Origin of the sequence: Streptomyces sp. NPDC001594, from assembly GCF_042893675.1 — a bacterium.
Lineage (GTDB): Bacteria > Actinomycetota > Actinomycetes > Streptomycetales > Streptomycetaceae > Streptomyces.
Map to the genome: position 1 here is coordinate 1 of NZ_JBIAVB010000019.1, position 56,628 is coordinate 56,628.

Genomic DNA, 56,628 nt, shown 5'->3' on the forward strand with positions numbered 1-56,628 from the left:
CCCGCGGAGCGGGTACCTAGGCGCTGCGCGCCTAGGAGAGAACCGCTTCGCTGCGCTCAGCGGTGCCGCCTTCGGCGGCGGTACCCTCCGCTTCGCTCCGGGTACCTGAGCGCTGCGCGCTCAGGAGAGACCGGCCTCGCTGCGCTCGGCCGAGCGCCTTCGGCGCCTGCCCCTCCGCTTCGCTCTGGGGCAGCGAAGCGCCTCGCTACGCTCGGCGGGGCTCGGCTTCGCCGAGCCGGGGCCGGCCCTTCGGGCCCGAGTCCTGCGCTGCGCTCTGGACCTGTTCGGCTTTCGCTGCGCTCCAGCCGAACGGCCTGCTTCGCAGGCCTGAGTGACTCCGTTTCACGGAGTCCGGGCCTTCGGCCCGTTGGGCGGGTCCGCTCCGCTCCCCCACCCGGATCCTTCCGGCTTCGCCTTCAGGACCAGCCCGCTCCGCGGGCGCCCGCACCAGTGTCAGTGGTGCCGGTTAGGTTTTCTCTTGACGGGGTCGGCAGCGAAGCCTCCAGCACTGGAAACCCAACGGCGGAAACCTCCCGGCCTGCACGGGGGCGGCCACGGCCTAACCGGCGACCGGGGTAAAAGGGCCATGCAGACGCTTGCCAGCACCGGCCCCGTCAACACTCAGAAGCCGCTTGAGGGCTGGCATAGGCTGTACAGGCCGCGGTGGGGCAGGTAGCGCAGAGGTCGACGCACCCCCCTGCAAGGGGGATGACGCCGGTTCGAATCCGGTCCGCCCCACCGCGTGCCCTCACGGTGACCCCGATTCACGGGGGCAAAGCTGCGGCCTGTTGGGCGGGCTTGTCCTCAGACCCAGTACCCCCCGCAGTTGGCGTCGCATTCGCAGGGTTGTGGTTCCACGTCCGGTGCCAGGATCAGCGGGCCCAGTCTCCGTACCAGTTCCTCGTCGTCCAGGTGGCCTCCGAACCGGTCCCAGGAGGCGATGAACCGTCCGGGGGTGAGGCCGAGGTCGAAGACCGTCGTAAACGTCACGATCATGCAGAAGGAGATCGCGCCGTCACGGTCGACCGGATCGCTGATGCGGGTCTCCAGGTCGCCTCTCAGCCAGGTGAGCATCTCCAATGTGGGCGCGCCTTCGAGCGCCTTCTGGCGCAGCGCCCGCTCGATCTCCCGCTGCTCGGCTCCGTAGCCCATGCCCCGCCCCTTCGAAAGAACCAGCCCACAAAACAGTGATTCAAAATAGTGTCCAGCTTCAGACAGGAAAAGATGGCATGCTGCACTTCGGGCCCCGCGAGCACGTGCCGGTGGACGTCACGTTCCAGGCAGGTTGATGAGGTATCCCTCGCGGGAGTTCTCACTCATGGTGCGCGCCAGCTCGGAGATGTGTCGTGCCTGGGTGGCAGACAGCCGGCGCACCTCCCACAGCAGCGCCGCGGCGTCCACGGCCTCCGAGCTGGGAGGGCGTGGCACCTCGCTCAGAACAATGCCCGTTAGCGCGGCCAGTTCGTAGGCGTCGATCCCCAGCAGAGCGGCGAAGTCCGTCACCAAGCGGGGCGTCAGTTCCTTGCAACCAGCGCCGATCACACCGTAAGTGGCCGCCGACAGGTACGTGGGCGTCACCACCGCCAGCGTCTTCGCCATGCCCATCCAGTCCAGATTGCGGTACTGGAGCATACGGACGGCCCAACTGCCCGGACCGCCGGTGCGCGGTGCAAACTCTTTCTGAACGAATCGGGTATAACGTTCCTCCTGCGGCAGTGCACGGATGAGTTTGATGAGTTCACGACGGCCCGCCGCTGGGAGGTGCACCGCATCCATCACTACGTATGGCACCCACCGCGAGGCTGCGGAGTCCAGCGGCGCCATGTCGTCCGGGACCTCCAGTCCCGCAAGGATGAACAGATCGACGGCATGGAGCCCCAGCGCAGCCGCAAGGCGCCGAAGCAGCCTCTCGCCTGGGGTCTCCCCCGCGAGCACGGCGCGCACCTCAATGGTGGTGAGCCCGACCCGGTCGGCAAGCTCCTGCCCGGTGAGCTTTCTGTGGTCCAGCAGCCGCGCGAGCATCGCGCCGAAACCAAGGTGCTCCGTCATCGCAGCAGCCTACTCAGAAGACCGTGCAAGGCGTCAGAAGCCCGTTGCTGGCGTGCGGGTGTACCGGCCGGCGGAGGGTAGTGATGCCACAGTGATGTCCGCATCGATGTGTGGCGGGGTGCCATCCGCCATACATGCCGCTGTGCCCGGGTGGTCCTGATCGGGCGCTGGGGCAGCCAATGGGCATGGTCACACCCACCGGATCACGGCTGTGAGGACAACGGACACGGGCCCTGCACGGAGATCGGCGTTCTCCTGTCGGACAGTGGCCGGGTCTATGATTTCGAGCTGATGTACGACCGGGAGAAGGCCGGCGCCGACCGTTGGGCCCACATCGCGTCCTGGCATGACATCACCGACCGGTGGCGAACGGCAGCCCTCAGCGGAGAGATCAGCGACGCGTTCATATGGCGACCGTCTCTATGCCTCACGATTTTCGCCACCGCTGAGGCCGTCGATACTCAGCCGTCAGGCTGAGCTGCCGTCCCCGTCCACCGCTGCCGACACGCGCCGGACCCGGGGTGTTCAGGCGGGGGCGGTGTCGTCGCGGATGGTGAAGAGGGGCAGCGGCTCCGCCGGCTCGTTGAGGAAGGAGTAGGCGGCGGCGAATGCCTCATTCGGCTTCAGCCACCATGCGTCGGGGTCCGGATTCGCCACCCGGTCAGCTGCGGCCCCGTGAGGCGACGGTAGTGGGATGCGTGTGTCAGGCGTTCGCCGCGTACCGCCAGAACTCCCTGATCAGCGGTGCCGGGACGGGGCCCATCGCTGCGACTTGAGTCAGCAGGATGGTGACGACACCCGTGGCCGGGATGACGTGCGCCGCTGTGCCCGTGCCGCCCACCCAGCCGTAGCGGCCGGGCACGTTCCACGGATTGGTCCTGTCGATGTCCACCGAGCCGCCGAAGCCCCAGCCCTGCCCCTCCAGGAAGAGTCGGCCGATGTCGCGCTGCGTCGGATTCGTATGGTCGGTGGTCATCATGCGGACGGAGTCGCCCGACAGCACCCGGCGGCCATCGGCCGCCACCCCGCCGGCCAGCAACATCCGGTAGAAGGCGAGCCAGTCGTCGGCGGTCGAAACCAGGCCGCCACTGCCGAGCGGCAGGGCGGGCAGGCTGTGCCACTCGCCGTCCGGGCCGTCGGCGAGCTCCAGGGCGCCGTCGTCGCCTGGCCTGTAGAAGCTGGTGAACCGACCCCGCTTGGCGGCCGGCACCTCGAAACCGGTGTCCACCATGCCCAGCGGCTCGAAAATCCGCTCCTCCAGGAACTCCGGCAGCGGCTGTCCGGTGACCCGCGAAATCAAAATGCCCTGCAGAAGGAGCAGGTGTCGTACAGCCAGGCAGCGCCCGGCTGGTACAGCAGCGGGATGTGGCCGAGTGCCGCCATCCACTCGTCGGCCGGCGGGAAGTTGCTCGGCACCCGTCCGTCCTTTTGCACCGTGAACAGATCCTGCACCGCCGGCAGTGTGAAGTCGGAGGAGAAGCCGTACCCGGCCTGGGAGGCCAGCACGTCGAATACGGTGATGGGCCGGTCGGCCGGCACCACATCGTCCACCGGGCTCGTCGGCGTGCGTACGACCACCGGCTTCCCCACCTCCGGCAGCCGCGTCCCGATCGGGTCGTCCAAGGCGATCGCGTCCTCCTCCACCAGGATCAGCAATGCGGCGGCAGTGACGGACTTGGTGATCGATGCGACCCGGAAGATGGAGTCCCTCGCCATCGGGACGCCGCCGCCGGCGTCCTGCGCGCCGACAGCCGCGACCTCGACCTGGTCACCCCGGGCCACGAGGCCGACCGCTCCCGGCAGGGCACCGGCGCCAACGTGTGCCTCGAGCAGGTCATGCAGAGTCGTCATCCGGCCACCTTCCAGAAGAATGCTGTCGAAAGACAGACTCCCGGCCCAGGCCCGAGGACGGGAACCACACGCACATCATCACCCTCCAGACGCAGGCGTAGCCCCGGGACCCGGCGCTACGCCTCGTAAGGGAAATGGGCGAGGGGGGCTTCGCGGGCGAAGAACGCTTTGGCCCGTGCTGCCGCCCGCTCGTCGGCGAGCACGTGTCCCGGCCGGGTGCCGTTCCCGAGCAGCACCCCGCCGAACCGCATGCCCATGTACGCCGCCGTGTGGTGCAGGGTGAGCCGCAGCGGCTCCGCGACCTCCTCCTGCTGGTGCGCCATGGCCGTGACGCCCCAAAGTGTCCTACCGGCCATTTTCGCCTTGAAGGTGGGGTCCGGGGTGGACAGCCACTTGGACCAGTAGTCCAGGTAGCGCTTGGCGTAGGAGGACACCGAATACCAGTAGAGCGGCGAGACTATGACGATGTCCGAGGCGTCGAGCGTGGCCCGGTGCAGCGCCGCCTCGACCTCGTCCCCGTCGGTGGGCCCGCCCGGCGCGTGCCGCTCGTCCACGTAGTCGGCCAGCGGCAGCCGCGTCAGGTCCAGCCACGTCTGCTCCGTGTCCGCTCCCAACTGCTGCGCCGCGGCCCGCGCCAGCAGCTCGGAATTGCCATCCGGGCGGGCGCTGGCGAGGAGGAAGAGGAAAGAACGGGACACGGGCGCTCCAAGGTCGGTCCAGCGACGATCAGCGCTGCCAACCACCGGCCCCGGCGAGCTATTCCGCCTCGTCGGCCAGCCCGGGATCGTCGCCGGCATGTGTTCGGCGACGCGGAGCAGCGCCGTGTGCTGCGAGAGCCGCCATCAGGGCCGTCACGCCGTCACCGTAAGGCAGCCGCCGTTGTCCGTCGCGTCCCGGGCAGGCGCCGCAGGGTCGAGGCCCGCCCTCCCGGGGAAACTGCGTACCGGGTCAGCCCAGCTTCGTGAGCTGACGCGAAGGCGTCCTCGGCGTCCTCGGTGTCCTTGGTGTGATCTTTCGGTTCAGCTCGGTCCGGTGGTCGATGACTGCGATGGGTGTGCGCCGCCCGGCCGCCGAAGTGGCGGGGGGCGGGCGGCGACGGGCTCGCTGAGGCTGCGGGGTCCGTTTACGCGGGGAGGAAGAAGCCGGTGATGTCAGCGAGCCGGCCGTCGCGGTGGAGTGCGGTGCTCACGCCCGCCATGGCGGGTTCGTCGTGCTCGCCGAGCTGGGTCCACCGGGCGAGCGACCGGTCGTGGTGCTCGACCACCTCGTCGATACGGAACCGGTGACCGGGGAAGGCTCCGGCGAATCCGGCCATGTAGGCGGCCAGCTCGGTCAGCCCGCTCACCTCCGTGCCCGGGTCCCGATAGGCGACGTCTTCGACCGCGACCGCGCCGAGTGCGGCAGGCCGCTCGCCGGGGTCGGCCGACCAGCACGCGGCGTAGTTCGTCCAGAGCTGCTGCGAGTCGCTCATCGCTGTCCTTCTTTGTCGGAGCCGATCGACGCCATTGCGCCATCGGTGATGGTGTGCAGTTTCGTGACGGGGGCGCCGGCCCGGACCAGCACCAGGAGGCCCTGGTAGAGCGCCAGCAGCCGGGCTGCCGACACCTCGACGTCCAGATCAGCCGACAGCAGGCCCAGAGCGCGGGCGCGCGTCAGCGCGTCGGCGAAGCCGGACTCGATCGTCTCCAGCCCTCGGTGCACTCCCGCGGCGGCCTGCGGGACGGTGAAGGACTCCACCGCGGTGTTGGTGAGGAGACATCCCGGATCGGGATCGAGGCCGGTCTCGAACGTCGAGGTGAAGAACGAGCGGATGCCCGCCACAGGGTCCGGTGGTTCCAGGAGATGGGCCCGGACGCGGGCCTGCACCACCTGGTCGTTGTAGGCGTCCAGTGCGGCGCAGAACAGGCCCTCCTTGCTCTGGAAGACCCGGTACAGGCTGCCCGGATGCAGTCCGGTCGCCTCCTCGATGTCCCGCAGTGAGGCGCCGAGGTAGCCGCTGCGGCGGAACAGTCGCATGGCGCGGGCCAGTACGTCCGCCTGATCCCAGAGCTGCTTGCGGCCCACCGACACCCCCATAGTTGAACGATCGCTCACAAAAATAGCACGGCGGCGCGGCCGGTCCGTCCCGTCGCCCGCCCAACGGGCGGGACGACACGCGTGTCGCGCATCCGTGGACCTGCGTAGCGGCTAGTGCCGGCCCAACTGACCCTGCCCGGGCGGCCGGGCGACGAGATCGAGGCCCTGCTGAAGGCGGAGGCCGATCAGGTGTACGGCCTGCCCACCGCAGCCGGCGGCGGCCTCCCGGCGGCGCCGGCACCTCGACCGGCTGACCACGCGCGTACGCGCCCTACGGAACCAGCACGATCTTGCCCCGGACCCGCCCGGTCTCGCTGAGCTCGTGCGCCTTCGCCGCCTCGGTGAGCGGAAGGGTCTCGGAGATGGTGGGCCGGATGCCGTGGCCGTCGATCAGCGCGGCGAAGTCGGTCAGTACGGCAGGGGTCGGCTCGAGGAAGAACTCCACGAAACGCACGCCCAGTTCGGTGGCGCGGGCGATGACCTCGGTGCGGTCGACGCCGACCCCGACCACGTCCACCAGGATGCCGCCCGGCTTGAGCGTGCCGAGGGAGCGCGGCCCGTAGTCGTGGCTGATGGTGTCCAGTACGGCGTCGATGTCGCGGAGCTCGCCGAAGTCCGCCACCGTGTAGTCGATCAGCTCGTCGGCGCCGAGGTCCCGCAGGTACGCGTGCTTGGCGGCGCTCGCCGTGCCGATGACGTACGCGCCGCGGGCCTTGGCGATCTGGACGGCGAGGTGACCGACGCCGCCGGCCGCACCGTGGATCAGCACCCGGTGGCCGGGCCCCACCTCCGCGAGGGTGATCAGGGCCTGGTAGGCGGTGAAGCCCGAGATGGGAAGGGCCGCGGCGCCGACGTGGTCGAGGGTGCGGGGCTTGGGGGCGATCCGGTCCTCGGGAACGACGACGTGGTCGGCGTGGCTGCCGTGCGGCGGCACGGTCCAGCCGTACACCTCGTCACCCTCCGCGAAGCGGTCCACGCCCTCGCCGAGCCGCTCCACGGTGCCGCTGAACTCGTGGCCGAGGACGTAGGGCGGCGGCCCGAAGAAGTCCACCTTGCCGACCCGGACCTTCCAGTCCGCCGGGTTCATGCCCGTGGCCCGCACCCGGACCAGCACCTCACCGGGGCCGGGCACGGGAAGGGGCGTCTCGGCCAGTTCCAGCACCTCGGAGCCGCCGATGCTCCGCTGGATGATCACACGCGTCGTCGTCATGAAGATCATCATTGCACCGGGAGGATTAGTTGAACAGTTAATTTGATGACGGAGTATGGCCTGCTCCTCGCGTCGTCCGGGCGGCCCGGTGCGGGCCCTCCCCTTCGACGCGTCACCGGCGTACTCGGCGATCGTCCGGCAGTGCTTCGTTTCAGGGGCTGGGCGGGGCGCTTGCGTTGGGTAGGTCGAGGGTGGCGAGGGCGCCGCCGGCCGGGGGGTTCGCGAAGGTCAGGGTGGCGCCGAGGACGGCCGCCTGTCCGAGGGCGATGGTCAGTCCGAGTCCGTGACCGCGTCCCCGCTCGGGGCTTCCCGTGCGGAAGCGCTGGGGGCCTTCGGTGAGCAGTGTGGCGGGGTAGCCGGGGCCGTGGTCCCGTACGAGGATCCGTGCGCCCTTGGCGGTGGTCTCCACGGTGACTTCGACGGGGGCGGCTCCGTGGCGGTGGGCGTTGGTGACGAGGTTGACCACGATCCGTTCCACCCGGCGCGGGTCGGTCTCCAGGAGGGTGGCGGCATGGGCCGTCACGGTGGTCGGTGTCCCCGTGCGGCGGACGATGTCGGTGACCAGTTCGTCGAGCGGTACCGCGTCGGTCCGCGCGCGTTCGGCTCCGGCGTCGAGCCGGGAGATCTCCAGGAGGTCCTCGACCAGCCCGTTCAGGGCCCGGGCACGGTCCCGGACGAGCTCGGCCGCCTCGTCGCCCTCCGGGAGGAGCCCGGCGGCGGTGGACAACCCCATCAGCGGGGTGCGCAGTTCGTGTGCGACGTCCGCGGTGAAGCGGCGTTCACCCTCCAGTTTCCGCTGCAGGGCGGCAGCCATCTCGTCCACTGCGGCCGACATCTCGGTGATCTCGTCGCGGGCCCGGCCGCCCCTTCCGATGCGGGCGTCGAGGTCGCCGTCGGCGATGGCCCGGACCGTGCGGGATCCCCGGCGCAGCCTGCGGTTCATCGGTTCGGTGGCCAGGGCGGCGAGCGGTACGACGACCAGGAGGGCGGCGAGCACGGCCTTGACGATGCTGCGGTCCAGGAGCTGGAGGCCGCGTACCTCGGAGCTCATGTCCGTCCGGGCGACGAGTACCCGGCCGCCTTCGACGGGCATGGCCGCCCACATCCAGTACCAGTTGGGGGGTTTGCGGTCGTTCCAGGTCGCGTACAGAGCGGCCGGGTCCTTGGCGGCCAGCGCCCGCGCGAGCGGTGGGTCGAACCGTTCCGGGGTGAGGACTTCCACGTCGAGCGGCACGCTGCCCGTGCGGGTGTATTCGCGTTCTGCGGCTGCCAGGCGGGAGGAGAGGCGTTCGTCGCCGGTGTGGTCGCTCCGTTCGGCCATCGCCTGGTGGACGAGGACGCCGATCACGGCGGCCACCGCGCAGCAGGCGGCCGTGGTCAAGGCGGCGATCTTCCAGCGGAGGGCGCGCGGGTTGAAGAGTGCCATGGGTGCGGTCGGCCCCTCAGCCGCGGACGAGTTTGTAGCCGAAGCCCCGGACGGTCTCGATCCGCTCGGCTCCGATCTTCTTGCGCAGCCGCAGCACGCACAGGTCCACGACCCGGGTGTCGCCCTCCCAGCCGTAGTCCCACACGTCCCTCAGGAGACGCCGGCGGTCGAGTACGGCGCCGGGAGCCGCCGCGAACTCCAGCAGCAGCCGCAGCTCGGTGGGGGTCAGCGGAACGGGCCGGCCGGCCCGGCGTACTTCCAGACCGAGGGTGTTCACGGACAGGTCCCCGAAGACCAGCTCCCCGGGGGTGGTCCCGGCATCGGCGGGGACGACTGCGGGGTTTGTCGGTGCGGCCGGCCGGAAGGTGGCGCGGCGCAGCAGCGTCCGGATGCGGGCGACGAGGACGGGGGTGTCGACGGGTTTGACGACGTAGTCGTCGGCGCCCGCTTCCAGTCCGGACACCACGTCGAGGGCGTCCCCGCGCGCGGACATCATCAGGACCGGGACCAGGCTCTCCTCGCGGATCCGGCGGCAGAGCCCGATGCCGTCGAGCTCGGGCAGCATCACGTCCAGGATCAGCAGGTCGTGCGTGCCTGCGCGGAACGCCTCCAGGCCGTCGAGTCCGTTCGCGGCCAGCGCGACCTGGTAGCCGTACCGCTCCAAGACGGCGGACCTGGCCGTCGAGGCTACGAACGCCGCTCCTGACCAGAGTTCCGGCAGGATCAACATAACGATGGTCAACCGGGGTTCGGGCACGTGCTCGGCGACGGGCTTCGCGGGCGTCGACATCAAGGACGCCGACCACACTTCGACCCCCGTCGCGCGCGGGCAGGCCCAGCCGCGCGTCACCACGCTCAAGCCGGGCGAAGCCGCTGTCTTCGATCTCGCCTACACCATCGACGGCAGCGGCAAGAGCCTCGCGCACCCGACCGACATCCTGGTGACGCCGCCGAACGAGACCCACATGTTTCTCATCGGGCAGTGCTTCGGTGCAGGGAAGTCGGCCGAAGCCGTCGACGGCAGAATGCAGGTGGACGTACCCGCCGCGTGCTCCCTTGTTCTTGTGTCGGCCTGGAGTTCAAAGGCGATCTGGGACGCCGACCACTTTTCTGACGACGCTGCACGAGCCGACGTCTCCCCTCGGGGGACGGCGGAGCATTCCGATGAAGCACGGGCGTTCCTAGCGCCAGGGATCGAGGGCAAGCTTGCCCAGGGTCTGGCCGGCTTCGAGTTGCTGCAGCACCGCCGGTCCCTCGGCCAAGGGATGGACGTGGGGAGTACCGGGTGGGTACACGCCGTCGGCGATAAGGGCCTCGAGTTCGACGAGCAACGACTGGTAGAGGGACGGGGCGGCGGCCGCCAGTGCACCGATGTGGAGACCCTTGACTTGGACCTGGTGGGTGAAGACCAGGTCGTGGGTGGTGAGGGTGGCGTCGCCGGAGGCGGCGCCGAACACGACGACGCGTCCGGTGAAGGGCTTGGCGACGGAGAGGCTGGTCTTGAACGTGGCCTGTCCCACCGATTCCAGGACCAGATCGACACCGCCGGTCAGACGGGTGATCTCCTCGGCCAGATCGGGGCGCCGACTGTCCAGGACCTCGTCGGCGCCGAGCGCTTTGACGGTGTGGTGCTTCCCCGGTGAGGCCGTGGCGATCACGCGTGCGCCGTAGTGGCGGGCGAGGCGGACGGCGGCCTGCCCGACACCTCCGGCCGCGGCATGTACGAGGACCACCTCACCCGCCTTGGTCTCGCCCAGCGGCTTCAGTGCCGCCAAGGCGGTGGCCCAGTTCAGCACCAGGCCGAGGGCTTCGGCGTCGCTCCAGCCGGACGGCACGGGAAGCACCCCCGCGGCCGGCATCGTCATGTACTGCGCGAAGGCACCCGGTCCGGCTCCGACGACGTGAGTGCCGAGCTGCAGCGGAGTCTCGACGTCCGGGCCGACCCCCACGATCTCGCCGGCGGCCTCGAAGCCCGCCACGTAGGGTGCCTGTGGGCCTCCTCCGTAGGTGCCGTGGGTCTGCATGACATCGGCGAAGTTGACCCCGGCTGCGCCGACGCGGATCAGGTACTCCCCGGGCCCCGGGGTGGGGCGGGGGTGATCGGTCGTGAGAGCCAGGTCCTTCGGTCCCCGGTGTGAGTGCTGGACCAGTGCTCGTACGGTCTGCTGCTTGTTGATCTCCATGCATCGAAGGTAGGAGCCTGACACTTGCGTCAAGGTCAAGCGGCTGTCAGAGATCAGTACGACGGGCCTCTCGCAGGTAGGCGTCGAGGGCCGCCTGCTGATCGCTGAGCACGGCGATGCGGGCCGCGAGCCGATCGCGATGGCTCTGCACCTCGAGGAGGAACTCCGCGCACACCACATCGGTGCCGGCGTCGGATCCGTCGGTGAGGCCGGGCAGGACTTCCCTGATCAGCCGCACGGGCAGCCCGGACTCCAGCAGCGAGCGGATGACGAGCACCCGGTCGATGGTGGACTGGCAGTAGTCACGGAACCCGTTGCTGAACCGGCCGGGGAGGATCAAGCCCTCGTCCTCGTAGTGCCGCAACGATCGCGCACTCACGCCGCTGACTCTGGAAGCATCGCCGATCTTCATACATGCGGCCAACGTCCAAGGGCACGGCAAACTTCCGGCACTCGGTGCGACGAGGTGAAGACCTGGGATTCGTTCGGCTCCGGGGGTGCGCCTCGGTTGGGTCGCGGGGTCAATGGGGCGGGCCGCCGAGTGGCGGATAATGACGTCCGTTGCCCTTTGCGTTCATGTACGCGAGATTGCCCTCGTATTCCGTTTGTCCAGGAGCGGGGTCACCACATAAGATCAACTCTGTAACCGCATTCGCTTCCTCGTGAGCTGTGCCGCCTCTATTTCGTATTTCCATGGGGGGAAATCAAGCCATGAACCGTAGCATTTTTCGGGCCTCTGCCGTCGGTGCGGCCGCGGTCGCCTTCTCCGGGATCATCTCCGTTTCACAGTCCGCCAGCGCGGCAGAAACGTGCACGACCGTCGAGAACAGCCGGATTCAGTCGATGCCCGGCGCAATCCCTGAGGCGCAGCTGTACGTACCCACCTGCATCGAGGCGCTCCCGGGTGGCAAGGTCCGGGGAAAGGCCGGCGTCAACTGGAGTTTCATCAGCGATGGCCAGTCCGACCTCACCAGCAAGCGCTTCACTTCGTTCAAGGTGACCGTCCGGCTGAAGAGCCGGGTACCGGGTGGTGTCGACACCGTGGTCGGCAGCAAGACCTGTGACGTCACGACCCGTATCAACGCGGCGGCTACCGGCGATCTGGACTGCCTGACCGTGTCGGCCACGCTCGACCCGAAGAAGCAGTGGTCCGGCGACGCGACGGTCGTGTACGACGTCGAAGGCGACAGCAAGGGCTCCTTCACCTGGCAGCTCACGGGCTCGCCCCTGATGGGTTAGTCGTCCGCGATGGCGGGGCCTCCCGGAGTGGCTCGGATGGTGGACCGATCCGAGCTCGATGGAGGCCCTGTCTCGTTTCAGTCAGTCCCTTTTTTGGGGGGCGTGGTCCGGTCGCGGGCATTCTGCTCTTTGCTTGATGAAAGGGTTAGTTCTCTCCGTGTCGCCGCGCCGGACGTCTGGGACCGGTAGGGGCCGTGATCAATGCTCCGTATGTCTGAGCGGTCCATGCGGCGACGTGTTGAACGTCGGGGTTGGATGAGTTCTGTGCCGCCTTGGCCACTTGGGCGAGCAGGGACCATGCCTCGGCTTCGGCCAGGAGTGCCACCCAGAGGCTGTAGTAGTCGTCGTCCTCGTCGGTGACTTGATCGAGCTCGGCCGTGAGAACCCTCTCGAGGCTCGGGAAGAGCTGCTCGCGAGGAATGTTGACGATGGCCCGGCGCGCTTGTCGGGCCCAGGCGGGCCTCATCGCCAGGTCGACGAGTCGCGGCAGGAGGGCGACGTCGTCATTCAATTCCGCCAGGAACGCCAGGGCTGCCCCTCGCTGCCAACCGCCGGCGGACAGGGCGGCATCGAGAATCTGCGTTTTGCTGGTTGCCTGCTGGAAGAACTCGGACTGCCGACGAGCCAGCTGTTCCTTCGCATCGACGCAGGCTTGCCAGAACTCCTCGTCGCGCATGGGTCCTCGTGAGGTCATCTGGTCATGATCCGGGCCGTCCGGAAGGTGGCCAACCGAGTATCGGGCGAGGGCGGGATCGGACGGGCCTGGGCTCGTCGTGTCGGCGGGGTCAGTCGACCCACGTCCTCCAGCGGGCCGGCTCTTCACACACCCCTGACTCGAGTGCCTGTCGGTATGCCTCCTTCCAGCTGGTCCCCCCGCCGAGCAGTAGGACGCACTCCTGCGGGACCGGCTGCAAGCCGTACCAACAGGCGGATATCAGGAAGACCACGAGGAACGCGGCGAGGGCGTGCCTCCAGGTAGGAGGTCCGGTCAGAGGCTGGATCACCCCAAGACCCTAAACGCGGCCTCGGACAGGCAGCTCAGGGGGCGGGAGGTAGGGTCGCGTGGGTGTGGGTGGGGTTGGATGGTGTCGGCTGGGCGGGGCTGGAGCACAACTACGGGTCGGCTGAGGACGTGCCCGGCTTGTTGCGCCGGTGCGCGGGGGCGGATCCGGGTGATGCCCGGGGCGCGGCGGATGGGCTGCTCAACCTGTTGTTCCATCAGGGTGGTTGGGTCTGCTCCGCCGCATCGGCCGCGTTGCCGTTTCTGCTGCGTCTTGCCGCGGCTCCTGAGGTGACGTGTCGTCGTACGGTGATGCGGCTGGTGGGGAGGCTGGCCTCGGAGGCGGAGGAGGTTCCCGAGCGGTTCCTCGATGCCGGGTGGCGGGCGGCGTGGGATCGGGCTTTGCCCGAGGTGCTGGGGTTGTTGGGGGATCCTGAGGCGTGGGTTCGGCGGGGTGCCGCTGGTGTGGTCGGGGGCTGCGGGAGTCCTGGGGAGCTGGTCCTGCCGTCGCTGCTGGAGCGCTGGGAGGTCGAGGAGGATCCGGCGACCCGGCTCGACGTGATCCTCGCGCTCGGCCAGGCCGTGCTGCGACAGCCCGCGGGCGGGCGTGCCCACGACGTGCTCGACCTTTGTCGGGGGCTGCTCGACGCCCCGGAGCCCCAGGTGCGCCTGGCCGCGGTGCACGCGCTCGCCGCGAGTGAGCCGGACCTTCCCGGGCAGCGGCTGGAGCTGTTGCTGGAGGCCGTGCGGGACCCCGGTGTCGAGCTGTGGCGCCACACCGCGGCGATGGACGGCGGGGTACGGGGGGTCCAGCGGCGGACGGCAGCCCTGTTGTCCGGGCCGGGCGCCGGCTTCGCTCTCGGTCTGCTGGACGATCATCCCGCCGAAGAGCAGAGGACCGGCGCTCTGGTTCAGGCGGCCGGCTTGCTGGGCGAGTGGTGTTCTCCCGTCTCTGTTCTTCTCCCGCGCGTCGCGGCGCGTCTCAACGACCCCGCCTGCGAGGTGCGGTTCCGGGCGGCCGAGCTGCTGGCCTGCCTTGGTCCGGCTGCCGCCGCCCATGCCGACGAGGTGGCCGCGCTGCTGGGCGACGAGGCCGCGCGGTCGACCCGGAAGCAGGAGACCGTCGGCGAGGCGGCGGTGTGGGCACTGGCCAGGATGAACGATGCGCGCTGCCTTCCGGGCCTGATCGAGCTGGTGGGAGCGTCCGGTGGGCGGCGGTCCGGGTTCGCGTCGCACTCCACCGGCTATCCCGCCACCGCCGGATGGCACCATGCGGTGCTCCCCTCGCTGGGTGAGGTGCTCGGCGGTCTTGCGGACCACGTGGAGCGGCTGCTGCCGGTGGTCTGCGAGCAGCTCGGTACGAGCACGGACCAGCAGGTGGTGAAACGTTTCTGCCAGGTGCTCGCGGGCTGGGGTCCTGCGGCGGAGGCGGCGGTGCCGGTGCTGCTCGGCCTTCTGGAGGACGACCGGCACTGGGATGCTGCGGCGCTGGCCCTCGCCGGGATCGGGCCAGCGGGCAGCGGGGCCCGGGAGCGGCTGCTGGGGCGGGCGGGGGAAAAGGGGGCGGATGCCGAGCTTGCGGCTTGGTCCTACTGGAAGGTCGGTGGTGGGCCGGAGCCGGTCCTGGAGGCGCTCGAAAGGGCCTCGGGGGAGGGGGGCATCCCGCGTCCTTGCTTGAGCAGGCTTGCGGGGCTCGGCCCGCACGGCGCCCGCTTCGCGGACCGGCTCCGGGCGATGACCACCGACGCCGACCTCTGGGCCCGGGTCGGTGCGGCCCACGCCCTGTGGGCCGTGACCGGTGACACGCAGACCGCCGTGCCGGCGCTGGTGACCGTCCTGCGGGGCCTGGAGGAGGGCGACTACCTTCCGGTCATGCTCCCGGCCGTGCGTCACCTTGCGCAGATCGGCCCGGCGGCGTGGCCCGCCGCTCGGCTGCTGCACGCCGTGCCCCGTCAAGACCGGCGGCTGCGCGTGAGCGGCGCCTGGCGCGGCTTCACCCAGGACGATGAGATCCGTGCTGCGGTGGACGAGCTGCTCGCCGTCTGCGGGTGACCGGTCCTGGTGGCTTCCCTTGCCGGCGCGGCGGCCGCTTCTGCTGACGCCTCGTCGTCCAGTCGCGGGTCGAGTGCCCGTCGCTACCGGGCAGCCGTGTGCGCGGCGGAGATGGGGCGTGCCTGGGTGGCGGACAGCCGGCGTGCCTTCCACAGGAGAGCTGCGGCGTCGGTGGTTTCCGGGGGTGGGCGTCGTGGCACCTGGCGCAGCGGGATGGTGGTGAGTGCGGCCAGTTCGCAGGCGTCCAGCGTCTGGGGCTTGCCATGCTCAGCGCAGTCGCGAGGCACCGGAGCAGGTCCTCGGCTGGGGTCGGACCGGGCCGGGCGGCCAGATCCTGCGCCGTGAGTCGCGGTGGTGGAGGAGGTGAGCGGGTCCGGGGGCGGGAGTTTGGGCGTACGGTGCTGGTGTGATCACGACTGCACCGGGGACCGCGTTGCTGCTCGCCGCCGCGCCGGCGGGCAAGGGGCGGTTGATCGACGCCACGCGCGTCCTGCCCACCCTGGCGGCCTGCCCGTCCGCGTCCCTGACCGGCACTGCCGCCGGGACCATCGTCGAACTCGCCGATCCGGTCGACCAGCAGACGGTCCTCACCCGTATCCGGGCCGCCGCGGCCGCGCCGGGTCCGTTGACGCTGATCCTCGCGGGTCAGCTCCAGCTCGACAGCAAGCAGTACGGGATCCACCTGGCTCTGGCCCGTGCCACGCCGCCCACCCTGCGGTACACGGGGCTTCCCTGGTCCTGGCTGGTCAGTGAGCTCAAGCCGCGGCGGGCGGGGAGTACGACCGTGCTGGTCGATCTGGTGGCGGCCCCCGACACCTGGCCGAGCGTCCGGACGGGGGGTCTCCTGCTCGGCCACGGGATATCGCTCTACGGCCGTGTCGCTCCTTCGCTGCCCCGGCACCGGGTGGCGGCCCCCGCCTATCTGCAGGCCGTGGCCGCCGTGTGGAGGAGTGGGCTGACCCCGCCGCCGGCCGAGCTCCATGCGCACGCAGCCGCCCAGGTCGGGTCCGAGGAGGCGTTGTTCCTCGCGATGGGGTCGGCGGAGGACGCCGTGTCCGCTCCTGCTGCTTCCGTTGCCGCTGAGGTGGGTGCGGATCCCCTGCCGGGCATCCTCGCCGCTGCGCGTGCGGGGCAGCATGAGCGGGCGGCCGCGCTCGCGGTGGAGTGGGAGGGCCGGGCGGCGCGGACGTACGGCCCGGGGTCGGTCCAGGCGATCCACTGGCTGGAGGTCCGTGCCGACCTCGCGCACCTCGCCGGCGATGCCGCGCGCAGCTGCGAGCTGTGGATGGCGGCGGGCGAGGCCCGGCTCACCCGGCACCAGCCGCCGGACGCCCCGGAGGTGGAGGCCGCCGTGGACCGTGCGCACCACCAGTGGCAGTCCGTCCGGGCCCCGGAGCGGGCCCGGGCCTTGGGGCCTCGGCTGGTGTCCCTGCGGTGCCGGGTTCCGGGGCAGCGGCCGGGGGCGACGGACGCCGCGCGGCGTCGGCTGGAGTTGCTGCACACCGTGTCGCACGTGGCGGATGGGGGCGGTGAGGTGCTGCCGGGTCTTGGCGGGGGCGCAGGTGTCAGCCGCTGAGGTCGAAGACGGTCCAGGTGGTGAACGGTTCGGCCTTGATGTGGGTTCCGTTTCGTCGGTGACGACTCGTCAGCGGGCGGGGGTGAGCTGTGGGGGACGTGCGGCGGTGGGGCAGCGTGGGCGGGTGCGGGTGGCGTAGGAGTGGGCGGCCACGAGGAGGGCGAGGCCGAGGCCCGCGAAGGCCAGGCCGCCGAACTCGACCATCCAGGTGACGCCCGAGCTGGTGGTGAAGGGCGGTGAGGGCTGGAGCACGGGCAGGGCGCCGGTGGCCATGAGCGGGGCCAGGAGTACGAGGAGGGTGCCGTACAGGGTCAAGGGGATGCCGGTCAGCCAGGCGGGGAGCAGCGGGAGCAGGCGCGGGACCCGGCGGCCGGACAAGAAGGCGGTCCAGCGGGGGAACACCTGGCCCCACGGGTGCAGCAGCCCCAGCAGGAGGAGGACCCCGACCGCCGCTGCCGCCACGGTGATGTCGACCCCGACCGATGCGGCCGCTTTGGCCGGCCCCGACGCGCCGGCGTCCGTCGTCCGTTGCCAGTCGGCGGCCGCCACGCCCAGGGCGTCGCCGCCCAGCAGCCAGATGGTCTTGACCCCTGCCCAGGGCAGCAGCCCGCACATGAGCAGGTAGGCCGCCGTCCGGGTCCTGGCCGACGGGCGGGTGGGGGCCGGGTGGACGAGCGGTTCGTCGGTGGGGACGGGGTGCGGCCGTCCGCAGCGGGGGCAGTCGCCGCGCAGCCTTCGGCGGTGGGCGAGGAGCACGAGGAACAGCAGGGCGGCGCCTGCCGTGTTGAGCAGTACCTGGGCCAGGCCGGTGGCGCTCTCGACGCCTGAGAGGGTCACCAGTGTCACGAAGTGGACGGGCAGTCCGATCGCTCCGATGGCGAACACCGGGAGTGTGGCTGTCAGCGCCGTCGCCGCCAGGGTGCGGGTGGGGGCCAGGGACGCCGCGCCCGCGAGGAGGGCGAGGGCGGCCAGGAGGAGTTGGACGGCCGGGGCGTAGGAGGCGTGGGCCTTCCACGGCACGGTGGTAGCGGTCGTCGCCCAGGTGATCTCGACGGCGGCGTACCCCGCGGCCCAGGCGGCGGCCAGTCGGGGTGCCCGGTCCGGCCATCGTGGGGACGGCGGCGGGGGGCCGGGGGGTGTGTGGACCTTCGGGTGGGGTGGAACTGCCATCACCGTGACCTCCGTAGAGCCTTTTGACGGTGCTGCAAGGCTCTTCGGCGGCGGGGCCGGACACATCCGCCGTGTGGATCGTCCGGCCTCCCCCGGGTGGGGGAGGCAGCAGGATGGACGTGGGCCCCGGGGCGGTCAGTCGGGCGGGGTGAGTTCGCGTCGTCCGGCGACGGAGGTGCTTCCGGCCGCCCTCGGCGGGGCCCTCCGTCGGGAGCGCGGGGGTCAGGGGAGGAAGGTCACCGCCGGGAAGGCCGGGGAGGGGCCGGCGAGCAGGGGGCTGCGGTGGTGGCGCAGGTGTTCGTCGAAGAAGGCGAGCGGGAACGCCTGCTGGATCCGGACCGCCTGATCGGGGTCGAGGGTGCCGATCGCCTGCCGGAGCTGCTCCGCGCTCCAGCCCCTGGCCTTCGCCACCTGAGGGAACAGTGCCTCGTTGTCGCCGTACGAGATGTGGACGGCGCCCTGGGCCTGGATGTCCAGCCGCCAGCCGCGCAGGTGCGGCCAGAACGCGGCGGCCGCGGGGTTGGCGGCCCGGGCGAACTGGGCGGACATCATCATGAAGGGCCGGTCCAGGTCGCCGGTGAGCGGCGGGTTCATCTGCATCGGGCCGTCGAGGCTGAGCCCGGCCCGGATGCGCTCGTCGGCGAGCATGGCGCAGGCCGTGGCCGTGCCGCCCTTCGACCAGCCCAGCGCGCCCGTGCGTCGCGGGTCGAGGGAGCCGAGCAGTCCGGCCGGCAGCTGCTTGCCGTCGACGTCGGGGTTGTGGCCGGCGGCGAGCTGCTCGACGCAGTCGAGGAGGAAGCGGAGGTCGGCGGCGAAGTCCGCGGGGAGCGTCGGTGCCTGCGGGTTGAACAGGGGGACGGCGACCCTGCCGTCGGGGAACTCGGTGTACGAGTCGTACTGGTGGGCCACCGTCAGCACCGCGTATCCGTGGCTGGCGAGTTCCTGGACCATGACGGTGTGGTCGCCCTGGTGGCTGTGCGCGCCGTGGGCGAAGACGACCACGGGCAGCCGGCGGCCGCCCGTTCGCAGCACCGGAGCGCCCGTGCGCCCGGCGGTGAGCGGCCCCACGGGCACCAGGTCGGGGAAGCCGACGTCGGTGAGGAACGCCTGGAGGGCGCCGGCCGGCATCCAGGGCGCCCGGGGGTACCGCCCGGCGTCGCGGGCGGGGTACCAGACGGTGGCCATCAGTTCGCGGAAGTGCCCGGGGCCCGCGATGGCGTCCGGGCGCGAACGGTCGACGAGGTGCAGCGTGGCCGTGCCCACCGGGTGCGGGCCGGTCGGCTCGGGCAGCGTCAGGCGGGCCGGTGCGGGGGCGTTGGCGGGGGCAGTGGTGGCCCACGCGGGGGCGGTGGCGGCGGCGAGCGGTAGGGCGGCCCCGGTGGCCAGCGCGGCTCCCAGGACGCTGCGGCGCGTCATGCGCTTCCGGCTGATCGGCGTGGTGGACAAGGGCCCTCCCCTGGTGGTGGATCGTCAACTGTGCCGTCACGGGCCTGCCGTGGGCATGGGGGGACCCTGTCACGTGTCCGTCGTGCGCGGCATCGGCCTACGGGTTTACGCCCCGGGGCCGATGCGGGCGGTGATCAGTTCGGCCCAGGAGCGGATGAAGGACGGGTAGGCGGCGGCGAACTCGTCGAGCGCCTCGGCCGCGGCCGGGGTGAGGGGGGTCATGTCGTAGGTGACCGTGACCTCGCTGCCGGTCCCGGTCCCTGCCCCGGCCCCGGTCCCGGCGCCGTTCGCGGTCAGGGCGACGGTGACCGTGCCCGCCCGGACCCCGGGGGTGATCCGGGCGTAGGAGACCGAGCGCGGGAAGTCGCGGGAGACGACCAGCCAGGTCGTCTCCTCTTCGTGTGAGGCGGTGAGCCAGACGGTTCCCGGTGCGGTGTCGTCGGGGGTCTCGACCGGGAAGACGGGTTCCCAGCCCGGGACCCAGTCCCGCTCGCCCCGGGCGGTGAAGAGCCGGAACGCCTCTTCGGGCGGGAGCGGGACGTGGAGCGCGGCGCTCAGGACGCGTCGGTTCATCTCTCCTCCGGGGCGGGCGGGCGTGGGGGTGTCGGGGTGTCGGGCGATCCGCAGACTACGCGGGCGGTGTGCCGGTGGTGAGGAGGCGCCAGGGGGTGGGGGTGCGCGTGGTGTGTTCGCGGGGAGTGGGGGGTTGGGGGGCGGGCATGGGGGGCGGGGTGGCGTGGGATGTGTGGGCCGTGTTCGTGGGGGCGCCGTCAGGAGTGGGCGGGTTGGGGGGCTGGGGTGGGGAGCGGGGTGGGGAGGGCGGGGCGGCGGGTCAGGAGGTGGGGGACGGTGGACGCCGCCAGGTAGAGGGTGCCGATCAGCAGCCAGCCCAGGTGGGCGAGGGAGGACAGGGCCAGGGTCACCACGAGGGGGCCGCAGGCGCGCACGAGCTGGGTGCCCAGGCTCCAGACCCCCTGGTACTCGCCGGGCCGGGCCGGGTCGGCCAGGTCGTAGGACAGGCCCCAGGAGCCGGCCGACTGGAGCAGCTCGGTGAGGGTCAGCAGGACCACGGCGCCGAGCAGGACCGCCACCGACCAGGCCGGGGCCAGCGTGCCCGAGGCCGCGAAGAGGGCGGACGCGGCCAGGAGGCAGTAGCCGCCCCGGCGCAGGGCGCGGGACGCCGAGCCGACGTCGGTGACGCCGCGTCCCACCCGGATCTGGAGGCCGATCGCCACCAGGACGTTGGTGAACAGCAGGACGGACGTGGTCCAGGCGGGTGCGCCGGTGTGGCCGGTGACCCACAGCGGCATGCCGATCTCGAGCAGCTCCATGTGCATGATGAGCAGTCCGTTGAGGAGCGACAGCGCCACGTACGGGCGGTCGCGCAGCACTCCGGCGGCCCGGTCGCGGGCGACGGCGGGCTTCGGGGCCGACGGGCCCGGGCCCGGTGCGGGGGCAGGGGCGGGGGTGGCGCCGCGGGTTTCCGGCAGGCGGGTCGCGATCAGGGCGACGGCCAGCACGCTGACCGCTCCGGCGCCGATCAGCGCCCGGAAGGCGTACGGGCCGTCCACGGCGAGGGCCAGGCCGAGGGCGGGGGTGCTCAGCGTGGCCCCGATGTTGCGCACGACCCGGTTGAAGGCGAGCGTCGCGACCCGGCTTTCCGGGGTGGTGATGGTGGCGAGGTATGCCTGGCGGACGGGGGCGACGCCGCTTTCGGCGAGGCCGGACAGGCAGGCGACCAGCAGGAAGGCCGGGTAGGAGCCGACGAGTTGGTAGCCCCCGAGGATCACGGCCCGCAGCAGGCTGAGTCCGATCAGCAGGCGGCGGTGTCCGATGCGGTCCCCGAGCCGGCCCGCGGGGAGTGCCGCGGCAAGGCCGGCGAGGGTGGCGGCCGACAGGCCGCTGCCGACCTGGACGGCGCCCAGCCCCGCGACCTTGGTGAAGAAGAGCACCCCGCCGGCCAGCATGATGCCGGGCACGAGGGAGTCGAAGAACGTCAGGGTGGCGTAGACCCGCAGGGGGCCGCGCGGAGGCAGGATCATGGCACCCACTGAAGTCCGGGGAGGCCCGTCACTGTTAGGTTTTTAGGGCTGGGCTAAAACGAGGGGTGGGCGGGGAGCGTGCGGGGGGTCGGCCGGTGATCGAGATCGTGCTGGGTGTGGACGACCTCGCGAGCATCCGGTTCGCGGTCTCACCGCTCCAGGAGACCTGCCACAGCCTGTGGGCGCTGCGGGATCCCGGTGACTTCCCGCTGCACCTGCGCTGGCTGCGCCGGGTCAGGGAGGTGCTGCCGCAGCTGGACGGGGAGATCCTCGGGGCCCTGGTCAGTGAGCGGCGCTGGCTGCCGGACTTCGTCACGCCGCGGCCGCGGGCGCGGATGGCGGAGATGGCGCAGGAGCTCCGGGAGGTACGGGCGACCGATCCGGGGACGGTGCGGCGCGACCTCGACGCCGCCCATCTCGGGCAGCCGATGCCGGAGGTGCTGCGGGGCGACCCGGAGGCGCTGCGGGACCGTGTCGCCGACGCGCTGGAGGCGTACTGGCGGGCCGCGTTGGAGCCGTACTGGCCGCGGATGCGCGGGGTGCTGGAGGCGGACATCCTGCACCGGGCGCAGTTGCTCGCCGAGGGCGGGGCGGCGGCGCTGTTCGCCGGGCTGCACCCCAATGTGCGGTGGGAGTCGGGGGTGCTGCGGCTGCACCCGATGGGCACGGACAGCCGGGTGCGGCCGGGCGCCGGGCTGACGCTGTGCCCCACGCTGTTCGGGAGGAAGGCGACGGCGCCGATCGGGGAGGTGCCGCGGGTCGACTATCCCGCGCGCGGGGTCGCCACGCTGTGGGAAGCGGTGGCGCCGCCGCCCTCGGGGGCGCTGGCGGCGCTGCTGGGACGGCCGAAGGCCGCGCTGCTCACCGCCCTGGAGACGCCGGAGTCCACGGGGACGCTGGCCCGGGTGCTGGGGGTTACGCCGGGCGCGGTGTCGCAGCACCTGGGGGTGCTGGCGGCGTGCGGTCTGGTGACACGGGCGCGGGCCGGCCGGAACGTGCTGTACGCGCGCAGCGAGCTCGGCGACCGGCTCGCGGGGCGCGCGGACTGACCCCCGGGGGGCGGGTGCGGGGCGTGCCCGGGGCGGGCGGGAGGGCGGGGCACGCCGGGGGCGGCGGGGGGCCGTGCGCGCCGGGGACGGGCGGGGGTTGCTGTGCGCGTCGGCGCAGCACCCGGGGGCGCGCGCCGGGTCGGCGAGCACGCGGTTGCCGGGGCGGGCCAGGGACGAACGGGCGGGCACGGGTTGGACGCGCAAGCGGTTGGGCGGGCAGGCGGTTGCGGGGGGCGCTCAGACGGGCGGGCGCGTCGGGCTCCCCGGCGGGCGCGCGCCGGGGTTGGGCGGGCAGGCGGTTGCGGGGGGCGCTCAGACGGGCGGGCGCGTCGGGCTCCCCGGCGGGGTTGGGCGGGCAGGCGGTCGGGCGCGCAGGCGGTTGCGGGGGGGCGGTTGCGGGGGCCCGGTCCGGTAGGTGGGTCAGGGGGTGGTGGGGGCGTGGAGGACCGTGACGGGGAGTGGGGGGAAGCCGTTGAAGCCGCGGGTGGTGTAGCTGACGGTGTAGGCGCCGGCGGCGTGGATCCAGACCGGATCGCCGGACGCCACGGCGGCGGGCACGTGGACCGGGCCCCGTGGATCGTACGCGTCGTCGTCGTCGCAGGTCGGCCCGGCGACCACGGCGGGCACGCGGGGCGCGGCGGCGGGATGTCCGGGGAATTCCAGCGGGTACTGCACCGCGTCCATCTCGTACAGGCCGTTGAACCGGCCGCAGCTCAGGTACAGCCAGTGGTCCGGCTCGTCCGCGGGTCGGGTGCGCCCGGTGAGCCGGACGACGTGGGCGCGTACGGCCCCGTGGTCGGCGACGAGGTGGCGGCCGGGTTCCAGGACGAAGTCCAGGGGGGCGGCGGAGGTCTCCGTGAGGTGCCGCATGCCCTCCCTCAGGGTGGCGAACACCTTGTCCAGGGGCGGTTCGAGGGGGTTGCCGCGGCGGTCGCGGTAGCCGCGGGCGGGCAGCCCGCCGCCGAGGTTGACGTGGTCGGGGGCGATGCCGTGCCGACGGGCCCCGGCCAGCACGCCGGCGAGCACGTCGACGGCGTCGCGCCAGGCGTCGGCGGTCATCTGCTGGGAGCCGACGTGGACGGACAGGCCCGCCGGGGTCAGCCCGGCCTCCCGGGCTGCGAGGAGGAGGTCCACGGCGTCGGCGGGCGCGCAGCCGAACTTCCGGCCGAGCCCCCACAGCGCCCCGCCGCCGGGCGCGGCCAGGCGGACGAAGACGCGGGAGCCGGGGGCGTGGCGGGCGATCGCCGCGAGGTCCTGGAGGCTGTCGGTGGCGTAGTCGCGGATGCCGAGGCGGTGGGCGGCGGCTATCTGCGCGTCCGACTTGACGGTGTTGCCGTAGTGCACGCGCGACGGGGGCACACCGGTGGCCAGGGCCTGGACGATCTCCTCGGGGCCGGCCGCGTCGAAGCCGGATCCCCTGTCGGCGAGGGCCGTGAGCACGGCGTCGACGGGGCAGGCCTTGAGCGCGAACCGGACGCTCACGCCGGGCAGTTCGCGCAGCAGGGCGTCGTAGGCCCCCTCGATGGCGGGGAGGTCGAGGAGGATCCGGTCGTCGGTGGCGGCGGCGAGGGCGGCGCGCAGCCGCGGGCTGCCGGGCGGGGGCATGCGAGATCTCCAGACGCGCGGAGGGGGTGGGGGGTGGGTGGGGTGGTAACGGGGCTGGAGGGGGTGGGCGGTGGGGCCGTTCTCTCTTGGCAATACATTGCCATGGCGTTGACAATATCGGCAACCTTTCATTGCCAAAAACCGGCCCCTGTCCCTACTGTGACGCCATGACAGACATCAGGCTGAGCATCGTCATCCCGTACCGGCAGCGCCTGGACAACATCCGCGCCGTCTTCACCTCGCTCACCGAGCAGACGCTGCCGGCGGACCACTTCGAGGTGGTCGTCGGGGCCATGGAGTACGACCCCCGGTTCACGGCCCTGTGCGCCGAGTTCACCGACCGGCTGCACCTCGTCTCCGTGCACACCGCGGAGGAGTGGAACACCAGCCGTGCCCGGAACCTCGGTATCCGGCACGCCCGCGGCACCGTCGTCGTGGTGCTCGACGCGGACGTGGCCCTCGCCCCCGACGCACTGCGCAACCTGTGGGAACGCCATTACCAGCACGGCCAGAACATCTGCGTCCAGGGCGAGGTGTTCGGCTACGACGCGGTCATCGACGACGACGTCGACCACGTCGCGGCGCGCCCCTACGAGGTCTACCGCTCGGCGTTCGGCCGGCTCGACGAGTCCGACCCCGCCGGCCGCGACCCGCGCTGGGACCCGGAGTGCGCGCCGGCCTTCGCCCGCTTCCCCTGGGCCTTCGTCCGCACCGGCTTCATGGCCCTGCCCGCCGCGACGATCCGCCGGCACGGCCTCTTCCTCGACGAGGGCTTCCTCGGCTGGGGGGCGGAGGACCAGGAGTGGGGCCTGCGCATCGCCCGGACCGGCACCCCGATCGTGCTCGGCCAGGGGGTGCGGGGCATCCACCTGCCGCACCACCGCGACTTCGCCGGTCAGGACCGCTCGGCGACCGTGACCAACCGCTACTACCTCGGCAAGTGGCCCCGCCTCGACCTCGAACTCGCCCTGGCGTTCGGAGGCTGGTTGGAGGCCGACCGGCGCTACCCCGAGGCGGAGCGGGAACTCGCGCGGGCCGCGGACGGTCAGCGCCTCGGGGTGGTCGTGGGAACGGTGGAGGGGGTGCGGCTGCTCGTCGCCGGAGTCCTGCTCGCCCCGGAGGGCGAGACCGGGCCCGACGGGCGGCCCGTCGTCGTCGACCCCGAGGCGCAGGCGCTGTTCGCGCCCGGCGGGTTCGCCGCGGGGCAGGGTGTGTTCGAGCACGTGCTGCCGCTGGCGGGTTTCGCCCTCCCGTTCGAGGACGGTTCCGTCGACGTCTGCCGGCTGCTCCCGCGCGTGGACCGGCTGGCCGCGCCCTACCGCGACGCGGTCCGCCGGGAGGCCGGGCGGGTGGGCCTGCGGCTCCTGTCCGCGGCGGTCCCGGCCGCCGCCTGACCGGGCGCCGCCCGTCCGGCCGCCGCCCGGCCGGTCCTCGCCCCGCCCGTCCGTCTCCCCCGTCCGCCTTCCCGTCCGTCCGTGTTGCCGTCCGTTCCGTCCTCTGCCGTTCCACCGACCCGAGGAGCAGCCTTGGTCCCCTCCACCGCCCCGCACCCCTCCCCCGCCCCGTCCGGCGGGGCCGCCGCGTCATCCGTACGCCTGTCGGTCGTGGTGATGGCCCATCCCCGCCGCGCCGCCGCGGCCCGCGCCCTGGCCGGACGGCTGTCCGGGCTCGGGGCCACCGTGGTCCTCGACCCCGAGCCGGACGGGCCGCCGAACGCCCTGCGCACCGCCCTGCGCGCCTGGTCGGCCGTGGCTCCCGGAGCCACCCACCAGGTGGTGCTCCAGGACGACGCGCTGCCCGTCGAGGGTTTCGCCGAGCGGCTGCACGCGCTGGTCGCCGCACAGCCGGACGCCGCGCTCAGCCTGTTCGCCGAATGGGGCTCGCGGTCCTCCTACGCCCTGCGGATCGCCGCGATGTCCGGCCACCAGCTGGCCCCCGTGGTCGACGACTACGTGCCCTGCGTGGGGCTGGTCCTGCCGGCCGGCGTGGCCCGCGGCTTCGAGGACCACGCCCGGGCCGAGGCCCGCGACGGCGATCCGGACGACCTCGCCCTGCTGCGCTACCTCGTCGCGCGGGGCGTCCGCACGCTGGTGCCGGTGGCGAACCTGGTCGACCACGACAACGAGACCACCACGAGCCTGGTCGGCAACAGCGTGCACGGGCCCCGCTCGGCCGCCTGCCTGGTGCCGCCGTCCCGCGCGCCGCTGCCGCCCGTGCCCACCGTCCTGACCGGCCTGGGCACCGTGCCGTACTACGACTTCTGGGGCCAGTACTCGGACGCCTGCGTGCCCGACGCGTCGTCCCTGGACGGCAGGGTGCGCAGTTCGGCCCGTGTCTTCCTGCGCGGGCACGGCGTCCGCGAGGAGGAGCTGTCCGCCGCTCTGGGCGCGGCTCTGGAGCGCTGTCCGGAGCGGGCGTTCCTGGAGGAGCGGGTCAGCGAGATCGTCCTGACGGAGGTGTGGATCGTCTCCTTCCTGCTGGGGTTCCTGGCCGCCGAGCTGGAGGGCGGCGGCGGGGCCGGTCTCGATCTGACGGGCCCGCTGCCGGCCGCGGCACTCGCCACGCTCGGCCCGGGCGCCATCCGGCGGGTCGTGCCCCGGCGGCTCCTGCCGGCGGTGGGGGCGCTGCTGACCCCGCTGGTGCTGGAGGCGGTCCGGGCGGGCATCGCGCGGGCGCCGCTGCGGGCCTGACCGCGGCCCGGCGCCGTCCGGGAACACGAGAGGGGCCCGTCGGCCGTGGATCCGGTCGACGGGCCCCTTCGCGTGCGGCGGGGGTCAGCCGTAGCTGCGCGCCTGCAGGGTGAAGAGGTCCGCGTACAGGCCGCCGCGGGCCAGGAGTTCGGCGTGGTCGCCGTGTTCGGCCACGGTGCCGTCGCGCAGCACGACGATGCGGTCGGCCATGAGCACGGTGGAGAAGCGGTGCGACACGAACAGCGTCACCCCGCCCTCGCCGCCGACCTCGCGCGCCGACCCGGCGTAGCGTTCGAACACGGCGTGCTCGGCGGACGCGTCCAGGGCGGAGGCGGGTTCGTCGAGGACCAGCAGCAGCGGGTGGTCGCGCAGGGCGGTGCGGGCCAGGCCCAGGGCCTGCCACTGGCCGCCGGAGAGCTCGGCCCCGTCGGTGTAGCCGCGGCCGAGCACGCCGTCCAGGCCGCCCGGGACGCGCGCCGGGACCCGTCCGGCGCCCGCCCTCCGCATGGCGCCGGTCAGCAGGGCGTCGTCGTCGAGGCGGCTCAGCTCGCCCAGGCCCACGTTCTCGCGGAGGGTCAGCTCGAACCGGGCGAAGTCCTGGAACAGGGTGGACACCCGTGCCTTCCACTCCTGGGGCGGGACGTCCGCCAGGTCGACGCCGTCCACCAGGATCCGGCCGGTGGTGGGCCGGTAGAGCCCGCACAGCAGCTTGACCAGGGTGCTCTTGCCGGCCCCGTTCTCGCCGACCAGCGCGAGGGTGCTCCCGGTGGGCAGGTCGAGGGTGACGTCGCGCAGTACCGGGCGGTCGGTGCCCGGGTAGGTGAATCCGACGCCCTCCAGCCGGATGCCGGAGGTGAGGCGGGCCGGCACCGGGGCGGGCGCCGCGGGCCGTGCGGGCGCGGCGGGCCGTGCGGGCGCGGCGGGCCGTGCGGGCGCGGCGGGCCGTGCGGGCGCGGCGGGCCGTGCGGGCGGCGCCGGCGGGACGGCCGCCGGCCAGGCGCGCAGGCGGTCCAGCCGGCGTGCGGTGCGGCCGGCCGTCTGGAGGGTGGACAGCATGCCGAGGGCCGCGGCGACCTGCACGTTGATCTGCACGGCCAGGGTGATCACCATGACGACGTCGCCGAGGGTGGCGCCGCCGGCGGCCGCCTCGCGCAGCACGACGTACACGGCCGAGAAGCAGGCCAGGGTGAAGAGCAGCTGGCCGAGGGCGCGCAGGGCGGCGCCGGAGAGCTGGCCGCGGCGGACGTGCCGGGTGCCGGCGTGCCAGCTGTCGTCGTGCAGGCGTACGAGGGCCCGGTCGGCGCCGAAGAGCCGGGCCTCCTTGGCGGACTGGGAAGAGGTGGCGACGTGCAGCAGGTGCCGGGCCCGGCGGGTGTGCCCGGCCGCGGCCGTCCGGCCGGCCTCGACGCGGGCCTGGGCGTGGCGGCCCATGAGGACGGGGGGCAGCGCGCCGAGCGGGAGCAGCAGCAGCCAGGGGTCGAGGGAGCCGAGGAGGAGGGTGGTCAGGGAGAGTTGCAGGGTGAGGGCGGCGATCTGGAGCAGGGCTTCGACGTAGGCGCGGGTCTTCTGGATCTCCTCGCGCACCAGGGCCATGGTGTCGGCGAAGTCGGAGCTGTCGAGGTACTCGATCGTGTCGGTTCCGTTGGCGACGTCGATGAGTTCGGCGTTGATGCGCCACTCGGCCTGCTCGCCCAGCTCGAAATAGAACAGGTGGGCGAAGTGGCCGAGCATCAGCTCCATGACCAGGGCCGCGGCGATCAGTCCGGCCAGGGCGAGGGCGACGGTGAGGTCGTCGGCGAGGAGGCGGTCGGTGAACGCGCTGAGGCCGACCGCCACGACCGGGGTGGCCAGGTACCCGGCCGCGAGCAGGGCCGCGGCCTTGAGGAAGCGGTCGCGGTCGGTGGTCCACGCCAGCCGGAGCAGCCAGCGGGCGGTGTGGGTGAGGTTCTTCACGAGGTCACGTCCGTCAGGGAGGCCGGGGCGGATGCGGCGCGGGGCCCGGTGGCGGCGGGGGGCGGACCGGGTTCGTCCGTGAACCGCTCCGCCTGTAGGCGGAAGAGGTCGGCGTACCGCCCGCCGGCCGCGACGAGTTCGTCGTGGGTGCCCCGCTCGGTGACGCGGCCGCCGTCGAGGACGACGATCTGGTCGGCCCGGCGGACGGTGGAGAAGCGGTGGGAGATGATCACGGTGGTGAGTCCGCGGGTCAGTTCGAGGAAGCGGTCGAAGAAGGCGACTTCGGCGCGCACGTCCAGCTGGGCGGTGGGCTCGTCGAGGACGAGTACGGAGGCGCCCGCGTGCACGGCGTGCAGGGCCCGGGCGAGGCCGATGCGCTGCCACTGGCCCCCGGAGAGGTCGCGGCCGCCGGGGTACTGGCGGGAGAGCACGGTGCGCAGTCCGTCCGGAAGGCGCTCGACGGCCTCGGCGGCGCCGGCCCGGCGCAGGGCCCGCAGCAGCGCCTCGTCGTCGGCGGGGGCGTCGGGGGCTCCGAGGGACACGTTGTCGGCGACGCTGAGTTCGTAGCGGACGTAGTCCTGGAAGATGACGGCGAGCCGCCGGTGCCAGTCGCGGACGGCGATGTCGGTGAGGGGGTGCCCGTCGACCGTGATGCGGCCCTCGGTGGGGTCGTACATGCGGGTGAGCATCTTGACGAGCGTGGTCTTGCCGGCGCCGTTGAGGCCGACGACGGCGGTCGAGGTGCCGGCGGGCAGTTCGAGGTCGAGGCCGTCGAGGACGGCGGGGCCGTCGGGCCGGTAGCGGAAGCCGACGCCCTCGAAGCGGACGGACCGGCGCGGCAGGAGGTCGGCCCGCAGGCCCCGGTCCGGGGCGAGGGCGGGCAGGGCGCGGGCGCCGGTGCGGAAGGACCGCATCGACTCCAGGGCGATCAGGCCGTACTGGGTCTGTACGTCGGCCTCCGGGAAGTACACGCCGAAGCGCATCAGGATGAGGACGGCCTGGAGGGCGACACCCAGTTCGAGCAGGGTCAGGCCGCCGTCGGCGCCGGCCAGTGCCAGGCGGGTGAGGGCGACGGCGCCGCCGGCCAGACCCACCAGGGCGAGCACCACGAAGGGCCGACCGAGGAGCCGGCGGCGGCCCTGCCACATCCGGGTCAGGTAGGCCATGGTCTCGGTGCGGTGCCGCTCCCGCAGCCAGCCGGTGAGGCCGAGCAGGCGGATCTCCTTGGCGGCCTGCGGGCCGGTGGCGAGGTTCTTGACGTAGGCGGCCTTGCGCTTGTCGGCGGTGATCGAGTCGTAGAAGTCGCCGAACGCGCCCAGGGAGCCGCGCTGGCCGCAGCGGATGACGAGGGCCGTCGCGCCGATGACGGCGGCGGCGAGGGGGTCGACGGCCCAGGCCACCAGGGCGACGGCGCCGCCGAGTTGTACGTACCGCGCGATCAGGGCGAGCAGGCCGGCCGCGGCGTCGCCAGGAGAGGCGGAGGCCCGGTCGAAGGCCTCACGGGCCGCGTCGAGCCGGTCCAGCAGCCGCTGGTCGTCCAGGGCCATGGCGGGCGCGTCGGCGAGGGCCGCGCGCATCAGCTCGCCCCGGCACCACTGGTCCACGTGGCGGACGACGAGCTCGCCGGTGGCCGTCTGGAAGGGGGCGAGGGCCTGCTGCGCGCCGAACGCCGCGCCGGCGGTCGCGAGGACGGCCGTCAGCTCGCCCCACGCGCCGGCCGGGCCGCCCGCGACGGCGTCGGGGACGCGTTGCAGGGTGACGCTCATGGCGACGACGAAGCCGAGGGGCAGCAGGCCCAGCAGCAGGTTCAGCAGCAGCGCGGCCAGCCGCAGGGCCGGGGGGACGTGCCGCAGGAGGGCGGCGATGTCGAGCCAGCGCCGCGCTCGGCGGCGGGCTCCGGCGATCGGTGTGCTCATGGAGGTGGTCCCCCTCGGATCCGGTCGGAGTCGGCTCGGTGTGGGTGGTGTCGTGGTGTTGGGGGGTGGGGACGGGGAGTGCGGGGGCCGGTTCACGCCGGGGCCAGCCTCAGGTCCACGACCGGCCGCACCTTGCCGCTGACGGGGCTGCGGGCCAGCCCGCCCTCGGCCAGGCACTCCACGCGCAGTTCGACGGCGGCCAGGGCTCCGCCGGCCGGGCGGGCCGCGCCCAGGGCGGGGAACGCGCGCTCCAGCCGCTCGCGCACCGCGGCGGGATCGGGGCGGGAGGGGGACTCGGTGCGCACGGTGAGCACCTCGCGGCCCGACCGGGAGCTGATCTCGGCCTGTACCCGCGACACGCCGAGACAGGCCAGTTCCGCCTCCAGTTCGGCGTGCAGCACGACCTGGCCCGCCGCGCGGATCACCCCGTCGGCCCGGCCGTGGTACTCCAGGACCCGGCCCGACACCCCGCAGGCGCAGTCGTGGTGGAACAGCCGTCCCCGGTCGCCGACCCGGTAGCGGATCAGGGGGGCCTCGAACTTCTGGAGGGTGGTGACCAGCAGGTCGCCCGCCTGGCCGTCGGGGACCGGGACGCCGTGCTCGTCGACCGCCTCCAGGTGGTTGAAGTCGTCGTTGACGTGGTGGAGGGCGCCGCCCAGCTCGGCGCACTGGTATCCCAGCTGGGCCCCGTCGTTGACGGCGAGGACGCTGGAGACGGTGCGCGTGCCGAGGTGGGTGCGCAGCCAGTCGCGGTCCTGCGGGCTCATGGCGGTGCCGAGGTAGAGGATCTTCTCCAGGCGCAGGCCCGGGTCGAGGGCGTACGCCTCGCGCAGCAGCGGCATGATGAGGGCGGGGACGCCGATGAGGGCGTTGACCCCGAAGCCGTGGACGAGGGCCGTCAGGCCGGCGGCGGTCACGGACTGGGCGGTGGTGTAGCACTCCACCGGCATGCGGGTGAATTCGGTGAGGGTGGTGGTCAGGCCCCCGTAGAGGTCGCCGCCGAAGAGGGTGTTGACCAGCCGGTCGCCGGGGCGCAGGCCCATGGCCCGGAACAGCGGGAGGGCCTCGCGGACCATGTTGTTCCAGTCGGCGCGCCCGTAGACGATGTAGCGCGGGGTGCCGGTGGTGGCGCCGCTGCGCAGCACCTCGCCGCTGGGCGGTGCCCCGCTGGACAGGCCGCGGCCGAGGGGCGGGGAGTGGCGGGTCAGCGCCTCCTTCTCCAGGACGCCGAGGTGGCGGAGGTCGGCCAGTGCGGCGACGGGGGGCAGGTCGCGGTAGTACGGGGCCCTGCGGGCCCGGTGCACGAGGTAGCGCAGCCGGGCGTCGAGGCGGCCGGTGGCGGCGGGGTCCTCGGCGGCGCGGGCCCGGGCGAGGGTGGTGCCGGGCAGGTAGGTCCGGGTGCGCAGGGCGGTGACCCAGTCGGAGCGGCAGTCCTGCCGCCATACGGAGGCCCCGGCTCCGGCGGGGACCGGGACCGGCGGGGGTACGTGGACCGTCACCCCGGCGGCGGGGGTTCCGGCCGGGACGACGCGGGCGGCGGGCAGGGGGCTGCCGTAACCGTGGAGCAGTGCGGCGAGGTCGCGCCAGAAGGCGCGCCGCCGCTCCTGCCCCGCGCGTATGACGACGTCGTTGCCGAAGGCCCAGCCCAGCAGCAGGGCCCGCAGGGCGGCGTCGGGCCGGTCGGCCTCGTCGACGACGATCGTGCCGGCCGGGGCGTACGCGTAGACGTCGTCGCTGTCGACGACGGGCTGCCAGGGGTACTGGGCGAGGCCGTCGAGGAGTTCGTCGAGGCCTTCGGTCAGCTCGTCCTCGTCGAACAGGGCGGACAGCGGCTCCAGGCCGGCGGCGCGCAGCAGCAGGGACGGCCGCGTGCCGGGTCCGGCCGCGAGGTCCGCCTGTACCCGGCCCACGGTGATCAGCAGGTCGGTGGGGTGGTGACGGGGGGTCATGCGACGGCCTCCTGGCGGGGGGCGAGGGCTTCGGCGCAGGTGTGGAGGAAGTCCTCCAGGACCGCGGGGTCGGGGTGGGAGACCTCGAGTGCCAGCGGTACCTGGCCTTCGTGGTAGGTGACGGCGGTGGGGGGCGGGGTGCCGGGGGCGGGCCGGTGCACCCGGTCGACGCAGCGGTGCTCCAGCAGCGCGGGCGGGAGGCCGGGGGCGGGCCGGAAGCCGGGACCCGGGGAGTGGCCGGGGACGACGAGCCAGCCGTGGTGGCGGCCGCTGGGGGGCCGGGGCGCGGGCGGGGCGGTGCCGAGCAGGGCGGCGATCTCGTGCGAGGGCAGGTGGACGCCGGTGTGCCGCAGGTGGGCCGTGACCACTCCGGCGCCTCCCATCCGGTTGGCGATCTCGAGGAAGACCCGTTCGCCGTCGGGGGTCTCGAAGAATTCCAGGTGGACGGTGCCGGCGGTGATGCCGAGGGCGTCGACGACCCGGGCCACGTACGCGTCGCGGGCCTGGTCGGAGGGGAGTTGCACGGAGCCGAGGGGGTGGCCGGCGGCGTAGCGGGCGGGGGTGCCCACGTAGCGGCTGACGACGCAGTGGCGGGGCCGGCCGGCGACGACCAGGGCGTCGGCGTGGAGGATGTGCCCGTCCACGTACTCCTCCAGCTGGTAGGCGTCGGGGTCGGGCAGCGCGCGCAGCCGGGCCAGTGCCTGCGCGGGTCCGGCGCAGACGGTCACGCCCTGGCTGCAGGTGCCGCGGCGCGGCTTGAGGACGGTGGGGCCCCGCCAGGGGAGCCGGCCGCCGGCGGGCGGGGGTGCGGCGGCGAAGCGGGGGCAGCGGATGCCCGCCCGCGTGAGGGCCTCCTTCATGCGGACCTTGTCGTGGGTGCGCAGGGCCTGGTCGATGCCGGGGCCCGGCAGGCCCAGGTGGGCCCGGACGCGGGGGGCGGCGAGGACGCCGAACTCGGAGAGGGAGACGACCTGGTGGTAGCCGTCGGTGCGGTGCGTACGGGCGAGGACTCCTTCGGTGAACTCCTCCGCGGCGGGCACCTCGATGCTGGTGCGGCGGAGTCCGGTGGGGAGGTCGGCCAGCCGCCCGGGATGGCCGATGTAGGTCACGTCGTGCCGGACGTGGTCGATGGCGGTCGCGTACTCCGCCTTGGAGTAAGGGAGTTGGTGCAGCACGAGAATCTTCATGTCGGCTCCAGACGCGCTCGGCGGCAGGCTTCGGCGGACGCTTCGGCGGTACGTCGGACAGCGCGGCCGGGCGGAGGGCCGCGACGGGCGCGGCCGGCCGGCGGCGGTGCCGGTGGCAGGAGGCGCGGGTGCCGGACGCTCGGACGCCGGGCGCCGTGTGCGCACCGGAAACGTAACAGGGCCGCGGCAGCCTAGGCAATAGTTTGCCAAGTGGTTGGCAACATCTGGGGGGCGTGGTGGGCGCGCACGGCGAAGACGGGCCCAACGCAAGCGGCCCCGGGGCCGCGGACGCCGGGGTCCGCGGCCCCGGGGCCGGTGGGTGGGCCGGTGCGCCGGCCGGTTCCGTCAGGGTGCGCCGGGTGCGGCGGCGCGGGCGTCCTCCAGGGCCTCCGCGAGGATGCGCCAGATCTCCGCGACGAGGTCCACGTTGGCGGCGCGGCGGGCCTCGTCGCCGAGTTGCTTGAGCTGGGCCAGGCCCTCGTCCAGCCGGCCCTCGAGGATGAGCAGCCTGCCTTCGAGCACGCCGAGCCGGATCCGGTCCCGGTAGCTCAGCCACAGCTCGTCCTGGTGGAGCTCGTCGAGCAGGGCGCGGACGTCGTCGTAGTGCCCCTGCTCGAAGGCGAGGTGGGCCTTGAGGGTGAGCAGCTCCTGGTTGAGCAGGGGGGTGCCGACGAAGCGGAGTGCCGGTTCCGCCTCGGCCAGCCGTTCCTGGGCGGAGTCGACCAGCGGCGGGCTGCTCTGCAGGGAGAGGGAGGCGGCGGCGAGCCGGAGGCGCACCCACAGGGTGAGGTCGGCCCGGCCGTCCAGGCCGTCGATCGCCCGCTCGAGGAAGGCGCGGGCGGCGTCCTGGTCACCCTGGCGGAAGCGTACGGTCGCCGCCGACCAGAGGGCTTCGGCGCGCAGCGGGCCGCCCACGCCGTCGACCAGTTCGACGAGTTCGTCGACGTGGGCCCGTGCGTCGGGCAGGCGTCCCTCCTCGGCCTCCGCGGCGACGAGCGCCATGAGGGCGAGGCTCACGTCGGAGACCGACAGGTGGACCTCCTTGGAGAGCCGTACGGCCTTGCCGGCGATCTCGATGGCCCGGTGCACGTCCCCGGAGGAGCGCAGGCACCGGGCGAGGGAGGCCCACACGCGGCAGCGGAGTTCGGGCAGCGCGAGCTCCTCCGCGATGGTGTCGAGCTCCTCCAGGCAGGCGAGTTCCTCGGCCTTGTTGCCCAGGCGCCGCCATCGGCGGGCGATGAGCCACAGGGCCTGCCAGCGCAGGAGCGGATCGCCGCCCTCGGCGTGGTCGAGGGCGGTCACGAGCAGTTCGACGGCCTCGTCACTGTCCGTGGAGGAGACGATGGTCAGGGCCTGGGCGAGGGACGTGCTCCCCGACTGCACCTCGAAGGCGCTCCGGTCGACGTCGAGCCGTTTCGCGAGGTAGGCGACGACCCTTTCGGTGGGCTGCCGCATGCCCGACTCAAGGCGCGACAGATAACCGGTGGAGATCCCGTCGGCCGCGAGAGCCGCCTGCGAGAGTCCACGCGCGAGCCTCAACTCTTTGAGACGCCGACCGAATAGCGGCTGTTCCATCATCCGAATTCCAATATTCAGGGCAGTTAACGGTATTCCCCCGACGAACGTAAATTCCGGTGGCTCCTCGAATAGGGGACGCCACGCCACGCACTGTAGCGATGGCACAGCCGTGAGGCAACCCCTTGCCCGTCCTACTCTCGGACATCTTCTCAACAGGCTACCTTAGATGGTCTAGACTTGCCAGAGTTTGGCAATATGTTGCCTAGACCGCTCGTCCTCGGTACGGTTCGTTTCAGCCGCCAGCACCACATCGCCGACCTTTCGCGGCATTCTTCCCCCTGCGCTCTCTGCCTTGGAGAAATGATGAGCAACCTGGCTCGCTCCCTGTTCATAGGCCCTGCTGTCGCCCTCGCGTTCACGACCGCGGTACTTGCCGCGGATGTCATCGACTGGCCGGCGCCCGGCCGAAACGACATGCCGACGGTGGCCGACGGCCCCCGCATCGACTGGCCCGCGCCGGGCACCCGCCTCGCCGCGCACGGCACGTCCGGCGGCCGCGCCGGCGACATCGACTGGCCGACCGTCACCGTCCGTACCTGAACCGCCGCGTCGGCCCGGCCCACCCTTTTCCGCCCTTCTGTGCCCTTTTCCGCTCAGCACTTTGCCCACCGCATCAGCAGAACGGAGTCCCGACACCATGACGCCCCCACCGTCCGCCGCGCTCGCGGCGGGCCCCCGGCTCACGCCCGAGCAGGCCGAGCTGTTCGAGCGTGACGGCTACCTCGTCCTGCCCGCATTCCTTCCGGCCGGCCTCGTGGCCCGGCTGCGTCCCGAGGTCGACCGCTGGGTCGACGCCGGACTGCGGGCCCGCTCGATCGCCTCCACCACCGAACCCGAACGGCACGGCCCCCCGGAGGTGATGGAGCTCGAACTGCCCGCGCACGGCGAGCTGGTGGCCCATCCGCCGCTGCTGGCGCTCATGGCGCAGCTGATGGACGGCGCGTTCGTCTTCCACCACCTGCACAGCGACCGCCACGCGCCCGACGTGCCCGGGAAGGCCTGGCACCACGACTACGAGCGCGGCCCCGGCACCGACCGGAGCGCGCCCATGATCCACGCCCTGCACTACCTGGACGGTCTGGACCCGGAGGTCTCCGCCCTGGCCGTCCTGCCCGGATCGCACCGGGCACCGGCCGTCAAGGGGGCCCTGGCCCACCGCGGCACCGACCGCCTGCCGGGCGAGACGGTGCTCGACTCCCTGCCCGCGGGCTCCACGGTGCTGCTGCACTCGGCGCTGTTCCACGCCCGGCGCCCGCAGCCGGACGGCGCCGGCCGCCCGCGCTACTTCGTGGACGCCTCCTACTGCTCGACCCGCACCGTGTGGCCGCCGGTGAAGCCCTACTGGCGGCACATGCTCGCCCGCGCCCGCGAGCTGGGCCTCGGCGGCCCGCAGTGGCCCGAGCTGTTCGCCGAGCGCCACTTCACCGAGTACGGACCGGCCCGTTGAACGGCGCCGCGGGCCGCGCGCCGGGCTCCGTGCCGTACGCCGGGATCGCGTGGAACTCCACGGGGTACGAGGTCGCCGTCCTGGACGGCGACGGCCGCCCGGTCCGCTCCCCCGTCGCCTTCGCCCCGCGCCGGGCCGAGGACATGATCGCGTATCTGGCGGGGTTCGGGCCGGGGCTGGTGACCGTGGTGGAGAGCACCAACGGGATCCTGGACGGCCGGCTGATGGCCGCCGGGCTGACCGTGCACCGCGCCGACCCGCAGGTCCTGCCGGACCGGCCGCTGTTCGGCTCCGTCGGCGCGGGCGACCTCGCCGAGGCGGGGCGCCGTGCGCGGGCGTCGTTGACCCGGCTGGTGCGCACGAGAGGGACGCAGACCGGCCGGGAGGGACAGCTGGAGTCCTGGATCTCGTCGAGCGAGCACGCCCTGGCCCGCCTCACCGGGGCGGGGACCGTCCTCAGCCACGGCGACAGGGGGTGCCGCGAGGTCGCGCTCACCTTCGACGACGGCCCGCTGCCGCCGTACACGGGGCAGGTCCTCGACGTACTGGAGCGGTACGGCGTGCCGGCGACCTTCTTCTGCGTGGGCATGAACGCGCGCGGGCACCCCGAGGAACTGGCCCGGATGCGCGAGCAGGGGCACGAGGTGGCCAACCACACCTGGTCCCACCCCTTCCTCCCGGAACTCACCCGCGCGCAGCTGCGCGAGCAGGTGCAGCGCACGCAGGAGGCCGTGGCCGAGGCCTCCGGCGGGCCGGCGCCCGCCTTGTTCCGGCCCCCGTACGGGGCGCGTACGCCCGAGGTGCTCGGCTGGCTCGCCGAAGCCGGCTCGCGGGTGGTGCTGTGGGACGTGGCCCCGGACGACTGGACGATGCCGGGGGCCGACACCATAGCCCGGCTCATCCTGGACGGGGTGCGGCCGGGGTCGGTGGTCCTGCTGCACGACGGTGGCGGCGACCGCTCCCAGACGGTGGCCGCGCTGCCGGTCGTCATCGAACGGCTGCTGGCCGACGGGTACCGCTTCGTGACCGTCAGCGGCCTCACCCCGGGCCTGGTCCCGGACCCCGCCCCGGCCCGCCGCCCGTCGCCGCGGGCCGGCAGGGGGGCGGGGGCGGCGATCCGGGCGGCGTAGGCGGCCCCCTCCGGCCGGTGGAGCCCGTACGACCGCTGCCGTACGGGCTCCGCCGTTCCTGCCCTACGGGCCTGCACCGCTGCTGCCGTACGGGCTCCACCGCCGCCCCCGCACCGTTTCATCCGCACGACCGTTCGCATCCCCGCGGCGTCGTGACCGGCGCCGCCTCATGACACGAGGTGTCCATGCGCACTACGACCGCGCCCGCCACCAACTGGGCGGGCACCCTCACCTACCGGGCGCGCCGACTGCACCGGCCCACCTCCCTCGCCGAGTTGCGCGCGCTCGTCGCCGGCGCGGAGCGGATCCGCGCGCTGGGCAGCGGGCACTCCTTCAGCCGGGTCGCGGACAGCCGGCACGAGCTGGTCCGGCTGGACGGGCTGCCGCCGGTGTTCGAGATCGACTCCGTGCGCCGCACCGTCACCGTCGGCGCCGGCATGCGCTACGCCGACATCATCGGTCCCCTGCACCGGGCGGGCCACGCCCTGGCCAACCTGGCCTCGCTGCCGCACATCTCGGTGGCGGGCAGCGTGGCCACCGGTACCCACGGCTCCGGCGACGGCAACCGCTGCCTGTCGGCCGCCGTCAGCGGGCTGGAACTGATCGCTCCCGACGGCTCGGCCGTCACGCTCGACCGGGAGGGCCGCCCCGGCGATTTCGACGGCGCCGTGGTCGCGCTGGGCGCCCTGGGGATCGTCACCCGGGTCACCCTCGACCTGGAGGACGCCTTCGACGTGGCCCAGGAGGTCCGTGTCGACGTGCCGCTCGACGAGATCGCGGCCCGCTTCGACGAGGTCTTCGCGGCGGCCTACAGCGTCAGTGCCTTCACGGACTGGCGGTCGGAGGGGGCCGCGGTGTGGCTGAAGCGGCGCGTGGGCCGCGCGGACAGCGGCTGGTCGGGGGGCAGGCCCGCCGACCGGCCCCTGCACCCGGTGCCGGGTATGCCCGCGGACTCCAGCACCGGGCAACTGGGGCGTCCGGGGCCGTGGTTCGAGCGCCTGCCGCACTTCAGGCCGGAGCTGGTACCGGGCGCCGGGGCCGAGCTCCAGTCGGAGTACTACCTGCCGCGGTCGCAGGCGGCGCGGGCGTTCGCCGCGCTGCGCGGGATCGGCCACGTCCTGGCACCGCTGCTGCACGTGGCGGAGGTGCGCACGGTACGGGCGGACGGGCTGTGGCTGAGCCCGGCCTACCGCCGGGACGCGGCGGCCTTCCACTTCACCTGGGTCAAGGACCCCGACCGGGTCGCTCCCGCGATCGCCGCCGTCGAGGAGGCGCTGCTGCCGCTGGGCGCGCGCCCGCACTGGGGCAAGGTGACGCTGCTCTCCCCCGAGCGCCTCGTCGCCCTGTACGAGCGGGCGGCGGACTTCGCGCGCCTGGCCGACGAACTGGACCCGGGGCGGGTGTTCGGCAACGAGCTGACGGACCGTCTGCGCACGGCCGCCGCCGGGCCCTTGCCTCTCGTTGCCAGGATCCAGAATCCCTTGTTGCCAAATATTGCCTAGAGGGGATCACGTCTGGCAATGTTCTGCCCATCGGATCCGGTGCACCGACACCGGCGCCCCCCACCCTCCACCCCCCTTACGCACCCATGGAGTTGACATGACCGCCCTGTCTGGACGGACCGCCGGACTCGACCGCGTCGTCCGCTTCGGCGACGTCCGCTACGACTTCCACGTCCGGCACGGCCACAGCGCGTGGGACGACCTGCGTGCCCGGCTGGCCGGCCTGGACGCCGACCGCTTCGTCGTCATCGCCGACGCGGGCCTGCCCGACGCCATGGTGGCCGCGGCCGAGCTGGCCCTCTCCTCGGTGGCACCGACGCTGGTCCTGTCGGCGGAGGCCGACGAGACCCGCAAGCACCTCGCCGCGCTGGACCGGCTCGCCGAGCAGGCCCTCAAGAGCGGCATCACCCGCAGGTCGGTCGTGGTCGCCCTGGGCGGCGGCGTCATCGGCAACGTCGCCGGACTGCTGGCCGCGCTGCTCTTCCGCGGGATCCGGCTGGTGCACCTGCCCACCACCCTGCTCGGCATGTCGGACTCCGTGCTCTCCCTCAAGCAGGCGGTCAACTCCCGCTGCGGCAAGAACCACCTGGGCACGTTCCACGCTCCGGTCCTGGTCTGGAACAACCTGGACTTCCTGGAGACCCTCCCGGCCGACGAGATCCGCTCCGCGCTCTGCGAGATGATCAAGAACGTGCTCGGCATCGTGCCCGAGCGGTACGACGAGGTGGCCTCCCTGCTGCGCACCGACGGCCGGTACACCCCCGAGGTGCTCACCCGCTTCATCGACCTGTGCGTCGACGCGAAGACGGCCGTGATGCGCGAGGACCACACGGAGAAGCACGAGGCGCTGGTCCTGGAGTACGGCCACACCACCGGGCACGCCGCCGAGCTGCTGACGGGCGGCCGGCTGCGGCACGGCTACGCCATCGGGATCGGCATGCTCGCGGCCGCCCGGATGTCCCGCGAACTCGGCCTGCTGGACCTGTCGGACGAACTCGCCCACCGCCGCCTGCTGGAGCTCAACGGCGCCCCGACCCGGCTCCCGGCGGAACTCGGCACCGACGCGGTCCTGGACGTCGTCCGCCTCGACAACAAGCGCGGGTACGTGCCCGGCCGCTCCGGGGCGCTCGACTTCATCCTCCTGGAGGCCCTGGGCCGCGCGCACCGCCCGGGCGGCAAGCTGATCACCCAGGTCGACGAGGACACCGTCCGCCTCGGCATCGAGTCCGTGCTCAGCGACCACTACGCCCTGGTCGGTGCCTGATGGCCACCGTCGTCCGCGGCGAGCGCCGCCCCTTCGGCCCGATCTGGAACGACACTTCCGGCCCCGCCACCACCCACCGCCAGGTCGGCGGGGAGGGCGTGTGCCGCTGGAAGATGCTGATGAACGGCATGCACCTGGAAGGCGAGTGGAACTGCGTCGAGTACGTGGTCGTCGAGCCCGGCGGATCCGTCGGGGAGCACGTCCACCTGCGGACCGAGGAGATCTACTACATCGTCTCCGGGCGGGCCGTCGTCACCATGGACGGCGAGGAGATCGAGGTCCGTGCGGGCGACCTGGTCACCACGCCCATCGGCTCCGCGCACTCCATCGCCAACCGCGGTGACGAGGACATGCACTTCTTCGTGACCGAGGTGTTCCCCGGCGAGGGGCCCGCGGCCCGCCCCGCGCTCCTCCACGTACCGGACCTGCTGCCGGCGGCGGACGGCCGGCCGGGCGCCGGCCCTCGGATCGCGGCGGTGGACCTCACCCCGTACTTCACCGGCTCCTGGCGGCGGTTCCGGCTGCTGGAGGTCCCGGCGGGCGGCCGGGTCGAGGAGAGCCTCCCCGCCGACCTCGCCATCGTCCTGCACGTCCTCGACGGGCAGGCCTCGATCGCCACGGGCACCGAGGAGTACACGGGCGGTGCCGGACTGTCGGTGGCGGTACCGCCCGCGTACCGGCACCTGCTCGTCAACACGGGCGACCGTCCGCTGCGGGTGATCAGCACCGAGGTGGCGGTCGCATGAGGCTCGGACTGGAGGGGCGCACCGCGCTCGTGACGGGCGCGGCCGGCGGCATCGGTGCCGAGACCGCCCGTGAACTGGCCGCCGCCGGGGCCCGGCTCGCCCTCCTGGACCGGGACGCCGAGCAGCTGGCCGTCCTCGTCAAGGAGCTGTCGGAGCACACCGAGGTCACCGGCGTCCCCGGCGACCTGTCCGGCGCGCACGGTGTGGCCGACGCGGTCGGCACCGCGCTCGACGCCCTGGGCGGCCACGCCGACGTCCTCGTCAACAACGTCGGGCAGTGCCGGGCCCGCGGGTTCGACGACCTGACGGACGAGGACTGGCTCGACACGTTCGAGATCAACTTCCTGAGCGCGGTACGGGCCGTCCGGCTGGTGCTCCCCGGCATGCGCGCCCGCGGGCGCGGCAGCATCGTCACGAACGCCTCCGACCTGGCGCGCCAGCCGGAGGCCGGCCCGGCCGACTACCAGGTGTCCAAGGTGGCGCTGCTCAGCCTCACCAAGAGCCTCGCGCTGTCGGAGGGACCGGCCGTACGCGTCAACGCGGTGGCCCCCGGGCCGGTGTGGACCCCCTTGTGGACCCGGCCGGGAGGCTTCGCCGACACCCTCGGCGACGTGCACGGCCGGGACGCCCGGGCGGCGGTCGAGCACGAGCTGGGCAAGCGTCAGATGCCGCTCGGGCGCATGGGCACGCCGGACGAGGTGGCCCGGGTGATCGTCTTCCTGGCCTCGGACGCAGCTTCCTTCGTCACCGGCTCGGTGTGGGGCGTGGACGGCGGGACGATCCGCGGGCTGCTCTAGCGCCGCCGTCTCGTCCCCCTTCCTTCTTCCCGCCTCCCCCTTCTTCCCGCTTCTTCCTTCTCCCTGCCTCTCCCCGTCTCCCGTCTTCCCGCTCCCTTTCCCACCGCTCCACGAGGAGGTTTTCGCATGGGCACGGACACAGCCCCGCACGCGGTACCCCCGGTTCGCGGCGGTCGGCCGTGGCCGCGCTGGCCCCGGCCGGCCGCGGGTGCGGCCGGTGCGCTGCTCGACGTACTGCACTCGGACCGCTGGTCGATCGCCAGCCCGTACGGGGGCGGTCCGACGCGTGAACAGCGGTTCGCGGCCGAGTTCGCCGCATACCTGGGCACCCGTCACTGCGTGCCCACCGCGAGCGGTACCGCGGCCCTGATGACCGCCCTGGAGGCGTGCGGGGTGGGAGCGGGGGACGAGGTGATCGTGCCCGCCCTGTCCTGGGCCGCCTCCGCCTCGACGGTGCTCGGTGTCAACGCGGTGCCGGTGTTCGCCGACGTGGACCCGCGGACCCTGTGCCTGGACCCGGCCGCCGCGGAGGCCGCCGTCACCCCTGCCACCAAGGCCATCGTGGTGGTGCACCTGTACTCGGCCCTGGCCGACCTCGACGGGCTGCGCGCGGTAGCGGACCGGCACGGGCTGGCCCTCGTCGAGGACAGCGCGCAGGCGCACGGCGCGACGTACCGGGGCCGCAAGGCGGGCACCTTCGGCGACGTCGGCACGTTCAGCATGCACCACACGAAGGTGCTGACCAGCGGCGAGGGCGGCGCCGCCGTCACCGATGACCCGGTGCTGGCGCGGCGGATCGAGCACCTGCGGGCGGACGGCCGCGCGCGGGCCGTCCGGCCGCCGGCGGTGGGGCTGCCGGAACTGGTGGAGACGGGCGAGCTGATGGGGAGCAACCGCTGCCTGTCGGAGTTCCAGTCGGCCCTGCTCAGCGCCCAGCTGTCGGAGCTGGACGCCCTCAACGCCGTCCGTCGCGGCAACGCCGAGCTCCTCGACGGCCTGATGGCGGCGCAGGGGCTGCGGCCGCAGGACACCTCCGTCGGCACGACGGCGCGCACCTACTTCGGCTACGCCGTCGAGCTGCCCGGCGAGGCGTTCCCCGGTGTCGAGGCCGCCGCCGTCGCGCAGGCGGTCACCGCCGAACTCGGGCTGCACGTGCGGCCCGTGTACGCGCCGCTGTACGCGAGCCCGCTGTACGCCCCCGCCACCCGGCCGCGGTTCGCCCTCGGGGCGGGTCACCTCGCGCGGCTGGACCCGGGGCGCTACGACCTGCCCCGCGCGCGCCGGGCGGCCCGGTCGTGGCTGACCTTCCACCACGCGGCCCTGTTGGGCGAGGCCGCGGACATGCACGACATCGCCGAGGCGTTCGGGCGCGCGCTCTCCCGTCCGCAACCCACGTGAGGGACCACACCATGACTTCTGATTCCGCTTCCGCTTCTGCTTCTGCTCCTACTTCTGCTTCTGCTTCTGCTTTCGCCGGGACCGTCGTGATCGTGGACGGCTACTCCAACGCGCCCGCCCTGGTCTCGGCGTTCGCCGAGCGGGGATACCGTGCCGTGCACGTGCTCAGCTCCGCCGAACCCCATCCGGGGATGGTGCCGCCGAGGCCCGAGGACTACGCGCAGTGGTTCGTGTGCCCGGACGAGGCCGCCGTCGACGCGACCGTGTCCGCCCTCGCCGCGCTCGGCCCGGTCGCCGTGGTCCCGGGCCAGGAGCCCGGCGTCCGGCTGGCCGACACGCTCAGCGAACGCCTGGGCCTGGCCACCAACGGCACGGCGCGCTCCGCCGCCCGGCGCGACAAGTACGAGATGATCGAGACGCTGCGCGCGGCCGGCATCCGCTGCGCCGAGCAGTTCAAGTCGGGCTCCGCGCGGGCCGTCGGCGACTGGGCGCGGGCGCTCGGCACCCTGCCCGTCGTGGTCAAGCCGCTGTCCTCGGCCTCGGCCGACAACGTGTACATCTGCCGCTCCGCCGAGGAGGCGGAGGAGGCGGCCCGGCGCGTGCTCGGCTCGCAGGACGTCTTCGGCGGCCGGAACACCGAGGTGCTCGTCCAGTCCTTCCTGGAGGGACCGGAGTTCTCGGTCGACTCGGTGTCGGCGGAGGGCCGGCACCACCTCGCCGACGTGTGGGAGTCGCGCCGCAAGTCGATCGGCGGCGGGCGGCAGATCTACGACATGGCCGTCCTGCTCGACCCGGACGCCGACCCCGTTCCCGCTCTGCGCGCCTATGTCCGTACGGTCCTCGACGCGCTCGGGATCCGGCACGGGGCGAGCCACGCGGAGATCATCCTGACGCCCCGGGGCCCGGCGCTGGTCGAGATCGGAGCGCGGATGAACGGGGCGATGATCCCGGACTTCTACCGCGAGGTGCTGGGCACCGACGTGGCCCGGCTGGTCGCGCACGCCTACACCGATCCGGGTGACTTCGTCCGGCGGTACGGCGACGGCACCTACCGGAGGCTGCGGGCGGCGGCCGTGTACGAGGTGCCGACCGCCCTCGACGGGACGGTGCGGAGCGTGGACACCGCGGTGGCCGACAAGATCGCCGCCCTGCCGTCGGTGTACGCGGTGGCGCTGCGCTCCGGCCCCGGCAAGCGGATCAGGCCCACGACGGACCTGATGTCCAGTCCCCTGCGGGTGCTGCTGGCCGGGGCCGACGAGCGGGCCCTGCTGCGCGACCGGGCTGTCGTCGACGAGCTGCGGGACCTGGTGTACGAGGTGGAGTGACGCCCCGCAGCGGTCCGGCCCGGCGGGCGGGGCGGAGCGGGGGGGGCCGGGGCCGGGGCCGGGAAGCGGTGCCGGGCGTCAGCGCAGGGCGCGCTGGGCCTCGACGATGTGCCGTACGGAGTCGGGCACGCCGGCCCGGCCGCTGCGGCGGCCGGCGAACCCGGGGAACTGGTTGGCGACGGCGCAGCGCAGCCGGACCCCCGCCGGCGCGACGTCCGTCTCGGCGCGGTTGTCGTGGACGGCGCGGATGACGGCGTCGGCGACCTGGCCGGGAGAGACGGTGCGCACCCCTCCGGGTACCTCGGCGCCGGTGTCCGCGAACATCCCGGCTTCGCCGACGAAGCCGGGCTGCACGAGGGAGACGCCGACGCCGTGGGGCGCCAGGTCGAGGCGGATGCTGTGGGCGAAGCCGCGCAGGCCGAACTTGGCGGCGGTGTACAGCGAGGAGTACGGGGTGGCGGCCTTGCCGGACAGCGAGCCGACGAAGACCAGGTGGCCCCGGCCCTCGCGGACCATCCGCGGGGCGAGGAGCCGGGCCAGCAGCACCGGGGCGTGGAGGTTGACGGCCAGTGCGCGCTCGATCTGCGGGGGGCTGTAGTCGAGGAGGTCTCCGCTGGCGGGGAGCGCGGCGTTGGCCACGAGTACGTCGGTGTCCGGGCACTCCTCGGCGAGCCGGGCCACCTGGCCGGGGTCCGCGAGGTCGGCGGCGACCACGCGGGCGCCCGTCTCGCGGGCGAGCTCGTCGAGGGTGTCGGCCCGGCGGCCCGTGAGGACCAGGTCGGCCCCCGCCGCGGCGAGCCGGCGGGCGAGGGTGCGCCCGATTCCCCCGGACGCGCCGGTGAGCAGCACGGTGGCTCCGGATACGCGCATCGTCGACCTCCTTGTGTCGCGGTCCGGCCGCGGCCGGCTCGCCGTGGCAGGCGGGCGCCATGAACGATACGAAGGAAGGCAAGATCTTGTCCAGGCTTGGCAACATTGGCAATGTGATGGCCGGAAAGGGGCGTTGAGCGGTGACGATGTCAAGGGCAACCGGAACGCAGGAGCACCGGGCGGTGCCCCGGCTCGGTCGGAGCCTGTCCGTGGTCGGTCTCGGCACCTGGCAACTGGGCGCCGACTGGGGGCGGGTGGACGAGGAGGAGGCGCTGGGGGTGCTGCGCGGCGCGTACGCGGCCGGAACCACCTTCTTCGACACCGCGGACGTGTACGGCGACGGCAGGAGCGAGCGGCTGATCGGCCGGTTCCTGCGCGAGCTCGGCCGGGACGGGGCGGGGGCCGGCGCGGTGTGCGTGGCCACCAAGGCGGGCCGGCGCGGGGTGCAGGATCCGGCGCAGTTCACCCTCGGCAACCTGCGCGCCTGGACCGACCGTTCACGCTCGAACCTGGGCGTCGACACCCTCGACCTGGTGCAGCTGCACTGCCCGCCGACGCCGGTGTTCTCCTCGGCGGCGGTGTACGACGCGCTGGACACCCTGGTGGAGGAGGGCCGGATCGCCGCGTACGGCGTGAGCGTGGAGACCTGCGAGGAGGCACTGGCCGCCATCGCGCGCCCTCACGTCGCGACCGTGCAGATCATCCTGAACGTGTTCCGCCGCAGGCCCCTGGAGGAGGTCCTGCCCGCGGCGGCGGAGGCGGGCGTCGGCGTGATCGCCCGCGTGCCGCTCGCCTCCGGCCTGCTCTCCGGGCGGTACCGCCACGACACCGTCTTCGCTCCGGACGACCACCGGGCGTACAACCGGCACGGGGAGTCCTTCGACGTGGGCGAGACCTTCTCCGGGGTCGGCTACGCCAACGGGGTGGCCGCCGCGGCCGAGTTCGCGGCGCTGGCCCCGGCGGGCGCCTCCCCGGCCCAGACCGCGCTGCGCTGGGTCCTCCAGCAGCCCGGTGTCACGACGGTCATCCCGGGCGCCCGCAACGTCGAGCAGGCCCGCGCGAACGCGGCGGCCGCCCAGCTGCCCCCCTTGCCCGACGGCACGCTGCGGGCTCTGGAAGCCCTGTACGACGACCGCGTCCGGGCGGAGGTCCACCACAGGTGGTAACGGTGCGCCCGCCGAGGCGGGTGCCGTTGCGGAGGGGGTCCGGCACGAGGTCGGTGGTGGGGGGGTTCATGTGGAGGTGCTGACCGCCGACGACCTGATGTCCACGTCCGCGCTGTGGTTCGTGGAGCAGATCGTCGACGGCCTGGTCGCGTGCGGTCTCCCGCTCGACAGGGCCGTGCACGGCTACCGGGCGATCCGGTACTACACCGCCGGGGAGATCGTGGTCAGGGCGACGGCGGCCCGGCGGCGCGCCGACGACGACCGGAAGACGTACCGGGAGCAGGTCTTCGCCGAGCTCGACCCGGGGGAACTGCCCCGTCTCGCGCAGGCGGCGGGGCGCTGGGCGGAACTGACCGCCGAGGACGCGTACGAGGACGGTCTGCGGGCCCTGGTGGACGGGCTGCTCGCCGGCCTCCCCGCCTCCTGAGGATCACGGGATCACGGGATCACCGGGGGGCGTCGGCCGGGCCGACCAGGTGACGGTCGGGGGTCGGACGGCGGCGCAGAGGGGGTGGCCGTGGGCGTCGGTCAGGCCGAGGCGGGCGATCAGCAGGCCGCCGTCAAGCAGCTCGCCGCCGACGGCTTTCCTGTCACCGACGAACTGCTCGCCCGGCTCTCCCCGCTCCAGTACGACCACATCGACTTCCTCGGCCGCTATGCCTTCACCCGGCCCGCGGCGCCTGGCCTGCGCCCGTTGACACGGGTCCTGGCCGGGCTTTTCTCGGACCTGCACAGCGCCAGCAGGTGGCGGGCCAGGGCGAGTACGGCAAGCAGTGCGACGAGCACACACACGCCCCACCAGCCGGCCTGGCTCCAGACGCGTATCCCGAGCCAGGAACCTGCGCTGCCGCCCAGGTAGGCGCAGGTCATGTAGGCGGTGTTGAGCCTGCTGCGGGCGTCGGTGCGCAGGGCGTACACGCGGACTTGGTTGGCGACCATGCCGGACTGCATCGCGGTGTCGAGGAGCAGCGTGCCGAGTATCAGGGCGGCCAGACCCAGCGCGCCGCCCCGGGCACCGATGGCGAGGATCGCGGCCGAGACGAGGACGCCAAGCATGCAGACCAGGTTTACCGGGTCGGGGCCGTAGCGGTCCGCCAAACGGCCGGCGAGCGGGGTGCAGACCATGGTTGCTGCCCCGACCAGGGCGATCATTCCTACCGCCTGGGCACCCAGCCCGTAAGCCGGTCCGGTGAGCAGGAGTGCCAGGCAGGTCCAGACCGCGGAGAACCCGGCGAACACGGTCGCCTGGTAGAAGCACGAGCGGCGCAGGTCCGGCTCCGTGCGCAGCAGGCGCAGCGGCTCGGCCAGGAGCGCTGCGTACCGCTGGCGGGAGGACGGGATCGTGGCCGGCACCGCGAACATCAGGACGGTGGCGAGGAGCAGGGCCAGGACCGCGGCGACCAGGTAGGGAGCCCGCCAGCCCAGCCACTCGCCGAGCGTGCCGCTGAAGGTCCGGGCCAGCAGCATGCCGCCGGTCGATCCGCTCAGCAGGGTGCCGATCACCGCTCCCTGGCGGTCGGCGGCCACGAGACCGGCCGCCAGGGGGCCGACGATCTGCGCACCTACGGTGGTCAGGCCGACAAGGGTGCTGGCGGCAACGAGCGCCGGCAGAGCCGGTGCGCAACCCGCAGCGAACAGTGCCAGACCGGTCAGGGCGAGGAGAACGACGAGGAACGAGCGGTGCGGGAACCGGTCACCAAGCGGCACCAACAAGACCATCCCGGCCATGTAGCCGATCTGTGTCGCGGTCACGACCGCAGCGGCCGAATCGGGCGACACATGCAGACCGGCGGCGACCAGTGGCCCGATGGCCTGCGGAAAGTAGATGTTGCCCACCGCCACGGCGCACGTGACAGCCAGGACCAGGACAATGCGGCGGCTCATCCTTCAGTCCACCGGCCCGTCCGCTACGTAGATGACCTGGCCGGAGACGAACCCCGCCCCGGGACCTTCCTCGAATCTCAGGCCGAGCCGCCTGGCTGAGGCCCTGGTCATGCCGCTCATGACTGTGCCCCATTGCTGCGTGCCCCGCCGACGCTTGTGATGGCCTCCACGGTGTCGGCGCAGTCCGCCTCGGTCCAGAGTTGTGGGTGTCATGGGAGGCAGTCCACGGCATCGACGCCGTGTCGCCAATCGATGTAGCGTATGGCTTAATGATCAGCTTTGTGCTCGGCGTCGAGGACCTCGCGGACACCCGCTTCGCCCTCTCACCCCTGCACGAAACCCTGTTCAGCCTGCGAGTGCTCCAGGATCCGGGCCTGTCCGCGCTGCACCTGCCCTGGCGCAGGTCCGTACTCGGCAGACTCGGCACGCTCGACACCGGTCTACTGATGTCCCTGGTCGCCCAGCGGCGTACCCTCCCCGACTTCCTGACCCCGAATCCCACGAGCTTCGCGCCGGCCTTCGAAGAAGAACTCTCGGTCGTGCGTCAAGCGTCCTACGCTCGGGTCCGCCACGACCTGCTGCTTGCGCACGCACCCGACCCTGTTCCCGAAGCGCTCCGCGACGCCACTGCCGCCGAAGACGCACCTGTCGCCAGACTCCGCGACGCCATCTGTGATCTCCTGTGGCAGTACTGGGAGGTTGCCATCCAACCGGTATGGCCGCAGATGCGACTGGTGCTGGAAGCCGACATGACCTACCGCGCCCGCCAGCTCGCCCTGGGGGGCGCCCGGCTGCTGTTCGCCGACATGCACCCGAACCTGCGCTGGCAGGGCGGAGAACTGTACATCCGCAAGATGATCAGCAGGCATCGGGTTGCAGCATCCGGCCGTGGCCTGCTGCTCATGCCCTCCGTGTTCGCACACAAGCCCGCGCCTCCCGTCAGCCCCGACGAGCCGCCGAGCCTCGTCTATCCCAGCCGGGGAGTAGCCACACTGTGGGGCTCGGAGATGCCGACCATCGACACGACCGCCCTGGTGTCCCTGCTCGGCTCATCCCGAGCGAGACTGCTCAGCCTCCTGGAAGAGCCTCTGCCCACCGTAGAGCTTGCCCGCCGCCTCAGGGTCACCCCAAGCGCTGTCTCCCAACACCTGCGCGTCCTGCACTCCACAGGACTGGTCACCCGGACACGTGACGGACGGCACGTGCTGTACCGGAGAAGCGCACTCGGTGACCGACTGCTGAGGTTCAACATTCCGTCTCCGCCCAACCCTGTCTGGCCGGGCGACCATTAACCTCGTACGCGGTACCCAGCACATCCAGCGGGCGGCCGGTGTGGCGGAGAGGGCAGGATTCGAACCTGCGTGGGTCCTGGTGGAACCCGAACGACCAGTGGCCGGTCCCCGATCAACCGCTCCGGGCACCTCTCCCTTGTGACCCGGGCCGGCGGGCTGCCCCGCTGCCCGGTCACGACAACCAGAATGTGTGAGGGGGCCTGACGGCGCGCTGACGGTGGCGGGCATCAGGCGGCGGGGGCACGAGGGAGGGGGATCGTGTTCCAGGGAACAGGTCGCACTAAAGAGCGCCTAACACAATGAGGTTGCTGACTACGTGCAGGCGATGGACCGTCGATGCGCGCCGGTGACCGTCGCCAGGTAGACACGGGCTGATCCGGCGGCATGAAGTCTGTCTACGGCTTCGGCCATTCCGGGGCGAGGGGTGACTCCGGTGTCGAGCATGACCTGATGCCGGTGGGACCAGCTGTCCCAGAGCTCGTGTGCGGAGACGGTCTGAGTCTGGAGCCCCCTTTTAACGCCCTGACGTGGCTGGAGTCGACGCCGCCCCTCGACCAGTCGAGCCGAGAACCGGCATTCAGCTCGGCCAGCACAGACACCGGCCTCGTTCCAGTCCCGCAGCCGGCGCCAGCAGGTCATGCCCGAGCCGAAGCCGAGTTCCTGCGGCAGGTGTTCCCATTGGATGCCGGTGTGCGAGACGAAGAGGATCCCGCACAGCACCTGCCGGTCCGGTACCGGCCTGCGGCCCGGGTACCTGAACCGTCGCTCCCTCTTCGGCAACAGCGGCTCGATCCGCTCCCACAGGTCATCCGACCCGATCCACGGTGAAGCCCCATGGTCTGGACAACACCCAACCCGCCGAACGGACACGGCTACCAGGGCCGATCTACCTCATTGTGTTAGGCGCTCTAATCGGGAGTGCAGCGGTCGCCGTTCTTTTTCATGAACTCGGATTTCTTGGCCACTTTCGAACCCTTGCCGTCTCGGACAAGAACCTGCCCGGCTTTGAGGGCCTCGAATCCGTCGGGCGTGAAAGTTATCTCACCATCCAGCCCGCGCCCCTTCACTCCGCCATCAAGAACCACAGTGTATTCCCGACCACCCTTGAGGTCGCTCAGCTCCGACTCGGCAACACTCCACCCCTGGGGTGCCGAAAAGAGCTCCACGCTGTCAAGTGGTCCACCCATGGCATCATTGACGAGCGACCAGCGCTTGAAGCCAGTAGTTCCTCCCGAGCTGGATAGCGAGATCAGCTGGGCACTGTATTCCGGACAAGGGGCGACCAGGACACGGGCTCCACCCGCCTCCGTGCGTTCGATGGCAAGCAGCGCCTTGGGGGCGGGCGAGCACCCGACAGCCATGGCAGCCACGATTGAACCCACGGCCACGATGGTCGCCGCACGCCTCTTTTTCAGGGAAGTCTTCACCTCGCTCAGAATGCCATCTCCTTGCCGGGAACGACCAGCTGTGCCGGGAACCAGGTAAGATATCCGCCCCACCACAAGTTTGCCTCCATTTCGAATTTGTTCGCGTGAGCCGGCGTTCCCACCTCGTACTCGGACGCCGCCACCCCCTGGAAATACTGCAGCGCGAAAACCGCGGCACTCTCAGACCTGGCCCATTGTTTTGAATGGACCGCCTCGTGGCGCTCCAGATCGGGACCAAATTCCTCGACGCCCTTCTCCCCTACCAGGGGCAGCATCTTGCTTCGGTGAATCGCTTCGTCGCGGAGCCTGCCGGCAAAGCCCTCCTTGTCTTTGGGATAGAAGTGAACATCGCCGACGGTGAGGGGCTGGTCCCCGGCCGGGGAAGAGCCGAAGCACACGTACTGCTGAGCACGCTTCGTGCAGCTGTCCGAGAACTGTGAATACCAGTGCGCCAAATCGTTCGAGCCGTTCTTCTTGTTTCCCTGGTTGAACGGATGGTTGAGGATCTGCTCAGGTGAGACGTCCACCATGCAATCGACCCTCACGTCGTCCGTCCGACAGTCATCCGGAACGATCACCGGAACCGGCGGGGGCAGCCACGGGGGTGCCGGGAGGGGGGTCGGGGGGGTTGGGGGCCTGGTGCCGGAGCAGCCGTAGCGGCTCAGGCTGCAGTTCGGAGGCCTGCCGCCGTAGCGGGGCGGACGAGAGCTGTTGCCGTAGTCGGAGCCCTTGCCCGAGCGGGTGGCGGGGTCGCCCGAGCCGCTGCCCGGTTCACCGTCGCCGGGCCCGGGTTCGTGGCCCGGGGTGGTGTTGTGGCAGGTGGCGCAGGGGCGGGTGGGGCAGTCGAGTTCGGCGCACAGGCCGGTGGGGTCCGAGGTGGTGAGGGGGTTGTTGTTCGCGTAGCCGTAGGCGTTGAGGGACTGGCTGGAGCCGGGGGTGAGGACCGGGTCGACGCTGAGGAAGGTGCCGGTGCGCGGGTCGTATTCGCGGGCGCCCAGGTGGGTCAGGTTGGTGGTTTTGTCCTGGGTTCCGCCGACGAAGCCCTTCTCGCCGGGCCAGGAGGGGGGTGGGGTGCCGCGTTCCTCGCCGAAGGGTTTCGTGGCGCGCCGCTGGACCTGGAGGGTCGTGGCGTCGATGGCCGTGGTGCCGGTGTTGTGGTGGTCGGTGATGACGTAGGAGAGCGTGCCGGCGGAGGTACGGACTACGACCGGGCCGCCGGGGGTGGCGTAGTAGCGGGTTCCGGTGACCTTGTTCGTCGCGGTGTCCAGGGTGAGTTCGGTCGAGCCCAGGGTGAGGGTGGTCCTGCCGGGGTCCCGGCGCAGCAGGCGGCTGCCGGCGGCGTCGTAGACGTAGGTGGAGGTGCCGGCCTGGTTCGTCGCGGAGGCGAGGCGGCCCTCCTCGTTCCACGTCAGGGTCTGGGTGGCGCCGGCCGCTTCGGGGCGGGTCAGGGTGTTGCCGGTGTTGTCGTAGGTGAGGGGGAGGGCCGGGGCCGGGGAGGTGCCGGTCTGCCGGGTCGTGGTGGCCGGGGCGTGGGGGCGCGCCGAGCCGGGGGGCGGGAAGGTGGTGGTCGTGGTGACCGACTTGGCCGGGTCGCCGGCGGGGTCGTGGTCGGTCAGCGCGGTGCGGTTGCCGGTGACGTCGTAGGCGAAGGCCTGGCGGTAGGGGGCGGGGCCGCCGATGGCGCCCGGCTGGGGGGTGGTGCGGGCGCAGCCGCCGATGCCGGAGACCGAGGGGCCGGGGAGGGTGGAGGTGGTGCCGGTGTCGGTCCAGGCGTCGGTGAGGCGGTGGAGGTGGTCGTAGCCGAAGCACTGCAGGTCGCGTACGGGGCCCTGGGTGCTGTCGGCGGAGGTGACGTCCCCGGAGGGGGTGTAGGTGTAGGCGGTGGTGTCGACCGCTTTGGACTGGTCCTGCTTGTCGAGGCGGGTGCCGAGCAGTCGGCCGGTCGCCGGGTCCAGGACGGTGGTCAGGCTGACTTGCCTCGGGACGTCACCGAGGGTGGTCCGCAGCAGGGTGCCGCGTTCGTCGTAGTCGATGAAGTTGACGTAGTCGGTGGTGTCGGAGCCGTAGGAGACGGGCAGGCCGTTGATGTTGCGGCCGGCTTCGAGCCGCTCGGAGGGCAGGCCGCCCGCGGCGGGCAGGGTGGTGCGGCGCTCCAGGCCGGTGACGGGGTCGTAACTGGTGGAGAGGGTGTAGGTGCCGGTCAGGGCGCCCTCGCCGTCGGGAACGGTCAGCTTGGTGCCAGTGGGCCGGTAGCCGATGTCGTAGCCGGTGGTCTCCTGGCGCCAGGCCTTGCCGTTCACCCAGCTCGTGGCCGCCGTGGGCTGTCCGGGGAGCAGGGTGTCGTACTCGAACGTCGCCAGCTTGGGGCCGTCGGCCGCGCCCAGGTTGCGGGAGGTGGGGCGGCCGAGGACGTCGTAGGTGGTGAAGACGGTGGTACCGCGCGCGTCCTGCGCGGAGAGGATCCGGCCGGCCGGGTCGTACGTGGTGGTCGATACGCCCTTGTCCGGGTCGGTCGAGCGGGTGCGGCGGCCGTGCGGGTCGTAGTCGTACGTCCAGGTGTTGCCGGCCGCGTCCGTCAGGCCGCTCATCTCGCCGGTCGTGGAGTAGGCGTACCGGATCGTGTCGTATGCGCCTTGTGCGTCGCGGCCCTTGTAGGTCCGCCGCTCGACGGTGCGGCCGCGGGCGTCGGTGAGCGCGCTCGTGGCGGTGTCCCCCATGGGCGGGAGGGTATCGGTGCGGTCGGCGCCGGGATAGGCGGTGGTGGTCCGCCACTGCTCCTTGCCCTTGGAGAGGAACACCGAGGCGGTGGCGCGGCGGAGGCCGCCGTAGACGGTCACCGTCTGGGCGGGGACCGTGTTGTCGTCGGCGACGAAGCGGGTGGCGACCGGCGCCGAGTCCTTGTTGACGTACTCGGGGCTGGTCTTGACGGCCAGTCCGTGGCTGTCGTAGGCGGTGTCGGTGATCAGGCGGCTGGTCGCCGCCCCGTTCCGTGCGACCGTCTGGAGCTGCACCTGCCCGCCGAAGGCGTCGTCGATGGCGATGGACGTCGCGTACGACTGGTCCGACCTGAGCGACTGGGTGGTGACCGAGCTGGTGGTGGTGTTGGAGAGCGCGTACGTGTAGAGCGTGCTCGCGCTCGCGTCCCTGGCGCGGCCCGGCAGCCAGACCGCGGTGGTGCGGCCCAGGGCGTCGTAGGTGCCTTCGGTGGTGCGGCCGTTCTGGTCGGCCGTCTTGACCGGGACGCCGCGCAGGGGGTGGAGCGTGGTGGTCGTCGTCCAGCCCTTGGCGTTGGTGACCTTGGTCGTGACCGGGGGGACGAGGGTGGCCGGCTCGTAGACGGTGGTGGTCTTGGCGCCCGCCGCGTCGGTGGTGCTCGTGATCCGGCCGTAGGCGTCGTAGGTGACGGTGGAGGCGGTGGTGTACCTGGGCTGCCCGGACTCGAAGCCGTCCAGGTTCTCGGTGGTGGTGGCGAGGCCGGGTCCGGTAAGGGTGCCGTTGGGACGGCCGTCGTAGGAGGTGCGGTCGCGCGACAGGGTGTTCGTCGCGTTCGGGGCCGTGGTGCAGTCGCCCTGGACCCGCACGGTCTCGGAGACCCGGTCGAGCATCCAGGTCGTGGTGTTGCGGGCGTACGAGGTGGTGGTGCAGGTATCGGGCAGGCCGTCGGCGCGGTCGAGGGCCGTAAGCGGCATGCCGTACGCGGTGTCGTAGGTGGTCGCCTGCGCGGTGGTCCGCCAGGTCTTGTCCGTGCGCAGGGCCCTGGTCTCGGAGGCTGCGGTCCGCTGCATCCGCGCGGTGAGGGCGGGGAGTTTCGAGCCGCGGCCGTGGGTCGCGGTGGCGTTGGAGAGCCAGGGCTCGGACCGGGACACCGAGGTGAGCTCGCCGCCGTCCGAGGCGAAGGTCTGGGTTTCGCGGACGGCGCCGGCGAGGGGGTCCGAGTCCTTGAGCGTGGTCCCGGAGACACCGGTGAAGACCGCGGTGCGCTTGCTGCCGTCGGCCTTGGTGTCGCCGTCCATGCCGCGCAGGTAGAAGGTGGCCGACTTGGAGACGGCGTCGGGGGCGGTGCCGGTGCGGGTGACGACCTGTTCGTAGCCGCGGAACTGGTTCCAGGTGCGGCGCTTGTCCTCGGTGAGTTCCTCGTCGTCGCGGTGCCAGGCGGCGGGGCCGGCGTATTCGTACCGCACCTCCCTCGGGCGGGAGCCGCCGAAGGGGTCGGTTTCGGTGACGCGGGTGACGACGTACTTGTGGAACCAGTCGAGGGTGGGGTCCAGCGGGCTCTTCTCGTCGGGGTTCCAGTAGACGGGATAGCAGCGGGTGGTGTTGGTGTCCTGGGCCGCGGGCAGGCCGCTGCCGGGGGCGCAGTCGGGGTCGGCGTAACCGATGTCTGTGACCTTGCCGGTCTCGGTGGTCACGCCGGTGAGGCGGCGCCGGTTGAGGGCGGGCTTGTTGTCGGCGCTGGAGTCGACCCGGTTGTTCATCAGGCGGCCGGTGAAGGTGACCGGCGGGGTGGGCAGGGCCACCGCTCCGTCGTGGCCGGTGCGGGTGACGGAGGCCAGCCACAGGGAGGGGGCGGTGCCGTCCTGGGGGTTGGGAAACTCGTGCTTGAGGTCGAAGGAGTCGACGTCGCCGTAGCCGCTGCCGTTCAGGACCTGGGTGGTGATGGTGGTGAGGCGTTTGGTGGTCCAGAAGGTGGCGGCCGTGTTCTCGCAGGTGCCCGTCGCGGTGCAGCTCTGGTCGAAGGGGACGTCCGGCCACTTGGCGGCGTTGGCCTTGGTCAGTTTGGCGGGGGCGCAGTCGAAGGAGGCGTCGGGCAGGCAGCGTTCGGCGGTGGTGAAGAGGATCTGGGCCGTCGGCTTGACCGTGTCGGGGTCCGACAGCTTGGAGCCGTAGGTGATGCGGCTGAGGTTGCCGCCGCGGATGTAGGGGGTGCGGGTGCCGTCGGGGGCCGCGGGGGTGGCTCCGCGCTTGTAGTGGTTGGTCTCGGTGTCGTACCAGTGGGTGATCAGGCCGCCGCGCGGGTCGACGACGAAGTCGAGGTTCCAGCGCCATGCCTGCTGGCACCATGAGGCGGCGAAGGTGGACTGGTGGCACTCCTCGCCGGTGTTGTTCCCGTAGACCGGGGTCGTCCAGGTGGAG

The 56,628-nt window shown here is 72.6% G+C and carries 43 protein-coding genes, 2 tRNA genes and 6 pseudogenes (1 of these 51 only partly in view); 21 read left to right on the forward strand and 30 right to left on the reverse strand.

Annotation, left to right across the window (positions count from 1 at the left end):
• Window positions 1-665 precede the first annotated feature (665 nt).
• Window positions 666-738, forward strand: a tRNA-Cys gene (locus tag ACFY0O_RS31155).
• Window positions 739-804: 66 nt separating this feature from the next.
• Here ACFY0O_RS31155 and ACFY0O_RS31160 read toward each other — a convergent pair.
• The 10 genes and pseudogenes from ACFY0O_RS31160 to ACFY0O_RS31205 all read right to left on the reverse strand — a co-directional run bounded on the left by ACFY0O_RS31160 (window position 805) and on the right by ACFY0O_RS31205 (window position 9,342).
• The gene (locus tag ACFY0O_RS31160) at window positions 805-1,152 is read right to left on the reverse strand and encodes a hypothetical protein (protein ID WP_388952835.1); all 348 of its coding nucleotides are present in this window, start codon (window positions 1,150-1,152) and stop codon (window positions 805-807) included.
• Between the two features lie 117 nt (window positions 1,153-1,269).
• The gene (locus ACFY0O_RS31165; RefSeq protein WP_388952837.1) at window positions 1,270-2,049 is read right to left on the reverse strand and encodes a hypothetical protein; all 780 of its coding nucleotides are present in this window, start codon (window positions 2,047-2,049) and stop codon (window positions 1,270-1,272) included.
• Between the two features lie 525 nt (window positions 2,050-2,574).
• On the reverse strand, window positions 2,575-2,706 hold the full coding sequence (locus tag ACFY0O_RS31170; protein WP_388952840.1) for a hypothetical protein: 132 nt from the start codon (window positions 2,704-2,706) through the stop codon (window positions 2,575-2,577).
• 46 nt (window positions 2,707-2,752) lie between these two features.
• Window positions 2,753-3,900, reverse strand: a pseudogene (locus ACFY0O_RS31175) (serine hydrolase domain-containing protein).
• A gap of 116 nt (window positions 3,901-4,016) precedes the next feature.
• The gene (locus tag ACFY0O_RS31180; protein WP_388952843.1) at window positions 4,017-4,598 is read right to left on the reverse strand and encodes a flavodoxin family protein; all 582 of its coding nucleotides are present in this window, start codon (window positions 4,596-4,598) and stop codon (window positions 4,017-4,019) included.
• Between the two features lie 425 nt (window positions 4,599-5,023).
• Complete coding sequence (locus ACFY0O_RS31185; RefSeq protein ID WP_388952846.1) at window positions 5,024-5,371, reverse strand: nuclear transport factor 2 family protein; 348 nt, start codon at window positions 5,369-5,371, stop codon at window positions 5,024-5,026.
• Entirely contained in the window at window positions 5,368-5,976 is a 609-nt protein-coding gene (locus ACFY0O_RS31190; RefSeq protein WP_388952848.1) for a TetR/AcrR family transcriptional regulator, read from the reverse strand. Before ACFY0O_RS31190 ends, ACFY0O_RS31185 begins: the two co-directional genes overlap by 4 nt.
• A 271-nt stretch (window positions 5,977-6,247) precedes the next feature.
• A complete protein-coding gene (locus tag ACFY0O_RS31195; protein WP_388952850.1) occupies window positions 6,248-7,186 on the reverse strand; it encodes an NADP-dependent oxidoreductase in 939 nt (312 codons plus the stop codon).
• A 151-nt stretch (window positions 7,187-7,337) separates the two neighbouring features.
• Window positions 7,338-8,612 carry a sensor histidine kinase gene (locus tag ACFY0O_RS31200; protein WP_388952853.1) on the reverse strand — a complete coding sequence of 425 codons (1,275 nt, stop codon included), beginning with the start codon at window positions 8,610-8,612 and terminating at the stop codon, window positions 7,338-7,340.
• Between the two features lie 16 nt (window positions 8,613-8,628).
• On the reverse strand, window positions 8,629-9,342 hold the full coding sequence (locus ACFY0O_RS31205; RefSeq protein WP_388953091.1) for a response regulator transcription factor: 714 nt from the start codon (window positions 9,340-9,342) through the stop codon (window positions 8,629-8,631).
• On the opposite strand from ACFY0O_RS31205, the pseudogene ACFY0O_RS31210 reads away from it, so the two are divergent.
• A pseudogene (locus tag ACFY0O_RS31210) lies at window positions 9,335-9,580 on the forward strand (DUF4232 domain-containing protein); the annotation flags it as partial. The gene ACFY0O_RS31205 and the pseudogene ACFY0O_RS31210 sit on opposite strands and share 8 nt — an antisense overlap.
• A 213-nt stretch (window positions 9,581-9,793) precedes the next feature.
• Here ACFY0O_RS31210 and ACFY0O_RS31215 read toward each other — a convergent pair.
• Window positions 9,794-10,795 carry an NADPH:quinone oxidoreductase family protein gene (locus ACFY0O_RS31215; RefSeq protein ID WP_388952855.1) on the reverse strand — a complete coding sequence of 334 codons (1,002 nt, stop codon included), beginning with the start codon at window positions 10,793-10,795 and terminating at the stop codon, window positions 9,794-9,796.
• A 46-nt stretch (window positions 10,796-10,841) separates the two neighbouring features.
• On the reverse strand, window positions 10,842-11,207 hold the full coding sequence (locus ACFY0O_RS31220; RefSeq protein ID WP_388952857.1) for a MerR family transcriptional regulator: 366 nt from the start codon (window positions 11,205-11,207) through the stop codon (window positions 10,842-10,844).
• Window positions 11,208-11,506: 299 nt separating this feature from the next.
• Between ACFY0O_RS31220 and ACFY0O_RS31225 the strand changes: the two genes are divergently transcribed.
• A complete protein-coding gene (locus ACFY0O_RS31225) occupies window positions 11,507-12,034 on the forward strand; it encodes a hypothetical protein (protein ID WP_388952859.1) in 528 nt (175 codons plus the stop codon).
• Window positions 12,035-12,179: 145 nt separating this feature from the next.
• Here the strand turns inward: ACFY0O_RS31225 and ACFY0O_RS31230 are convergent, their stop codons facing one another.
• Entirely contained in the window at window positions 12,180-12,710 is a 531-nt protein-coding gene (locus ACFY0O_RS31230; RefSeq protein ID WP_388952862.1) for a hypothetical protein, read from the reverse strand.
• Window positions 12,711-13,100: 390 nt separating this feature from the next.
• On the opposite strand from ACFY0O_RS31230, the gene ACFY0O_RS31235 reads away from it, so the two are divergent.
• Entirely contained in the window at window positions 13,101-15,086 is a 1,986-nt protein-coding gene (locus ACFY0O_RS31235; RefSeq protein ID WP_388952864.1) for a HEAT repeat domain-containing protein, read from the forward strand.
• A 406-nt stretch (window positions 15,087-15,492) separates the two neighbouring features.
• Window positions 15,493-16,662, forward strand: coding sequence for a hypothetical protein (locus ACFY0O_RS31240; protein WP_388952866.1), 1,170 nt, complete (start codon window positions 15,493-15,495; stop codon window positions 16,660-16,662).
• Between the two features lie 69 nt (window positions 16,663-16,731).
• Here the strand turns inward: ACFY0O_RS31240 and ACFY0O_RS31245 are convergent, their stop codons facing one another.
• The 4 genes from ACFY0O_RS31245 to ACFY0O_RS31260 form a co-directional block, all read right to left on the reverse strand.
• Window positions 16,732-17,832 carry a hypothetical protein gene (locus ACFY0O_RS31245; protein ID WP_388952868.1) on the reverse strand — a complete coding sequence of 367 codons (1,101 nt, stop codon included), beginning with the start codon at window positions 17,830-17,832 and terminating at the stop codon, window positions 16,732-16,734.
• A 222-nt stretch (window positions 17,833-18,054) separates the two neighbouring features.
• The gene (locus tag ACFY0O_RS31250) at window positions 18,055-19,278 is read right to left on the reverse strand and encodes an alpha/beta hydrolase family protein (protein WP_388952870.1); all 1,224 of its coding nucleotides are present in this window, start codon (window positions 19,276-19,278) and stop codon (window positions 18,055-18,057) included.
• Between the two features lie 105 nt (window positions 19,279-19,383).
• Entirely contained in the window at window positions 19,384-19,851 is a 468-nt protein-coding gene (locus ACFY0O_RS31255; RefSeq protein ID WP_388952873.1) for a hypothetical protein, read from the reverse strand.
• Between the two features lie 197 nt (window positions 19,852-20,048).
• Window positions 20,049-21,320 carry an MFS transporter gene (locus tag ACFY0O_RS31260; protein ID WP_388952875.1) on the reverse strand — a complete coding sequence of 424 codons (1,272 nt, stop codon included), beginning with the start codon at window positions 21,318-21,320 and terminating at the stop codon, window positions 20,049-20,051.
• Window positions 21,321-21,415: 95 nt separating this feature from the next.
• On the opposite strand from ACFY0O_RS31260, the gene ACFY0O_RS31265 reads away from it, so the two are divergent.
• Entirely contained in the window at window positions 21,416-22,369 is a 954-nt protein-coding gene (locus ACFY0O_RS31265; protein ID WP_388952877.1) for an ArsR family transcriptional regulator, read from the forward strand.
• Between the two features lie 420 nt (window positions 22,370-22,789).
• Here ACFY0O_RS31265 and ACFY0O_RS31270 read toward each other — a convergent pair whose 3' ends face one another.
• The gene (locus ACFY0O_RS31270; RefSeq protein ID WP_388952879.1) at window positions 22,790-23,974 is read right to left on the reverse strand and encodes a type III PLP-dependent enzyme; all 1,185 of its coding nucleotides are present in this window, start codon (window positions 23,972-23,974) and stop codon (window positions 22,790-22,792) included.
• A 167-nt stretch (window positions 23,975-24,141) separates the two neighbouring features.
• Between ACFY0O_RS31270 and ACFY0O_RS31275 the strand changes: the two genes are divergently transcribed.
• Window positions 24,142-25,368, forward strand: coding sequence for a glycosyltransferase family 2 protein (locus ACFY0O_RS31275; RefSeq protein ID WP_388952882.1), 1,227 nt, complete (start codon window positions 24,142-24,144; stop codon window positions 25,366-25,368).
• Window positions 25,369-25,500: 132 nt separating this feature from the next.
• Window positions 25,501-26,664, forward strand: coding sequence for a hypothetical protein (locus ACFY0O_RS31280; RefSeq protein ID WP_388952885.1), 1,164 nt, complete (start codon window positions 25,501-25,503; stop codon window positions 26,662-26,664).
• An 84-nt stretch (window positions 26,665-26,748) separates the two neighbouring features.
• On the opposite strand, the gene ACFY0O_RS31285 is transcribed toward ACFY0O_RS31280, so the two are convergent.
• The 5 genes from ACFY0O_RS31285 to ACFY0O_RS31305 form a co-directional block, all read right to left on the reverse strand.
• Window positions 26,749-28,617, reverse strand: a complete 1,869-nt coding sequence (locus tag ACFY0O_RS31285) for an ABC transporter ATP-binding protein (protein WP_388952888.1) — start codon at window positions 28,615-28,617, stop codon at window positions 26,749-26,751.
• Entirely contained in the window at window positions 28,614-30,533 is a 1,920-nt protein-coding gene (locus ACFY0O_RS31290) for an ABC transporter ATP-binding protein (RefSeq protein WP_388952890.1), read from the reverse strand. Before ACFY0O_RS31290 ends, ACFY0O_RS31285 begins: the two co-directional genes overlap by 4 nt.
• A gap of 92 nt (window positions 30,534-30,625) precedes the next feature.
• The gene (locus ACFY0O_RS31295; protein WP_388952893.1) at window positions 30,626-32,482 is read right to left on the reverse strand and encodes a phenylacetate--CoA ligase family protein; all 1,857 of its coding nucleotides are present in this window, start codon (window positions 32,480-32,482) and stop codon (window positions 30,626-30,628) included.
• On the reverse strand, window positions 32,479-33,669 hold the full coding sequence (locus tag ACFY0O_RS31300) for an acetyl-CoA carboxylase biotin carboxylase subunit family protein (protein WP_388952896.1): 1,191 nt from the start codon (window positions 33,667-33,669) through the stop codon (window positions 32,479-32,481). Before ACFY0O_RS31300 ends, ACFY0O_RS31295 begins: the two co-directional genes overlap by 4 nt.
• A 345-nt stretch (window positions 33,670-34,014) precedes the next feature.
• Window positions 34,015-35,247, reverse strand: coding sequence for a helix-turn-helix domain-containing protein (locus ACFY0O_RS31305; protein ID WP_388952898.1), 1,233 nt, complete (start codon window positions 35,245-35,247; stop codon window positions 34,015-34,017).
• A gap of 303 nt (window positions 35,248-35,550) precedes the next feature.
• Between ACFY0O_RS31305 and ACFY0O_RS31310 the strand changes: the two genes are divergently transcribed.
• The 9 genes from ACFY0O_RS31310 to ACFY0O_RS31350 all read left to right on the forward strand — a co-directional run bounded on the left by ACFY0O_RS31310 (window position 35,551) and on the right by ACFY0O_RS31350 (window position 44,856).
• Window positions 35,551-35,787: a hypothetical protein gene (locus ACFY0O_RS31310; protein WP_358893445.1), complete on the forward strand. Its 237-nt coding sequence runs from the start codon at window positions 35,551-35,553 to the stop codon at window positions 35,785-35,787.
• 97 nt (window positions 35,788-35,884) lie between these two features.
• Window positions 35,885-36,694 (forward strand): phytanoyl-CoA dioxygenase family protein, encoded by an 810-nt coding sequence (locus tag ACFY0O_RS31315; protein WP_358893444.1) that lies wholly within the window; start codon window positions 35,885-35,887, stop codon window positions 36,692-36,694.
• Window positions 36,691-37,824 (forward strand): polysaccharide deacetylase family protein, encoded by a 1,134-nt coding sequence (locus ACFY0O_RS31320; protein ID WP_388952902.1) that lies wholly within the window; start codon window positions 36,691-36,693, stop codon window positions 37,822-37,824. The genes ACFY0O_RS31315 and ACFY0O_RS31320 overlap by 4 nt, the downstream gene beginning before the upstream one ends.
• A 185-nt stretch (window positions 37,825-38,009) precedes the next feature.
• Window positions 38,010-39,326 carry an FAD-binding protein gene (locus tag ACFY0O_RS31325; protein WP_388952904.1) on the forward strand — a complete coding sequence of 439 codons (1,317 nt, stop codon included), beginning with the start codon at window positions 38,010-38,012 and terminating at the stop codon, window positions 39,324-39,326.
• Between the two features lie 97 nt (window positions 39,327-39,423).
• Window positions 39,424-40,590 carry a 2-deoxy-scyllo-inosose synthase gene (locus ACFY0O_RS31330; RefSeq protein ID WP_388952907.1) on the forward strand — a complete coding sequence of 389 codons (1,167 nt, stop codon included), beginning with the start codon at window positions 39,424-39,426 and terminating at the stop codon, window positions 40,588-40,590.
• A complete protein-coding gene (locus ACFY0O_RS31335) occupies window positions 40,590-41,336 on the forward strand; it encodes a cupin domain-containing protein (RefSeq protein WP_388952910.1) in 747 nt (248 codons plus the stop codon). The genes ACFY0O_RS31330 and ACFY0O_RS31335 overlap by 1 nt, the downstream gene beginning before the upstream one ends.
• Window positions 41,333-42,133, forward strand: a complete 801-nt coding sequence (locus ACFY0O_RS31340; RefSeq protein WP_388952912.1) for an SDR family NAD(P)-dependent oxidoreductase — start codon at window positions 41,333-41,335, stop codon at window positions 42,131-42,133. The genes ACFY0O_RS31335 and ACFY0O_RS31340 overlap by 4 nt, the downstream gene beginning before the upstream one ends.
• Window positions 42,134-42,259: 126 nt before the next feature.
• Window positions 42,260-43,531 (forward strand): DegT/DnrJ/EryC1/StrS family aminotransferase, encoded by a 1,272-nt coding sequence (locus tag ACFY0O_RS31345; RefSeq protein WP_388952915.1) that lies wholly within the window; start codon window positions 42,260-42,262, stop codon window positions 43,529-43,531.
• Between the two features lie 11 nt (window positions 43,532-43,542).
• Window positions 43,543-44,856: an ATP-grasp domain-containing protein gene (locus tag ACFY0O_RS31350; RefSeq protein WP_388952918.1), complete on the forward strand. Its 1,314-nt coding sequence runs from the start codon at window positions 43,543-43,545 to the stop codon at window positions 44,854-44,856.
• A gap of 78 nt (window positions 44,857-44,934) precedes the next feature.
• Here the strand turns inward: ACFY0O_RS31350 and ACFY0O_RS31355 are convergent, their stop codons facing one another.
• Window positions 44,935-45,726, reverse strand: a complete 792-nt coding sequence (locus tag ACFY0O_RS31355) for an SDR family NAD(P)-dependent oxidoreductase (RefSeq protein ID WP_388952920.1) — start codon at window positions 45,724-45,726, stop codon at window positions 44,935-44,937.
• 146 nt (window positions 45,727-45,872) lie between these two features.
• On the opposite strand from ACFY0O_RS31355, the gene ACFY0O_RS31360 reads away from it, so the two are divergent.
• Together ACFY0O_RS31360 and ACFY0O_RS31365 are read left to right on the forward strand one after the other, a co-directional pair.
• Entirely contained in the window at window positions 45,873-46,892 is a 1,020-nt protein-coding gene (locus tag ACFY0O_RS31360) for an aldo/keto reductase (protein ID WP_388952923.1), read from the forward strand.
• 70 nt (window positions 46,893-46,962) lie between these two features.
• Window positions 46,963-47,319: pseudogene (locus ACFY0O_RS31365) on the forward strand (TetR/AcrR family transcriptional regulator C-terminal domain-containing protein); the annotation flags it as partial.
• A gap of 3 nt (window positions 47,320-47,322) precedes the next feature.
• Here the strand turns inward: ACFY0O_RS31365 and ACFY0O_RS31370 are convergent.
• Window positions 47,323-47,448, reverse strand: a pseudogene (locus tag ACFY0O_RS31370) (DUF5990 family protein); the annotation flags it as partial.
• On the opposite strand from ACFY0O_RS31370, the pseudogene ACFY0O_RS31375 reads away from it, so the two are divergent.
• Window positions 47,410-47,499 (forward strand): annotated as a pseudogene (locus ACFY0O_RS31375) (hypothetical protein); the annotation flags it as partial. The pseudogenes ACFY0O_RS31370 and ACFY0O_RS31375 overlap by 39 nt on opposite strands.
• Window positions 47,500-47,546: 47 nt before the next feature.
• Here the strand turns inward: ACFY0O_RS31375 and ACFY0O_RS31380 are convergent.
• Window positions 47,547-48,776: an MFS transporter gene (locus tag ACFY0O_RS31380; RefSeq protein ID WP_388952926.1), complete on the reverse strand. Its 1,230-nt coding sequence runs from the start codon at window positions 48,774-48,776 to the stop codon at window positions 47,547-47,549.
• Window positions 48,777-49,045: 269 nt separating this feature from the next.
• Between ACFY0O_RS31380 and ACFY0O_RS31385 the strand changes: the two genes are divergently transcribed.
• Entirely contained in the window at window positions 49,046-50,068 is a 1,023-nt protein-coding gene (locus ACFY0O_RS31385) for an ArsR/SmtB family transcription factor (RefSeq protein WP_388952929.1), read from the forward strand.
• A 41-nt stretch (window positions 50,069-50,109) separates the two neighbouring features.
• Here the strand turns inward: ACFY0O_RS31385 and ACFY0O_RS31390 are convergent.
• From ACFY0O_RS31390 to ACFY0O_RS31405, 4 genes and pseudogenes are all read right to left on the reverse strand, one after another.
• Window positions 50,110-50,203 (reverse strand) — tRNA-OTHER (locus tag ACFY0O_RS31390).
• A 326-nt stretch (window positions 50,204-50,529) separates the two neighbouring features.
• A pseudogene (locus ACFY0O_RS31395) lies at window positions 50,530-50,938 on the reverse strand (transposase); the annotation flags it as partial.
• Between the two features lie 38 nt (window positions 50,939-50,976).
• Window positions 50,977-51,495 (reverse strand): hypothetical protein, encoded by a 519-nt coding sequence (locus ACFY0O_RS31400; RefSeq protein ID WP_388952932.1) that lies wholly within the window; start codon window positions 51,493-51,495, stop codon window positions 50,977-50,979.
• 5 nt (window positions 51,496-51,500) lie between these two features.
• Window positions 51,501-56,628, reverse strand: partial view of an RHS repeat-associated core domain-containing protein gene (locus ACFY0O_RS31405; RefSeq protein ID WP_388952934.1) — the 3' portion only. The gene runs 989 nt beyond the window's last position; 5,128 of the gene's 6,117 nt are visible here — the last part of the coding sequence; its start codon lies off the right edge, out of view; the stop codon is at window positions 51,501-51,503.

Bases quoted from the DNA above. Each gene is read 5' to 3' on its own strand.
- ACFY0O_RS31160 (WP_388952835.1), bottom strand. From the start codon at position 1,152: ATGGGCTACGGAGCCGAGCAGCGGGAGATCGAGCGGGCGCTGCGCCAG.
- ACFY0O_RS31165 (WP_388952837.1), bottom strand. From the start codon at position 2,049: ATGACGGAGCACCTTGGTTTCGGCGCGATGCTCGCGCGGCTGCTGGAC.
- ACFY0O_RS31185 (WP_388952846.1), bottom strand. From the start codon at position 5,371: ATGAGCGACTCGCAGCAGCTCTGGACGAACTACGCCGCGTGCTGGTCG.
- ACFY0O_RS31190 (WP_388952848.1), bottom strand. From the start codon at position 5,976: ATGGGGGTGTCGGTGGGCCGCAAGCAGCTCTGGGATCAGGCGGACGTA.
- ACFY0O_RS31195 (WP_388952850.1), bottom strand. From the start codon at position 7,186: ATGACGACGACGCGTGTGATCATCCAGCGGAGCATCGGCGGCTCCGAG.
- ACFY0O_RS31200 (WP_388952853.1), bottom strand. From the start codon at position 8,612: ATGGCACTCTTCAACCCGCGCGCCCTCCGCTGGAAGATCGCCGCCTTG.
- ACFY0O_RS31205 (WP_388953091.1), bottom strand. From the start codon at position 9,342: ATGTTGATCCTGCCGGAACTCTGGTCAGGAGCGGCGTTCGTAGCCTCG.
- ACFY0O_RS31215 (WP_388952855.1), bottom strand. From the start codon at position 10,795: ATGGAGATCAACAAGCAGCAGACCGTACGAGCACTGGTCCAGCACTCA.
- ACFY0O_RS31220 (WP_388952857.1), bottom strand. From the start codon at position 11,207: ATGAAGATCGGCGATGCTTCCAGAGTCAGCGGCGTGAGTGCGCGATCG.
- ACFY0O_RS31225 (WP_388952859.1), top strand. From the start codon at position 11,507: ATGAACCGTAGCATTTTTCGGGCCTCTGCCGTCGGTGCGGCCGCGGTC.
- ACFY0O_RS31230 (WP_388952862.1), bottom strand. From the start codon at position 12,710: ATGCGCGACGAGGAGTTCTGGCAAGCCTGCGTCGATGCGAAGGAACAG.
- ACFY0O_RS31245 (WP_388952868.1), bottom strand. From the start codon at position 17,832: ATGGCAGTTCCACCCCACCCGAAGGTCCACACACCCCCCGGCCCCCCG.
- ACFY0O_RS31255 (WP_388952873.1), bottom strand. From the start codon at position 19,851: ATGAACCGACGCGTCCTGAGCGCCGCGCTCCACGTCCCGCTCCCGCCC.
- ACFY0O_RS31260 (WP_388952875.1), bottom strand. From the start codon at position 21,320: ATGATCCTGCCTCCGCGCGGCCCCCTGCGGGTCTACGCCACCCTGACG.
- ACFY0O_RS31270 (WP_388952879.1), bottom strand. From the start codon at position 23,974: ATGCCCCCGCCCGGCAGCCCGCGGCTGCGCGCCGCCCTCGCCGCCGCC.
- ACFY0O_RS31275 (WP_388952882.1), top strand. From the start codon at position 24,142: ATGACAGACATCAGGCTGAGCATCGTCATCCCGTACCGGCAGCGCCTG.
- ACFY0O_RS31290 (WP_388952890.1), bottom strand. From the start codon at position 30,533: ATGAGCACACCGATCGCCGGAGCCCGCCGCCGAGCGCGGCGCTGGCTC.
- ACFY0O_RS31295 (WP_388952893.1), bottom strand. From the start codon at position 32,482: ATGACCCCCCGTCACCACCCCACCGACCTGCTGATCACCGTGGGCCGG.
- ACFY0O_RS31300 (WP_388952896.1), bottom strand. From the start codon at position 33,669: ATGAAGATTCTCGTGCTGCACCAACTCCCTTACTCCAAGGCGGAGTAC.
- ACFY0O_RS31305 (WP_388952898.1), bottom strand. From the start codon at position 35,247: ATGATGGAACAGCCGCTATTCGGTCGGCGTCTCAAAGAGTTGAGGCTC.
- ACFY0O_RS31310 (WP_358893445.1), top strand. From the start codon at position 35,551: ATGAGCAACCTGGCTCGCTCCCTGTTCATAGGCCCTGCTGTCGCCCTC.
- ACFY0O_RS31315 (WP_358893444.1), top strand. From the start codon at position 35,885: ATGACGCCCCCACCGTCCGCCGCGCTCGCGGCGGGCCCCCGGCTCACG.
- ACFY0O_RS31325 (WP_388952904.1), top strand. From the start codon at position 38,010: ATGCGCACTACGACCGCGCCCGCCACCAACTGGGCGGGCACCCTCACC.
- ACFY0O_RS31330 (WP_388952907.1), top strand. From the start codon at position 39,424: ATGACCGCCCTGTCTGGACGGACCGCCGGACTCGACCGCGTCGTCCGC.
- ACFY0O_RS31335 (WP_388952910.1), top strand. From the start codon at position 40,590: ATGGCCACCGTCGTCCGCGGCGAGCGCCGCCCCTTCGGCCCGATCTGG.
- ACFY0O_RS31340 (WP_388952912.1), top strand. From the start codon at position 41,333: ATGAGGCTCGGACTGGAGGGGCGCACCGCGCTCGTGACGGGCGCGGCC.
- ACFY0O_RS31345 (WP_388952915.1), top strand. From the start codon at position 42,260: ATGGGCACGGACACAGCCCCGCACGCGGTACCCCCGGTTCGCGGCGGT.
- ACFY0O_RS31350 (WP_388952918.1), top strand. From the start codon at position 43,543: ATGACTTCTGATTCCGCTTCCGCTTCTGCTTCTGCTCCTACTTCTGCT.
- ACFY0O_RS31355 (WP_388952920.1), bottom strand. From the start codon at position 45,726: ATGCGCGTATCCGGAGCCACCGTGCTGCTCACCGGCGCGTCCGGGGGA.
- ACFY0O_RS31360 (WP_388952923.1), top strand. From the start codon at position 45,873: ATGTCAAGGGCAACCGGAACGCAGGAGCACCGGGCGGTGCCCCGGCTC.
- ACFY0O_RS31380 (WP_388952926.1), bottom strand. From the start codon at position 48,776: ATGAGCCGCCGCATTGTCCTGGTCCTGGCTGTCACGTGCGCCGTGGCG.
- ACFY0O_RS31385 (WP_388952929.1), top strand. From the start codon at position 49,046: ATGATCAGCTTTGTGCTCGGCGTCGAGGACCTCGCGGACACCCGCTTC.